Genomic DNA, 57,671 nt, shown 5'->3' on the forward strand with positions numbered 1-57,671 from the left:
TCTGGATAATTTCAGTTATTTACTACTTGCTTATCTCGGAAAGTGACAGAAGAGGAATATAGCCGTAGTCACATAGGTTAGGACAGTGTTGATTGCTCAAAGGCTTGAAACGACCGGGTTCTTACTCAGCACTCAGCACTCAGCACTCAGCACTTTGCTATAGCGCAGCGTCTATACAGTTCAGAATGAGCAACAAAACCCAGATGTAGAGACGCGCAGCATCGCGTCTTTTAAAACCAATTATCTACACCAATAACCTTTAACCCAAGCTTATATTTCCAAATGTTGAGCTTTATTTAGCCTTAGAGAAATTTTGGGCTGGCTGGGAATGCTAAAGAAAGCACTTGATTGTCCTTTTATTTGACAGTTGTGGATAACGTTCATTAGCATCATGCCCAGTTCATCGTACTACTTAGGCTTAGAAAAATGATACCTGTCCTTCCTGGTTACAACTTTATTGAAGCTCTGCATGAAGGTGTGAATACCGTTATTTATCGCGCTTCCAAGCAGTCAGATCAAAGCCTTGCGATCGTTAAAGCCCTGAAAGCCGAGTATCCCAGCCTCGAAGAACTAACCCGACTCAGACATGAATATAAAATATCAGAGACATTAGTAGATATAGAAGGAATTGTCAAGTCCCTAGCTTTAGAAAATCATCATAACGGTCTAGCCCTAATTTTGGGAGACTTTGGTGGAGAATCTCTGAAAAAGTATATTAGCGATCGCCAATTATCATTAACCGAATTTCTCACAATAGCCATTCAGCTAGCATCCACTCTCACTCAACTGCATCAAGCCAAGATTATTCATAAAGATATTAAACCTGACAATATCGTTATTAACGCAGAAACCGGACAAGTTAAAATTATCGACTTCAGTATTGCATCGCGTTTAGAAAAAGAAAATCAAAGCATCAGCAATCCCAATTTATTAGAAGGCACTCTCGCCTATATGTCACCGGAGCAAACCGGACGAATGAATCGGTCAATTGATTACCGTACCGACTTCTATTCTTTAGGCGTTACTTTTTATGAAATGCTGACAGGTGCGCTGCCATTTAATGCCGCTGACTCTCTGGAATTTGTTCATTGCCATATTGCCAAAACACCAATAGCGCCTCAAGAGTTCAATCCCCAAATTCCCTCGGCGGTTTCTGACATTGTAATGAAATTATTAGCTAAAACTGCTGAAGATAGATATCAAAGTTCTCTCGGACTAAAAGCCGATTTAGAAACCTGTCTGACTCAGTTACAGACGGATGGCGAGATTTCCCACTTTATTGTCGGTCAATTAGATTCATACAGCCAATTTTCCATCCCGCAAAAACTTTACGGACGGGAAATAGAAGTTGCTACTTTGTTAGAAGCATTCGATCGCGTCAGTTCTGGTACTACGGAAATGATGCTAGTTTCTGGTTACTCAGGCATCGGTAAATCGTGCTTAGTTTCCGAAGTTCACAAACCGATTGTGCGCCAGCGGGGTTATTTTATCTCTGGTAAATTTGACCAGTTCAAGCGGAATATTCCTTTTGCTTCTCTAATTCAAGCATTCCAAGATTTGATGCGGCAGTTGCTAACAGAAACCGATGAGCAAATAGCTGTTTGGAAATCAAAATTAATAAATGCCCTCGGCTCTAACGCTCAAGTGATTATAGACGTTATTCCCGAATTAGAACGGATTATTGGCCCGCAGCTACCAGTTCCTCAATTAGGAGCGTCAGAATCTCAAAACCGATTTAATCGGGTGTTTCAACAATTCATTCATGTATTTAGTCAACCCGAACACCCGCTAGTTTTATTTCTGGATGACTTACAGTGGGCAGATTCAGCTTCCCTCAAGCTTATCCAGTTAATTATGACCGACCCAGATAGCCAATATCTATTGCTAATTGGTGCATATCGAGATAACGAAGTAAGCGCCACTCATCCTTTGATTCAGACCTTGGAGGAGATTCAACAGACTGGTGCGATCGTAAATAACATTATCCTCCAGCTTTTGGATATCGCTCATGTCAATCAGTTAGTAGCTGATACTCTTCGTAGTGAACTTTTAAAGGTAAAGCCGCTAGCTGAGTTAGTTTTTACAAAAACCCAAGGCAACCCATTTTTCTTAACTCAGTTACTCAAATCTCTTTATCAGGATAACTTGTTATTCTTTGACTTTGAACGCGGTTTTTGGCAATGGAATATTGAGTTTATTCAGGGAATTAATATAACTGATAATGTCGTTGAATTGATGGTCAGTCAAATTCAAAAGCTATCTGAGAAAACACAGAATGTGTTAAAGTTTGCGGCCTGCATTGGAGACAAATTTACTTTAGATATATTGGCGATTATTAATAAAACATCTCAGTCAGAAACAGCAGCCGATTTGTGGGAGGCTCTGCAATCAGGTTTGGTTCTGCCCCTCAACAATTCCTACAAAACACCGCTTGTTTTCGACTCAGAACAAATAGAGACTGAGAACAGGCGATCGCACATTAACCAGCCCCCATCACCTATTACCTATAAGTTCTTACACGACCGGGTGCAACAAGCATCTTATTCTCTCATTCCAGATGACCAGAAAAAACAGACTCACCTAAAAATCGGTGAATTGCTACTAATACATACCTCGGAAACGGACATTGAAGAAAACATTTTTGAAATTGTCAACCAACTGAATGTTGGTGCTGAATTGATTACCCAACAATCTCAAAAAGATAGACTGGCTCAACTCAATCTTATAGCTGGACAGAAAGCAAAAGCAGCAACAGCGTATGAATCATCTGTTAAATATTTAAATGTAGGCTTGGAACTTCTTGCGGCAGATAGTTGGCAGTGTCAGTATGACATGACACTTAACCTCTATGTAGAAACAGCAGCAGTAGAATTCCTCAACACTAATTTCGAGCGAGCAGAAATGCTTTCTGATGTAGTTTTGGCACAGGCAAAAACCCTGCTCGATCGAGTCCAGGTGTATGAGACAAAAATGCAGTTTTATATTGCTAAAAACCAAATGCAAGCCGCATTAAATACCGGAATGCAAGTGCTAAAAATGCTAGGGTTGCCTTTATCAGAAAACCCCCCGACGAGATTGACTAGATTGAATTTAGGAGGAAAACGAATTGAGGATTTAACAGAATTGCCAGAAATGACTGATGTTTATAAATTAGCCGCACTGCGAGTATTAATCAATCTGATTCCTCCGGTTTATATTGCAGCTCCCGAACTTTATCCCCAGGTCGTTTTTAAAATGACCAATCTCTGTCTCAAATATGGGAACTCTCCTTTGTCAGCTTATACGTATGTACTTTATGGAATGTTGCTATGTGGCGCTTTTGAAGACATGGATTCTGGTTATCAATTTGGTCAGCTAGGCTTAAAGCTGTTAAATCAATTTAATGCTAAGGAAATGACGGCGAAAATCTATGAAACATTTAATTATTTTATCAGGCATTGGAAAGAACCAGCTATTAATACTATAGAACCCTTAATTGAAGGTGTTCAAAGAGGGCTGGAAACAGGAGATTTAGAATATGCTTCTTATTCAGCTTGTTTTTATTGTACGCACTTGTTTTTTATCGGTGAAAATCTAGAAGTTGCTCTTCAAAAACAAGCGCATTATATTGCTTTAATGCAAAGAACCAAACAAGAGTTTCAAATTATTTATGCTCAGATAGTCCGACAAAGTGGTTTGAATTTAATTAAAAAAACATCGGAACCCTATCGATTAATTGGCGAAAGTTTTGATGAAAATAAAATGTTGCCAATTCTGATAAATAGCAATAATTATATGGCTATTTATCCGATCTATGTTTCTAAACTGATTCTGGGTTATTTATTTAAAAATTACGATCGCGCTGCTGAGGATGCCTTGCTGGCAGAAAAATATGAACAAGGTGGACGAGGGTTGATGTATAGAGCCGAACATAAATTCTACTCCTCTCTTACTCTCCTAGCTTTGTATCCCAGTGCATCAAAAACCGATGCCTACGGCGGCAAGCTACGCCAACAATATTTTAGCCAAGTGGTAGCGCAGCAGAAAAAAATGAAGCAATGGGCATTGCATTCTCCTGCCAACTATCAGCATAAGTACGATTTAGTGGAAGCAGAAAAAGCACGAGTATTGCAACAAGATGCCAAAGCGATCGCATTTTACGATCGAGCCATAACTGGAGCCAGAGAACATGGATATATTCAGGAAGAAGCCCTAGCCTCGGAACTAGCAGCAGAGTTCTATTTTGCTTGTGGCAGAGAGAAAGTTGCTAATACCTATCTCAACGATGCCTACTATGGATATGGTTGCTGGGGAGCTAAGGCAAAAGTCAAAGACTTGGAAAAAAGATATCCTCAACTATTTCGGATATCCAAGCGAGAAACCGTTAGTACGAACGTAACCCGGATCATTAGCTCTACAAGTGAAAATGCTTCAGACTCGCTCGATTTAGCCACAGTTATGAAAGCATCTCAAGCTCTTTCTGGAGAAATAGTTTTGAGCAATTTGCTAACAAAATTAATGACAATTGTGCTAGAAAATGCTGGCGCTCAAACAGGCTACCTAATTTTAGAAAAATCAGGAGACTTGCTAATAGAAGCATCAGGAGCAGTAGACAAAACCGATGTAACTGTACTACAAGGAATTCCAGTATTAACCAGTCAGCAGTTACCAATTTCACTAATTAACTATGTAGCCCGAACTAAAGAAAATGTTGTCCTCAGCAATGCAGCTAGTGAAGGAACATTTAGCACAGATACATACATCGCCACCTATAAACCTAAATCGGTTTTATGTACACCGCTCATCCATCAAGGAAAACTTAGTGGCATTCTTTATTTAGAAAATAATCTCACTATTGGCGCATTTACATCAGATCGCTTAGAAGTATTACAACTGTTATCTTCTCAAGCGGCAATTTCCATTGAAAATGCTCGTCTTTATAAAGACTTAAAATTAGCCAACACTAACTTAGAAACCAAAGTACAAGAGCGAACTTTAGAGTTACAAGAAAAAAATGTGCATCTGCAAAAAGCAGAAGAAATCGCCCAATCAGCGAACCGCGCTAAAAGTGATTTTCTTGCCAACATGAGCCATGAACTGAGAACACCACTTAATGGCATTTTGGGTTATGCTCAAATCCTCAAGCGTGAAAAAAGTTTAACTAACTCACAAAAAGATGGTGTGAATATTATTCATCAGTGTGGCGACCACCTCTTGAACCTAATCAATGACATTTTAGACCTCTCTAAAATTGAAGCGAGAAAAATGGAACTCCACCTAACGGATTTTCATTTCCTAGATTTTCTCGAAGGCATTGCCGAAATCTGCCGTATCCGCGCCGAACAAAAAGGTATTTGCTTAATTTTTGAACAGATTACTCAACTTCCTATCGGTGTCAAGGCTGATGAAAAACGGTTGCGGCAAGCTTTGATTAACTTACTAGGTAATGCCGTTAAGTTTACTGAAACTGGAGGCGTGAATTTCAAAGTCGGCTATCAAGAAGGTAAAATTCGGTTTCAGGTAGAAGATACAGGAATTGGCATGGCACCAGAGCAATTAGAAGAGATATTTTTACCGTTCCAGCAGGTAGGAGATTGCAATCGCAAAGCAGAAGGAACGGGATTGGGACTGGCAATTACCCGCCAATTAGTTCAGATGATGGGTGGTGAAATCCAGGTGAAGAGTAACTTAGGTAAAGGGAGTGTTTTCTTCTTTGATTTAGATTTAACTGAAGTTTCTCAATACGCTGATGTTATCAAAAAAGAGCAACGAAATATTCAAGGTTTTAAAGGCAGTAAGCGGAAAGTTATTGTAGCAGATGATAGAGCAGAAAATCGTGCAATTTTGGTCAAGATGCTATCGCCTTTAGGATTTGAAATGATAGAAGCAGTAGATGGTCAAGATTGCCTCACTAAGGCATTTGAATTAAATCCAGATTGTATCCTAATGGACTTGATGATGCCTCAAATGAATGGCTTTGAAACTACACGTCGCATTAGGCGATCGCCTGAACTAAAGAATGCGATCGTGATTGGCACTTCTGCCAGCGTTTTTGATTTCGATCTCAACAAAAGTAAAGAGGTGGGTTGCAATGATTTTCTACCTAAGCCCATCCGGATAACAGAGCTTTTAGAAAAGTTACAGTATCACTTAAAACTGGAATGGATTTATGATGACGGGGAAACTCAAGTATCTAAAGGTAATCAAGCAGAAAATTCTCAACAATCATTGGTAACTCCCTCGGCAGAGGAAATAGCCACTCTATTAAATTTAGCAATGAAAGGCGATCTCAAAGGTATTGTAGAGCGAGTTAATCAATTGGAAGAAATGGATGTGAAATATGCACCTTTTTCTTTAGAGTTGCGTCAATTAGCTAAAGGTTTTCAAGTTAAAAAAATCCGTGAATTTTTAAAAAATATAGGAGTAAATTAATGAGTCTTTCCAACATTGAAAATGGCATTATCTTAATCGTTGATGACAACCCGACAAATTTAGGAGTTTTATTCGATTTCTTGGCTGATTCTGGCTTCCAAGTTTTAGTAGCACAGGATGGCGAGGATGCAATTGAACAAGTAGAATATGCTCTCCCCGATCTGATTTTGTTAGATGTACTCATGCCTGGTATGGATGGGTTTGAAACTTGCCAGCATTTGAAAGCTCAAGAATCAACTAAAGACATCCCCATAATTTTTATGACGGCGCTTTCTGAGACGGTGGATAAGGTTAGAGGGTTGAATCTTGGGGCGGTTGATTATATCACTAAGCCGCTTCAGCATGAAGAGGTTTTAGCCCGTGTCAAAATCCATTTAAGCATACGAAATTTGACTAAGAAATTGCAAGAACAAAATGTGCATCTAGAGCAGGAGATTCAAGAACGAACTAAGGCAGAGAACGCTCTCTTAAAACTGACATCTGAGTTAGAAGAACGGGTGGAAGAAAGGACATCTGCACTTGAGCAATCTAATCAGCTGCTGCAACAGGAAATCCAAGAGCGAATTTGTACAGAACAAGCATTGCAAGAATCAGAAGCACGCTATCGAGAACAAGCCAATCGGCTAGAACTTGCCTTTCGCCAACTTCAAGAAACTCAAAGCCAACTGGTTCATAGTGAAAAAATGTCCAGTCTGGGACAATTGGTGGCGGGTGTCGCCCATGAAATTAACAATCCTGTCAACTTTATCTATGGAAATCTGACTCACGCCTATGAATATACCGAAGGCTTGCTCGACCTCTTGAACCTATATGCTAAGTACACTCCCTCACCGCTACCTGAAATTCAACAACTGGCTGAAGCGATAGATTTAGAATTTCTGAGTGACGACCTACCCAAATTGCTGAGTTCAATGAAGGTTGGGGCTGACCGCATCCGCGAAATTATTCAGTCGTTACGGATTTTTTCCCGCGTCGATGAAGCGCAAATGAAGCCAGTAGATATTCATGCAGGGCTAGATAGCACGCTGCTGATTTTGCACAATCGCTTTAAAGCTGGCTCTAACCAACTAGGGATTCAACTCGTTAAAGAGTATGGCGACCTACCACTTGTGGAGTGTTATGCAGGACAACTCAACCAAGTGTTTATGAATCTACTGGCGAATGCAATTGATGCTTTGGAGGAGTATGATAAACAGCGATCGCCCCAGGAAATCTACTTTTGCCGCAGCACGATTCGGATTCGTACCGAAGTAACTGACAATGATTTTGTGACTATTAGGATTGGCGATACTGGGCCCGGTATGACAGAGGAAGTATGCGATCGCCTATTCGACCCCTTCTTTACGACAAAACCCGTAGGTAGAGGCACGGGTTTAGGCTTGTCGATTAGCCAGGAAATTATTGTCTCTAAGCATGGTGGTCAGATAACCTGTATTTCAGCACCCGGTCAGGGAACAGAGTTTATGATTAAAATTCCGATGCGATCGCACCCTTTAGAATTGACTTTGGCTGCACCTTCCTATTTTGGCTAGACTAAAAACTTTTGAAGACGCTTGTATGAACATTTTAATGCTATCTTCCACCTTTCCCTACCCAGCAACGCGCGGAGGAACCCAAGTTAGAACATTTAATTTACTCAAGTACTTGAGTCAACGCCATAATGTCACCCTCGCGACTCAACGCGAGAGCGATGTTACAAACGCAGAAGTAGCAGGATTACGTGATTGTGTAGATCATCTAGCTATTTTTGAACGCCCACCAGATTCTCGAAACACCGGAATATTGAAGAAAATAGAGCGATTTGGCAGATTTTTGCAGCAGGGAACACCGCCAAGTGTACTTAACCGCTACTCAGTTGAGATGCAAACATGGGTTGATAACTGGGTGGAAGCAGGAAAATGTGATGTAATTACTTGCGAACATAGCGTCAATGAAATTTACGTGCGATCGCATTTTCAGAAACAGCTAAAAACCATCGTTAATGTTCATAGTTCTGTTTATGCTAGCTGTCATAACCAATTAGCAACAGGCATTTCAGAAAATTCACTCAGAGACAAAATTAATCTGCCACTTTTGCGGCGTTATGAACAGAGCTACTGTGCTAAGTTTTCGGCAATTGTTGCGACAACAGAAGAGGATAAAATTCAACTACAAGAATTTAACCCCAATAGCGAAATTACAGTTATTCCCAATGGCGTAGATTTAGTTTCTTTCCCCAAGCGTACCACCGATCCAGGAGGACATCGCCTAATTTTTATTGGTGCAATGGATAATTTAGCAAATATTGATGCTGTCTGCTTTTTCAGCAATGAAGTTTTGCCAGAAATCCAAAAATTTTATCCCGATACAACTTTTGATATTGTCGGTTCTCACCCAGTGGCAGAAGTTTTAGCACTTGATAAAAAACCAGGAATTAATGTGCTGGGGCGTGTACCTTCGATGGCAGAATATTTACATCAAGCCACCATCTGCGTTGTACCGATGCGGACTGGGTTTGGTATTAAAAATAAAACTTTAGAAGCAATGGCAGCTGGTATACCTGTAGTAGCCAGCGATCGCGGCTTAGAGGGATTAGCTGTAGATGCTGCTAGTCATTCATTACGGGCATTACGAGCTAATAAACCAGCAGAGTACATCACCGCTATTAGTCAACTATTTGATCGTCCACATCTGCGTTCAGAATTGTCTCACAATGGCAGAGAACTGGTAGAAACAGAATTCACTTGGGATATTGCCGGTAAAAGCTATGAACAAGTTTGTCTTGCGAGAAGTAATACTAATTCGTAATTTGTTATGACGCTCCTACGTCACTTCGTCATGCCCCTATATCAGCTATCGCACTACAGTAACTGGTGTTCCCATATTAACCTGATAGAATAGTTCTCTAACATCGTTGTTGTACATCCGAATACAACCGTGTGAGGCAGCCTTACCTACTGAATCAGGATTAGGGGTACCGTGAAAGCCAACCCAATTTTTACCGTTTGTCCAAAATCCAATCCAGTATTTGCCAAGTGGGTTTTCAGGATCTCCTCCTGGGATAGCCTTACCTGTAAAAGGGTTTATCCAAGTAGGATTTTCTAACATTGTACGTACTCGGAAATTACCAATTGGGGTTTCCCAGTTTTGGCGACCTACTGCTATGGGATAACTTTTAATTCGGATTTTTCCTCGATAGAGGGTTACTCGACGGTTGCGAAGGCTGATCTCTAGATGAAGTGGTTGAATAGGTTGAATAATTAAATTATTAATATTAGCCGTTTGAGAGACTAAATTTTTGGTTGAAGTACGAGAAGGAACTCTTAGTTCAGAAGCTAAGGATATAGCTGGATTAAAATTTAATCCAGATGCACAAATAAAAATAACTAATTTATCTAATTGCTTGAACATTTTAAAGCTTTAAATTCTGTTTATCAATATTTTAGGTTCTTCATTACTTGTTATGCTAAAAACAACACTTGATTTTAAAGATAAATCCCTAATTTTAGTTTGAAGTTTAGCGTAACACCTACGGAAGAGCCATATTTGGCTACCAAATTAATTATCAATTGTTTAATTTTTGAGCTTATATCCTGTGTAATTATTTGAGTAATTATCCTGATGAACAGAATAGAAAAATTGTAGGTTGGGTGAAGCAAAGCGCAACCTAACAAAGCTATGAAAATGTTGAGTTACTCTGCGGGAAGCCCCTTCTCTACGAGATGCTCCGCGAACGGGTCTACGTTCTTCAAACCCACTTACTTCTTCCTTGGCGCTAGCCTTTCCCTTTGGGAGAAGGGGAGACACTACGGGAAGAAGTCGGGAAACCGCAAGGGCGCAGTAGCTCCCCAACCTACACAACTTAAACTTTTTGGCGCTAACCAAAGCGTATTGAAATAGAAATAGCCATTTCGTAAGCAAGGTAAAAGAAAATCGTCAAAAGTAGTTGCAGTAGAAATCGAATCAATTGACAGGGGATTTCATCTTTTCTACTGCATTTACTCTTAATAACAGTCATTATTTTAAATTCTCTAACTAGAGGCAACAAGCTTAACAAGTTCTCTAGTCTGGTATCGTATTTGGCTAAGAAATTACCATAGCGCTCTTACACCTCCACCAGTGTTTTGTCTCCCTGTAGTGTTGTTACCCCCTGTATTGTCCTGCGTTCCGGTAGTACCATTATTTGGATATTGCTGGGTTCCGGTAGTACCATTATTTGGATATTGCTGTGTTCCGGTAGTGCCATTATTTGGATATTGCTGTGTTCCGGTAGTGCCATTATTTGGATATTGCTGCGTTCCGGTAGTGCCATTATTTGGATATTGCTGCGTTCCGGTAGTACCATTATTTGGATATTGCTGTGTTCCGGTAGTACCATTATTTGGATATTGCTGTGTTCCGGTAGTACCATTATTTGGATATTGCTGGGTTCCGGTAGTGCCATTATTTCGATACTGCTGGGTTCCGGTAGTACCATTATTTGGATATTGCTGTGTTCCGGTAGTGCCATTATTTCGATACTGCTGCGTTCCGGTAGTGCCGTTATTTGGATATTGCTGGGTTCCACTAGTGCCGTTATTTGTTCCACTAGTACCATTATTTGGATACTGCTGCGTTCCGGTGGTAGAATCACCTCCTGTAGATTGTCCTGCTTGAGAGTACAATCTATCACCTATAGGGGCTTGACTAGGTTCCAAATTTCTAGAGATAGATTGGGGCAGAGCGTATACTGGAAAACTTATTAAAGCACCAGTACTAGCAACTCCCACGACGCTAGCAAGCATTTTGAGCAATTTTTTAGTGTGGTTTAAGTTCATTGGTATCTCCTGAGTCTGAGTTTGAAATTAAATGGTTCTTATGCTACTAAGCAATTTGCTGAAACATAGAAAAGTTTTTTCTATTTCTCAACTCTAAGTAAGGATCTAAATCAAAGTATTGAGCCGATAAGTTGTTATTTAACTAATAAATTTAGCTGAATTAATTTTGTTACCCTTCTGCCTAAAGTATGGTCTGGTGTTAATTTAATTTGTGATATTTTAGACAGTATTTGTTTAATTTATTTTTAATTAATTTACTTCTTTAGATATAGGTTTAATATATTTTTTTGTTTATCAGACAAATAATGTTTTAAATTTCATATAGCGCTTCCTAATCTAGCGAGGCTTGATTTTATTCGCGCCAGCGTTGCGTAGCAAAAAAATATTACTTATGTTCGCACTCATATTTACTTTTCTTGATTTTTCTCCTACACCCTGCCTAACGAGCTTTCAGCTTTTCTTAGTGCCAATACTGCTCGGTTAAGCATTTTTAACTCGGCATTAAGTTTGGGGAAAAGGTTAAAGGGTAAAGGTTTTTTCTTTCCCCTTTCCCCCGCCCCTTATCCCCAGAGGGGGCCCCACCTTCCCCTTTTCCCCAAAACCCGACAAGTATTGTTCTTAGTGCCATTCGTTTATAACCATTATCAAGTTTTACAGTTATCGAAAAAGGCAGGAGACAGAAGGAATACTGTGTTGTACCCTCTGCCTCCTGCCTTCTCCAATTAGATAACTTGAGAATCCTTTTTAGTTTTTATGAGTAAATAAAATTCGTTTGCCCTGCTACTAACTCTAAATAAATTCTTATTGTTCTTTATTGTTTTTTTGAGACAAATATATAGAGACGTTGCAATGCAACGTCTCTACTCGGTTGTGCAAATTATCTTATCTAAATCGTATTGGTTTTTAGTTAACTGGTGAATAAGCACGTCAATTATTGTCAAATCTAGTCGAACAACCTAACACAAGTAATTTCTTCTGCTTACGCTTATTCTTATTTTTGAGAGTAATTAAATAATTATCAACGTAGCGAAAAGCAGCTGCACCGTCGTAATCAGCAATGGCTATAGCTTGTAAGAAAACCTTTGAAGGAATTTCAAACCCTAAAAACTTGTCTGTCAAGATTAATAAATCTTCATCTGTAGCAGGAAAAGTAGTTTCTTCTGTATCTTCTGAATCAGAAAATATATCATCGATTAATGCTTTATACACTTTGTACCTCCCCAAAAGCATAAGATGCAAAGCCTGTAATGAAGTTTAGCTGCTGATCGCGAGTTTGTAAGTTCACAGGGAGTTCAGTACCAGGACATCCGATTTCCCGTAAAATTTCTAAACAATAAGCACCGAGTTGAGTGTATGGAGCTTGCTCCAATTCTTGAGCTACTTCTAGAGCCATCTCCAGATTGACTTGGATAACCGTCTTTACAGGGTTGGTCATAAATCCGCCCTAATAAACTGGATGCTCTAAGTTTTGATCACAAGCACAAATAGCGTAACGGTGTTTTTGCGGAATTTATGAAGAGGGGAAATTAAAGCATCAGCGCATTTGCGGTAATCTAACCAAAGTTATGCAAACTAGGGCCAAAGTAGGTAATTTCTATCTAAGTGCGATCGCCTGCTAAAATACGTATAAATATGTACAGATATTCCCATATTACTGCCAATATACCTACTTTTCGTGGGGTAAGCCGCAAAGCCCACCCCACAATATTGGATAATTTATTTGTTATAAATCCCTGATATTTAGTCTTGAACAGCAGTCAAAACACTGCCTTCTGCCTTCTTCACGCTTTAACCTTAGCTTTAGACCAAACACCATTTTCATCTTCATCATATTGCTGGTGAATAGTCTCCCAAGCAGCTTGTTCGGCTGTGAACTCGTCACTTCTTTCATTGAGTACAGCATTATAGCGCTCAATAAATACATTCTGAGCTTCATCAGAAAGATGAGCGCGAACTTCAGGCGACAAGTCTGCTGGACTGTTGCACTTTCCAGAACAAGAACGAGCCAGAGTTTTCTCCATCGTATTAATTTCTTCGGCACCAGCACTTTCGAGTAGCAATTGAAATTCGCCAGTGCGATCGCTCGGAACTTCTGCCATCACGAAAAATTCGCCAGCTTGTAAGCGAGTTTGGTAGATAGCCGCTTTATCTTCTGGCATTCCCAAAGTGGTTAGAACCGATACTAGACCGGCACCTGCACTACCTGCGATCGCTCCACTAGCAGCCCCCAACAACACTGCACTAATAGGCCCTGCTGACACAATTGAGCCGACAAAGGGAATAAACAATAGGCCTACACCCGTAAGCAAGCTGAGAAAGGAACCAAACAAAGAACCAAAAACTGCTCCTGTTCTCAAACCTCCCACAATCACATCTTTTTTACTAATAAAGCCAGTGATTTTAGTTTCTGACTGGAAGTTTCTGCCCATGACCGAAATATGATCTCTAGGCACGCCCCTATCTAATAAACGTCGAATCACATCATCAATTTGCTTCTGTTCTTTGAATACAGCAGAAATGGTGCGTTCTGCTTTATATACTTCTGCCACTTAAAAGTCCTTGTATTATGTTATTTTTGCAATTCAAGATGACCAATCAATTTTGGATTTTTAGATTGACTGCACCAATAAGGAGAACCACGCGCTGGACGGGTTCCCCAATATAAAGGAGCTAGCCGCATGGGCGCGTCTCCCCACTTGACGCCAGTCGCCTCAAGTGGGGAGACGCGCACGAACCAATTTTCAATTCCAAGATCGAAAATTGGCATCGTGAAGAGGTAGATGCAGGCAGATTAGGGACTTTAAGTTAAAAAAATATCCCGTCGTAGGGGCGCAAGGCCTTGCGCCTCTACAAATCTATAAATAATTTGGGATAACTTATTTTTTGTAAGTCCCTTAATCTTTCGCACCAGTTAAAAGCAAGGTTGATTCCTGCTTTTAACTGGTTTCACAGATAGTCATTCTCAACTCAAATGTTATCAGCTATACACCTACGGGAGTCTTAACCCCTTCTGCTGGCTGTTTCCCATCTGGGCCTAGTGCTTCCCCTTCAATAAATGAACGCAGCATCCAAGCCATTTCCTCATGCTCTTCCATAAGTCCAGTCAGAAAGTCAGCAGTTCCTTGATCGTGGAACTGATCGCCAGACTGATCTACATGATCTCTTAGGTTACGAATAACCTGCTCGTGATCGTCCACGAGATTAGCTACCATCCCCGTCGCTGTGGGTACATTACCAGCATGTTCCTTGAGGGTAGCAATCTTAAGAAACCCTTCCAATGTACCAACTGGATAACCACCCAAAGCACGAATCCGCTCTGCTAATGCATCAATATTTAGGGTCAGCTTTTCGTAGTGTTCTTCCCAAAGCTGATGCAAAGAGCGGAACTGAGGACCAACGACATCCCAGTGATACTTTTTGGTTTTCACCAACAGTAGATAGGCATCTGCCAAATCTTGATTCAACAGATTAATTACACCTTGACGCTGTTCTTCGGTCAAACCAATGTTTATCGAACGCATTGTTTTCCATCCCTAAGCAAACTTATCTATTAACTTCTCAAATTTCAGACAGATTCCACATCAACCAAAGGAAACATTATGAGCTTAAATTAATTAATGAATTTATAATTATGCCTATGCCTTAATAGGTAGTATTAAGCTAAGAATTTTGTAATTAGTGAACTTTATTGCCTTTTAAGCTAGAAACATAAAAATATTAAATATAATAGTTAATTGAAATTCTCTAAATACAGTTTCTCAGCAATTCTCAGGTGAACATATTTTTATACTTAATTAATTTAAGCTTCTGACTTAAGATTACAAATTAGTAATGGGTGATTGCTTTTACGCAATCACCCATTACTACCAAAAAACTATCAGAACTATTAATTTAGTTACTTACCTGTAACTTTCTCCAACACATTCTTTATATTTTCTTCCACAGTGGTTGCACCTTGTGAATTTTCAGGACGCTTCTGCTTGTCAATATCAGCAGCTCCTTGAACCTCATTAAGTCCTTCGTTAGTTTCCTTTTGAGTCTTTCTCAATCCTAATGGTGGTTCTTTAGCGGCTTCGTCAGTTTTGGCCTGAATGTCAAGCAGTTGTGTAGTAGCTTCGGTAGGGTCACTTTGGTAGCTATCGATCGCAAAAGCAGGAAAAGCGTTAGAGAACAATACTAGGGCACAAGTAAAACCCACAATTAGAAAACGTACCGGACGGAAAATAGATAAAACAGAAGCAATCATCTTCATTAGTAATCCTCAATAACAGCTTTAACAACGCAGAACTTTCACCAAAAGAGCCAAGCAGATACCTTATTTAGAAATTTGAACCATAATAAAAGTGGTAAGCTCCGCTTCTATCTAAAAAGTTCTTGGAAAACGAACCGGAGGAAGAAATTGTCTTTGTTCTTTGTATTTCTGCATAGAATTTAGTAAGGGATAATAAGCAAATACCACCTTAATTCTTTAGCAAAATCATTACATATTCAAATTTAAATTCTTCTTTTCAGGTTCCCTGTTTATACTTTTACTCTTAAAACGCTAACGTCTGCATCAATCTGTAGAATGAACTTTCCTCTATCTTTAGTTACAATAAAATCAGCCTCTAGGTATATCGACTTAATCTTGTTTTGGCAGATTAATAGCTCTACTATTTATGTTCAGTTAGCTCGACTTTATCCAATTCAAAGGATTTTAATGGCTATGCATTTTAGAGGCTATTTGTAAACTACCAAGTTATATAAATATCCTGATTACCTCTTTATTAAGGGTAAAAATAAATATTTTCTTTAAACTTGATAAGTCTGCTTTATTACCTCTTCTATTGAGCTTAGGTGATGGAACATTTGTATTAATTCATGGGATCTTGTTTTTCGCTTCGCCAGTAGCACTTTTAATGGTGTCAAATAATGAACATCGGGATCATCTCCCAAAGCAACTTCGGCTGCTTGCAAGACTTTTGTTGAATTCTGAAAAATATCTTCGTTTTCAAACGCTTCTTTTGCAGAAAGTTGGTGTAAAGCTGCATCAGGTATAGTTGCTCTACCTGGCAAGGTTTTATCTAATACCAAACCTTTCAATAATACCAGCAAAGCCGCATAGATTGAAAAATCATCACAACTATCACAAGCCTTAAATTCGATGCGTCCCACTTCCGCCGGAATGCGGGCGATTTTTGTTAAGGAAGGTATGCTATCAATTAGTTGTTCTGGTTTTTGAACAAAAACTAAGGCTGCTGGCCTTTTTCCGGTTCTGATAAAGGTTCGTACCGATAGCCCATCCCATAAACTTCCATTATAAAAAGGGGAACTATAACTAAAAGGGACAATATAGGGACTGTAATAAGTCAACTTTCTGCCAATATCAATCACACGTTCAGTAGACAAATTTGACACTGAAATATTTAAATCTGGTCCATAAGTCAGCATGGGAATATGGGCAGTTTGTTTTTCAGGGGAAGCTTGTCTTCGTCTTACTTCATAATCATTTAATGGAGGCTGAGGCTCAAAAACAGTTTTGTAAGGATTAAAACTAATTAAACTTGGTGAGAAACCAAAGGTAGCAGCCACCTTGCATAGTGAGCGAAAACTTTCTGATAATTCGTTAATAACAGCTTCAATATTAGAGTGTATGGTTGTTCTAATTTCGATGCCTTTAGGTAGACAGTCGATTGGCTTGTCAGAATCCACGAACCTTTCAAATCCCTCAATGTACCATCTCTTCTGTTTAATACCAGCGTCCCCAACCCGCAGTTGAGGATAGTCACTCTGGTATGTGGGTAGCTTTGCAATAATTTGATTGAAATCAGCAAATTTTGTGTGGGAAAAATCAGCAAACTTTCCTTCTTTGTTTAGAAAAGCGACTTCATGCTCAATGCCAAATAAAAACATTATGTATACCTTAATTTTTTAGAGCTAAATTAATTTCACTAATGCCAACCGATCGCAATCCCATAGAGAAGCAAGTAACATCAGTAAACGATTTATTTAGAGAAAAGCGTCGGCGATATTTAGCTGGCAGGTTCGCATACTTAAAAAACTCCATCACTCTGTAGCGCAAATTACAGTCTTGAACCTTATGAATATTTGAGACACTCCAATCAAATTCACTTTAAGTAGAAAATTTCTCAATAACGGTACAAATGGATTTTACCTTAAGACCGACTGTTGCGATTTAAAAACTTCTCTGATTTATTTTTCTGTGCTGCTTCCACTATCCTTATAGTCACTGGGTAGGCTAGCGTAGTAGTGACTGAGGAAAGCTTGAGACATGAGTTTATGATAAGTACCGTTCAATCCCCCTACAGCAACGAACAGATTGCCGCTTGGTTGCGTGGACTGCTTACTATTGCTTGGGCTGATGGTAATTTTGACGATCAAGAACAGGAATTAATTGCCAGCATCACTAAAAATGAATTAGCTCCTAAGATTAAATTCGACTCACTAGAGGTAATTACCGCAGAGGAATTAGCCGCAGCGTTGGGTAAAGGTACACCCGCCGCAGAAAATTTCTTAAGGACAGCGGTGATGGTAGCGATCGCAGATGGTACTTATTCTCCCAGCGAAGATGAGGTTCTGCAACATTTCTGTCAAGCCTTGGAACAGCCAGAGAATTTGCTGGAAGCCCTTCGCCACACTCTGGAACACCCACAGCAACTTACCCCCACTATTGCCAGCCCTGGGCTAACAAAGCGTCAAATTAATGCCCTACACCCCCTGCAAGACTGGCTCGATGGGCTAGATATCCAAGACCCAAGAGTAGCACGCTTTTTGTGTAAAATGATTCCCGCCCAGTGTCCCTTTGAACGAGATGTCATTCTATTTGGACGCAAGATTGTACATATCCCACCGATGTGTAAAATTAACCCGTTATATGAGCAACTGGTAGGTTTACGTTTCCGCGCCCTCTCCTATTTAGCAGATAAATGCGGTGAAGATGTTTCACCATATATTTGAGTAGGGAGCAGGGGAGCAGGGGAGCAGGGGAGCAGGGGAGCGCAGGAGCAGCACTTCTCTACAAGAGGCTGCGCCAACGGCTATGCTCAGTGACTGAGGATAAGTTGCAGTAAATTTTTCCCCCCTGCCCCTCTGCCCCCCTGCTCCTCTGCCTCTTCATCAATGCCCAATAAATAGTTCTGTAGTTGAGTGGAAAATCTGACTCTGCTTTTGGGAATACTTGATTTATTCACCTGACTAATCTAGAACTCAGGCATCATCAATATGAAAGGGATTAAACCATCTCTATATTTTGTACCCTTTTCCTTACCTTTGTATTTGCTTTCTGGTTTAACAGCACAGGTACAAGCTCAGTCGTACCATGCCAATAAAACTTGGCAAATTAGTCAAACATTTAAGCCACCACAGCGGGGAAAACCTCCCGCAAGCGCTGGTGGTTCTACCCGTGGTAGCTCTTGCCTAACAGGCAAAAAACTGATCGTTCCCTTAATACCCCCAGATAAATTAGGGCTGACATTTGCTCAACATCCAACATTTTTCTGGTATATACCTCCATCTCAACTCAAAACAGCCAAGTTTCTGCTCTTGACTGAAGACCAGAACGTATTTTATGAAACCTCTTTTACACTTCCAAATAAACCGGGAATTATTAGCTTTAAACTTCCTGACAGTGCCCCTGCACTCGCTGTAGGTAAAACTTATCATTGGTATTTAACAATTGTTTGTGATACTGAAGACTCTAGTCAAAATCCGACTATAGATGGTTGGGTGGAACGCACTCAACCTGGAGCAACCTTGTCGCAGGCATTAGCAAAGGCAAATTTGTACAAGTTGCCCACTATCTATGCAGAAGCTGGGATTTGGCATGAAGCGCTGACTAGTTTAGTGCAGCTACGCCAGACTGAGCCAAATAATTTCAAGGCAAGGCTGGATTGGAGACAATTTTTCAAGTCTGTAGGTTTGAATGCGATCGCTTCCGAACCATTGATCGATTGTTGCACATCTAGGAAAGAAGGGCACAAGGCATTGGACTGAGGGAGAATTCCCAACTCCCAACTCTTCTACAGACGCGATTAATCACGTCTCTACTCCTAACTCCTAACTCCTAACTCAGCACTCAGCACTCAGCACTCAGCACTAAATATTATGTGGGCAAAGCTGAAACCGCAAATCTGGCAATGGCGAGGTGTTTTACTTGCTGTTCCCAATATTACAGCCCTGGTGATTGCAATACGTTTGACCGGATTACTGCAATTGTTGGAATTGGCAGCACTAGATCAATTTTTTCTCCTCCGTCCAGGAGAGTTGGCTGATACCCGCATTGTCATAGTTGAGATTAATGAGGCAGATGTCCGCAAGCAGGGACAGTGGCCTATGCCTGATGGAAAACTTGCTAGTTTGTTAGAGAAAATCAAACAGCAAAAACCTAGAGCGATTGGTTTAGATATTTATCGTGATTTACCTGTAAATCCCGGTCATCAAGAATTACTTAAGGTTTTTAAGTCTACTCCTAATTTGATTGGAGTCCAAAAAGTCTCTGATACGATTGATAGTTCGGCGGTTGATTCATCTCCAGAACTAAAGAAACTTAATCAAATTGGGTCGAATGATTTACCCATAGATGGAGATGGCAAAATTCGGCGATCGTTATTGTACGTAAATTTGAATAATGACGAGATTCTGGAAAGTTTTGGGTTAAAACTGGCATTGTTGTACTTGAAACCTGAAGGTATTACTGCCAAACCATCAGAAACTAACTCTAATTATTTGCAGTTAAATCGGGGTGTTTTTCCGATTTTTGAAGCTAATGATGGAGGTTACGTCCGAGCCGATGCTGGGAGTTATCAAGTGCTGTTGAACTACCGAGGACGGATACAGCAGTTTACTAAAGTCTCTCTTACCGAAGTGCAAGAGAACCTCATCTCACGAAATTTAATGCGAGACAAGGTGGTATTAATTGGTGCTACCGCTGAGAGTTTGAAGGATCTATTCTATACGCCTTACAGCAGTAATGTATTGACTGACCCAGAACGAATGGCGGGTGTAACAATTCATGCTAATTTGGTTAGTCAAATTTTAAGTGCGGCAATAGAAGGTCGTCCGTTGATTAAGTGTTTACCTGAGCCGTTAGAATGGCTATCAATTTTGATTTGGTCAATTATTGGTGCTAGCTTATGTTGGCTGCAACGCCACAGTAGCAACCAGAAAAACCTCATGGCTGTTAGTGTTTTGTTGGTAGGTGGCGGTTTAATTGGTGGCAGCTTTTTGGCGTTTTTGGCTGGTTGGTGGATTCCCGTTATCCCTTCAATGCTGGCTTTTGTCGGTTCTGCGATCGCACTTACTCAGTATATTGCTCAAAGCGCTACCGAGATGCGAAAAACCCTCGGTCGCTATCTAACTGATGAAATCGTTGCCAATATCCTCGAAACTCCTTCTGGGTTAAAGCTAGGAGGAGAACGGAGAAAAGTTACGGTTCTTGTGTCTGATTTAAGAGGATTCTCGGCTATTTCGGAACAATTGCCCCCGGAAGAAGTAGTAAAGATTTTGAATCTTTATTTGGGAACAATGACAGATGTAATCAACCAGTATAAAGGCACGATTAATGAGTTTATGGGTGATGGTATTTTTGTGATTTTTGGTGCGCCAATCAGTCGCAAAGATGATTCTGAACGAGCGATCGCTTGTGCTATTGCCATGCAATTGGCAATGGAGCAAGTGAATGAAAAAAATCAGCAAATGAATTTCCCAACCCTGGAAATGGGAATTGGGATTAATACAGGCGAGGCTGTAGCGGGAAATGTTGGTTCTCAAAAACGCGCTCAATATACAGTTATTGGCAGTCATGTTAATTTGGCTGCTCGAATTGAATCTTATACAGTGGGAGGACAAATTTTAATTTCCGAAAATACTTGTAAGGATGCCAATATTGACCTACAAATTGCTGGGCAGTTAGAAATAGAACCCAAAGGTATAAAACACCCTGTGACAATTTGTGAAATTCGTGGCATTGGCGGTAAATATAATTTATTCTTGCCTAAATATGATGAAAAAACAATCGTTCTTACTCCAATAGTACCTGTAGAATACAGTATTTTGCAGGGAAAACATGCAGTGGGAACGGTCTTTCTGGGGGACTTTATTAGCCTCTCCGAAAAAGGAGCGCAGTTGCGATCGCCACATTCTTTAAAACTTTTGAGTAATCTCAAACTCAAGTTATTGATTGAATCAAAACTGGGTACAGAAGAAGAACATATCTATGCCAAGGTGATCCAACAGTCTCATGTTGACGAGCATCTTTTTCTGCTTCGGTTTACAGCAGTTCCCCCAAAAGCTGACGAAATTCTCAATGCACTGCGTCAGCTGGGGTGATATTAAGGTATCAATCTTGAAATGGTAACAAAGGGAGGTGTATGTAAATAGGGTAAATCAAAAAAGTAGGTAGTTTAGCTTCTTCTAAAACAGTAACAATTGTTGCTGATACAACCAGGCGATCGCGGTAAGATTTTGGACTTAAGCCCGATCTAACTCCAATAACTCATAATTTTCAACGAATAATTAATAATTCGTAATTTCTGCTATGAAGCAACTCACTTGAGTTCTGGAGTTAAAAATATGATTTCTTCTAAAACTGAGATTCAATTACATCCTAAGAACAAATGACAAACGGAAACAAATTTCAAAGATTAGTAGAACTTGCAAATGATTATGGAATTATTTGCGAACCAACACCAGAAGAATGTTTGATTGCATCCTTGCCTGGAGACGATGATTTCTTATTAGCTTTTACTTGGTCTGGTACAGTTGAGGGAGAGCCGCCAGAGCATGAATTAATCGCAATTAGTGTACAAGATATAGTTAAAGAAGTTACCGTTGCAGCTTGGCAAATTCCTTTTTATTTATTTGGAAACGTTTTAAGGCAAGCTCAAATGCTTGTCGCTGCTCACAAAGATTTTGTTAGCTAAGAAACAAGCCATAGCTAAAAACTGCTATCCCTGTCACTGCTGGCAGGGATTTTTATTTCAACTACTGCACCCAATCTAAAAGTTGCTAGCACGGATACCAGCTTTAAAAATTAAAAAATATTTCTTGTTAAAATAATAATAGACATAAGAGTGAAAATGACGTAATCACAATTCATGAATTGTGCCTATCAAAGATTTCGGGCAACGCATAACTAATTTCTGGAGATGTCTATTACAAACTGAGCATCATATATATAACTCGGCTCATCAGTTGTCACTATACTAAACGCTGTAAGTCAAAAAATTAAAGCTGTAGTAACTACAACTTATTCTGTATTAACTATAAAAAAAGCTGTAGTAACCAATACAGTTCGGTTAAAGGGTAAAGGGGAAAGGGGAAAGGTTTTGAATACATCCTTTCCCCTTTACCCGCAAACCCATTCCCCAGATCATAAGGAAAGTGAAAAATGCTTATCTGAACCGTATTGCTGTAGTAACTACAACTTGTTCTGTATTAACTATAAAAGAAGCTGTAGTAACTACAACTTGTTCTGTATTAACTATAGAAGAAGCTGTAGTTAGTAATGTTCCTAGTTCGATAAGCTATGCTTAAACTGTTGTGACAACAGCTTAAGCTATTCTTATATTTGCTCAAGCTGTAGTTACTAATGTTCCTAGTTTGATAAGTAACGCTTAAGCTGTTGTTGCTACGGATGAAGTTTTGCTTATAAAGATTCAAGTAGTCGTTAAGAGACAAGAAACTAATTTTCTCAGTCTTTATCTCTAGATTTTTAAGTGCCTGCTACTTAAATACTACTTAAAACGCTAGCCTTAAATAATCCAGCAACTCACACACTGCATCATGTTACCTAAACCCAAAAAACACTGGACACCCCTGCACTGGGCAAGTTGGAAACCCTTTGGCATCGGTGAACAGTACCCCAACAACTACTGGGAAGTATTTCGCGCAATTTGGTTATCTCGTAAGAAACTACCATACACGTGGAATATCCTAAATAAAGGTGTCTGCGATGGTTGCGCTCTCGGAACATCTGGGATGAAGGATTGGACATTAGATGGGATTCATCTCTGCAATGTTCGGTTGCGGTTGTTGCAGATGAATACGATGCCAGCTTTTGACCCTGTGCTACTTGCAGATGTCTCGCAGTTGCAAAAGCACAAAAGTGCCCAATTACGGGACTTGGGAAGACTTCCGTACCCGATGATTCGTCAACGAGGGGAAAAAGGTTTTCGCCGTGTGAGTTGGGATGAAGCTTTAGGCGTAATTAGCGATCGCATCCGTTCCACTACACCAGACCGCCTAAGTTTCTATGTTACCAGTCGCGGTACTGTCAACGAAACTTATTATACCACCCAAAAAGCTGTGCGGGCAATGGGAAGCAATAATATTGATAACGCTGCCCGCATTTGCCATTCTCCCAGTACAGCGGGACTGAAAGCTGCTATCGGTGCAGGGGCTACCACTTGTTCTTATAAAGACTGGATTGGAACTGATTTATTAGTCTTCATTGGCTCCAATGTTGCTAACAATCAGCCTGTTACCGTCAAATATCTCCATTACGCTAAAAAAGCTGGCACTAAAATTGTAGCCATTAACACTTACCGCGAACCAGGAATGGAGCGTTACTGGGTTCCCTCAATTGTAGAAAGTGCCGTTTTCGGTACAAAGTTTGCCGAAGACTTTTTCTTAATCAACATGGGCGGGGATATAGCATTTTTGAATGGCACTATTAAACATATAATTGCTAACAACTGGGTAGACCAGTCATTTATAAATTTATACACAGATGGCTTTGCTGAACTCAAAGCATCGTTAGAAAATCAATCTTGGGAAGAATTAGAGCGGCTTTCTGGAACATCCCGCGAGGAAATGTACGCCTTCGCCAAAATGGTCAAAGAAGCGAATAAAGCCGTATTTGTTTGGAGTATGGGCATTACCCAGCATGAATGCGGCGAAGATAATGTGCGAGGTATCATCAACTTAGCTCTTACCAAAGGTTTTGTCGGTCGGGAAGGCTGCGGTTTAATGCCAATTCGCGGTCACTCTGGGGTGCAGGGTGGTGCAGAGATGGGATGTTACGCGACAGTATTTCCTGGTGGTAAATCTATTACTCCCAAAAACGCTGCCGAATTGAGTCAACATTGGGGCTTTGATGTGCCAGCAAGTAAAGGTTTAATTGCTCCAGAAATGATTAACGCCGCACATCAGGGGGAAATAGAAGTGTTGGTTTCTGTGGGCGGTAATTTTTTAGAAGTACTGCCAGAACCAGATTATGTGGAAGCGGCGCTGAAGAAAATACCCCTGCGGGTACATATAGATATTGTTCTCTCCAGCCAGATGTTAGTGGAACCTGCTGATACTGTGGTGCTTTTACCTGCGACAACTCGCTATGAAATACCAGGGGGAGTCACAGAAACTAATACCGAACGCCGGGTAATTTTCAGTCCAGAAATTCCGGGGCCGCGCATTGGGGAAGCGCGTCCTGAGTGGGAAGTGTTTTTAGAATTGGCAAGGCGGGTAAAACCAGATTTGGCAGATAAGCTAGCTTTTGCTGACACAGCTGCTATCCGTCAAGAAATTGCTCAAGTCGTCCCCCAATATGCAGGTATTCAACACTTACAGCAAGCTGGCGACCAGTTTCAATATGGTGGCTCACATTTGTGCTTTGGTTGGAATTTCCCAACAGCCGATGGTAAGGCACACTTTGGCGTATTATTGCCACGACAAAGAGAATTACCAGAAGGCTATTTTTTATTAGCAACCCGCCGAGGCAAACAATTTAATAGTATGGTGCAAGAACGCAAGGATGCAATTACTGGGGCGATGCGCGAGGCGGTGCTAATGAATGCTGCTGATGCAACAAAGTTGGGTTTAAAAGATAGCGATCGCGTCATTCTTAAGAATGATTTAGGCGAGTTGTTATGTCAAGTCTATATTGCCCCAATTCAGTCAGGAAACTTGCAAGTACATTGGCCAGAAGGGAATGTGTTATTAGATAAAAGCAAGCGATCGCTCGAAGGTGTACCTGATTATAATGCGATCGTGCGGTTGGAAAAAATCTGAATCATAATCATCCCGCATAATTAGTTATGCTAACCACAGTCAATACACCCCACCCCCAGCCCCTCCCCGCAAGCGGGGAGGGGAGACAAAGCATAGCTTTGGCGGGGGTGGGGTTTTTCGGGTTTAATAAGTAGTCAAGCGGACTTGATATAATTTGCATCAAGACTACCGCAAAGATGAGTATCTCTGCGGTAGTTCTAAGTTAAAGACTATTCAAGTAGAGCAAAAGGAGCCAGGTCTAGCTTAATTTGCTAGTTTCAGTTATCCCCAATTTTAGAAAGCTCTTGAGAGTTCTTGGACTTACCTAACCGAATGTTTCCACTACACTCAACATGAAATTAATCCGTTGCTCAAACTCTAGTTTTTTGACCAATGCGACAAATTCATCCGTTTCACCAGGAAGTTGATAGTCCGAGGGCACTTGAATTATGGTTCCATCCTCCATCCCTTGCGCCAACAGAAACCAAACGTCTAATCTGGCATTGGGACTTAGACTATTATAGGTTTGGCTGATATCGTTAGCTGCACCATTAATAATGTCGCGTTGTGCTTGCAGTTGCTCTTCTTTAGACAAGTCCAGGAATTTGTCAAACACTGCTTTGGCAGGAGCTTCAACGCTTGGAGGAGGTGCTGGTTGTAGCTGCTCTTTAAGATCGATATAACCGAACCAAAGTAGGGCTAGCTGAGTATCTACATCAAAACGTTGAAAAGTTTCTAAAGCTGGTCTTGTTGCTTCATCAATTGTGTAAGTCATAAAAAACTCCAACTAAGTTAAAGGTATTGTGATTTCCTCAGTTACTTACTGAAGAAAATTTGCTTTCAGTACTTCATACAACTTAACGAACAAATGGATATGGATAACCCTACTTAGGGTAGGGATAGGATCACTACATAAGACAGATATAAATAACTTAAGTTGCTAGTTACAAAAATGCCTGTTTGGATGTATATGAAAGCTAAGTAACGTCCGTGACTCTAAGCGATCGCTTGAAGGGGTTCCTGATTATAATGCAATAATACCTGGGCCAGAAGGGTCAGCAATGATTATTATTTTGTGCGGTGGTGATAAAAGTACTCAGTAAAAATTTAAATTCACCAACTATCACAAATATGAGAATGCCAACTAAAAGTAAAACAAAAGCCACTGTTTGGGTAGTGGAAAAAGGTCAAGTACGGTCTCGTTTAGACCAACTCACCACCGAAGAACCTTTAGAAATTCGCCTTGTTCCTCTCCAGAAGACGGTAGCTGTAACAATGCGGACACCAGGAGCAGATTTTGAACTAGCTGCTGGTTTCCTCTACAGTGAAGGAGTCGTTAAGAGCAGAGAAGATATTCGACGTATCAGCTACTGCGTAGATGAATTGGTGGATGGTGAACAGCGCCATAATATCGTAAATGTGGAACTGCGGGATGGGTTGATTCCAAACTTACAGCCTTTGGAACGTCATTTCTACACAACTAGCGCCTGTGGGGTGTGTGGTAAAGCTAGCCTTGAGGCTTTGCGTCTGCGAGGATGTCCAGTGATTCCTTCTGGACCAACAGTAACACCTGAGATCATCTACAGCCTACCAGACAAACTCCGGGCTGCTCAAGGTATCTTCACTGCTACAGGGGGTTTACACGCTGCGGCTATCTTCGATACTCAAGGACAACTGTTAAATCTGTGGGAGGATGTTGGACGACACAATGCTTTGGATAAATTGATTGGTACAGCTTTGCTCAGTGACGAATTGCCTTTAAATAATTGTATTATTCTGGTGAGTGGACGCTCTAGTTTTGAGATTTTGCAAAAGTCTACAACTGCTGGAGTTCCTATTGTTTGTTCTGTTTCTGCTCCTAGTAGTTTAGCCGTGTCTGTCGCCAAGGAATTTGGGATTACCTTAATTGGATTCCTGCGCGGAGAACGGTTCAATATTTACACTGGTTTACAAAGAATAAATGCTGTTTAATAACACTTTTATTGTGGCATGGCGAGAACCAGAATTAAAGTCCTCCAATTTATCGGCGGATTTAGGGGGATCTAGAACGTTTTGCTCCCAACAAGAGGACTTTTCAAATATCCTCTAAGAGTGCAAAAATATATTTTTGCAAGAGACTCCATGAGCTGCGCTCACAAGGAACAATGAAAATAATCTGGGAATGATTTTGCGTTGTTTCAGCCTCTATTTTTAAGGCAGGTATAATAATCGCGATTTATTGCATCTTTAGCGATTTAGAATTTTCATCAAAAAACCTTAACCGAACCGTATTGGGTAATTCGGGTTTAATAAGCAATCAAAATGTCACAGCTTCTACACATAACCAAAGGTGGTTAATTCGTAGAAGCTGTAATTAAACTTGGCGTTTTTTGAAAGTGGAGATGAGATATTAGCTAATTTAGTCCATCAAATGCTGCTGTACTTTGGAAACTAGTTCATTTGTCCAGTAGTTGGTGAGTTCGGCATTGGCTGCTTCCACCATTACTCTAATGACTGGTTCTGTGCCAGAGGCGCGAACCAAAATTCTGCCGGAATCGCCCATTGCAGCTTCAGCAAGAGCGATCGCTTCTTGCACAGGTTGGCAATCTTGCCATCCCAAACGGCGATCGCGATCGACAACGCGCACGTTCCGCAACAATTGTGGATAGGTTTGGAAGCTTCGATCTACTAATTCGCTCAAGGGAACACCCGCCTCTCTCACCAAAGATGCTATGTGTAATGCGGTTAACAAGCCATCTCCAGTGACGGCATAGTGACGGCAAAGAATATGCCCTGATTGTTCGCCACCTAGCATTCCCCCAGTGCGCTGCATTTCGGCTTGCACGTATTGGTCGCCAACTGCGGTACGAATTAAGTTACCACCAATTTGCTGCCAAGCTTTCTCAAAGCCTAAGTTGGCCATGACTGTAGATACAATCAAGTTGTCTGGCAATTGTTGGTTTTGTTGTAAGTGTCGTCCCCACAGGTAGAGAATGTAATCACCGTTAACTTGCCTGCCTGTATTGTCTACTGCTAAGACGCGATCGGCATCGCCATCGAAGCCAAAGCCGATGTCGGCGTTGTGTTCTTGTACTGTTGCTGCAAGAATGTCTAGGTGCGTGGAACCGCAGTTAACATTAATGCGATCGCCATCTGCTTCGTTATGCAAGCAGATTACCTCCGCTCCCATTTGGGTAAATACTGATGGTGCTAACCCAACTGCGGCTCCCCACGCCAAGTCTAAAACAATCTTCATTCCCTGAAGATTTAGGGCACCATTCAAGGGTTTTTTCAACGCCGAGCTATAATCTTCCACTAACTCGAAACGTGAGTAATGCCGTCCGCAATTACTGACTCTAGCGATCGGTGATATCTTACCACGCAATCCCGCTTCAATTTCTGTCTGCAATATTTGCGGTAACTTCCCACCATTGGCACCAAAAACCTTAATCCCATTGTCTTCTGGAGGATTGTGGCTGGCAGAAATCATCACTCCGCCGATGGCATCACTGATACTGGTGAGATAGGCAACGCAAGGAGTGGGGCATAATCCCAAGTACCAAACCTCTAACCCCGCTGCTGTTAACCCTGCACTCAAAGCCATTGCTAACATATCGCTGGAGTTTCTAGAGTCCTGTCCGAGAATGACTGGCCCTACTTGATTAGCATGGTTACGTAAAACGATCCCCGTCCAAAAACCAACTTGCAATGCTAAAGGCGCATTCAGTAATTCTCCGACTCGTCCGCGAATCCCATCTGTGCCAAATAAGGGATTTGCTGGTAGTGGGATTAAATTCAGTCCAAAACTGCTCTCAATCCCTTTGCCCAATCCCTCTACTTCAGAAGTAGAACCCCCAGAAATGCCCGATGTCCGAGTTATAGATGAAACCATATTTTTAAACACTCCACACAATCACACTGAAAAATAAATAGCACTTAAGACTTTATTCAGCAATTTTGACATGCTTTTTCTCTTTAGAAATTCATTCTAGATCGAGCCATCTTTACGTAATAATACTGAATTTCTCTTTCTTAGATTGTAAATCTTTGATAAAGTCAGTATTGGTTTTTACGTTATTAGTAAAGTCTCCACATCTTAGCTAATTATTCCTTTTATGCCGACAACTTTCGTTTTGATTTTTATTGTTATTAGTTCACACTTTACAATGCTACAATCAAGTAACTATGTAACAAATATTACTTTCATTTTCAACAAGAAATTTTTCACCCAAGCTGAGAATGAAAGCAAGATTCAGCTAATAACAACAAAAAATCAAAATACTGAAATTTCAAATTCTGTTCTCTTAGCCTTGTTGCTGTGTAAAAAACGACAGAATCATTGCAGCTTAAAAAATTTTAATATAAATTCTCATCAAATAGTTTTAAGGTAACGTTTTAATGGCTTTATTTAGCCGTTAGTGAATCAAAACTCCGGCAGTTAACTTTTTAAAGTTGAGAAATTTAGCATGAGCAGCAATTTAGCAACCAAATTACGTGTAGGCACTAAGAAAGCCCACACAATGGCAGAAAATGTAGGTTTTGTCAAGTGCTTTTTAAAAGGAGTAGTGGAAAAGAACTCTTACCGGAAACTAGTTGCTAACTTCTACTTCGTCTACTCAGCGATGGAAGAGGAAATAGAAAAGCACCGCCAGCACCCAATAGTTTCTAAAATTAACTTTCCTCAGCTAAACCGCAAGCATAGCTTAGAGCAAGACCTGAGTTATTATTTTGGTGCAAACTGGAGAGAGCAAATCAAACTATCTCCCGCAGGTGAAGCTTATGTACAACGCATCCGAGAAATATCTGCTACAGAACCGGAATTGTTAATCGCCCATTCATACACTCGTTACATAGGTGACTTATCCGGGGGACAAATTCTCAAAAATATTGCTGTTACAGCGATGAATTTGTCTGATGGACAAGGAACAGCCTTTTATGAGTTTCCAGAAATTCCTGATGAGAAGGCATTCAAAACCAAATATCGGCAAACTTTGGATGAATTACCCCTTGACGAGGCGGCAACCGATCGCATCGTTGATGAAGCTAATGCCGCTTTTGGCACGAACATGAAGCTATTCCAGGAATTGGAAGGTAATTTGATCAAGTCGATCGGTGTGATGCTGTATAATAGTCTTACACGGCGTCGTACACGTGGTAGTACTGAACTCGTCACAGCTGAGTAATCGTGTTGAGATTGCGGAGTATGGTGTGCGGAGTCATAAATTCAGATAGCCTGACGAAGGATAATTCATAGGTGTTTCTGGCGAAAGAGCGATCGACGCTCAAAATATTTAGGGGCAATAGCCTTGTGACTGCTTTTGAGATGTGAAAGTAAGCATGGGGAGATTGCCCCTCAATTATGTTTAAGAAGCGATTAAGCTCTTGAGAGCCTCTTGAGCATCAGCGTTTTCTGGATCTATTTTTAATGCTTGCTGAAAAACTGCTGTGGCCTCTTGTTTTGAGCTATCACCTTCATCATAGGAAATCTCTCGGCCAAGTTTGATGTAAAGTTCAGCCATTTTGCGACGTGGAATCATATTTGCTAGCGGCTGATAAAAAGCCATGACAGCAGTAAAGCCTTTTTGCTTGTAAAGTGGCAAATTTATATTGGAGCAGGTGTCATAACTGCCTTCACCAGTTTTTACCACCTTTTGGCAAATTCCCAGAGCTTCATCTAGATTCTCCTGTTGAGCTAGTGCTTGACTCAAGTTACTGTAATAATAATCTGTAGGTTCTTTGGCAGCAGCTTGACGGTAAAGAGCGATCGCTTCTTCTGGTTTTTTTTGTTTCATCAAGATATCGGCCAGTTGTATATATGTTGAAGCTTCAGGTTTGATTTTAATTAGTTGGCGGTAAGCAGCGATCGCTTCATTGACGAAGCCACGCTCTAATGAAAGTGATGCCAAACGTTCATAATAGACTTCATTTGTAGAGTCATTTTTACTTGCTTGACGATAGATAGTAACGGCGTCTTTATATTCCAGTATTTCACCCAGATAGTAGTAAGCCAGATAACTCTTGGGATCAATTTTCAAGGCCTCACGGTGAGCAGCGATCGCCTCTTCTCGTTTGCCTAATTTACGCAAGATATCACCTAAATTATTGTAATTATCTGCATCCGGCTCAAGTTTAAGCGCTTGACGGTAAACTAAGAGTGCTTCCTGGGTGTTACCAATTTCCATCAGCTGTGAAGCTAAAATGTAGTAGTAATACTTGCTACTGTCAGCCTCAAGTTTGATAGCTTGACGAAAAGCGGCGATCGCTTCTGTGGTTCGTCCTTTTTTTGCGAGAAAATGACCTAAATTGACGTAAATATCGGCACTGGGATTTAATTGCAACGCTTGGCGATAAGCAGCGATTGTCTCTGCAATCTTGCCTTGGTTAGATAGGATATCTGCCAGCTTGGTGTAAGCGGAGCTATTTTTGGAATCGCGCTCAATCAAACTCCGCCAAATATTAGCGGCTTCTTCATAATTTTTCACTTCTTCGGCAGATGTTGCTTTTTGTTCCAACTCCTCTACCGTTTGTGCCACAGTGATTTGAGGAATTAAAGCCAAACCTAAACTCAACAATAACGGGAATATTTTCAGGTTTACCATAGACTTTCAGCTTAAAATAACTAAGTCAATCTTCAAACCAAGCTTAATCTCAGTATTTAAGTTTGTAACCCGTAAAACTTACCATACTGGGTAAATCAGGCAAAAATATGGCAACGAAAATTCCTGTCACAGTGATTACAGGCTTCTTAGGTAGTGGAAAAACCAGCCTAATTCGCCACCTGCTACAAAACAACCAAGGACGACGCATTGCCGTTTTAGTCAATGAATTTGGCGAACTCGGTATTGATGGTGAATTATTGGAATCTTGTCAAATTTGCCCCGAAGATGGTGAGGGTGACACTAATATCTTTGAATTAACCAACGGCTGCTTATGCTGCACCGTGCAGGAAGAGTTTTACCCGACGATGCAAGAGTTAATTAAGCGGCGAGATAGCATCGATTGCATTTTGATTGAAACCTCTGGTTTAGCTTTACCAAAACCACTGGTAAAGGCTTTTCGCTGGCAAGAAATTCGCAACGCCGCCACTGTGGATGCGGTGATTACCGTGGTAGATTGTGCGGCGGTTGCAGCCGGGACATTTGCTAGCGATCCAGATGCGATCGCAGCCCAGCGACAAGCAGATGATAATCTAGAACACGAAACACCTTTGCAAGAACTGTTTGAAGACCAACTTGCTTGTGCAGACTTGGTGGTGTTAAATAAAATTGACTTGGTAGATGCCGAGACAAAAGCCAGAGTTGAGGAATTAATTAAGCAAGAGTTGCCCAGAGTGGTGAAAATTGTCGAGAGCGATCGTTCTCAATTAGACGCATCTATATTACTAGGATTCCAAGCCGCAGTCGAAGACAATTTAGATTCTCGTCCTAGTCATCATGATACTGAAGAAGACCACAATCACGATGAAGAAATTACTTCAGCTAATTTAATTTTGGATCGTACCTTTGATCCAGAAAAATTACAACAGCAGTTGCAAACATTGGTACAACAACAAGAAATTTACCGGATTAAAGGCTTTGTCGCAGTGCCTAATAAATCCATGCGCTTAGTGATGCAAGGTGTGGGAACTCGATTTGATAAATTTTATGATCGCCCCTGGAAACCAGAAGAAACTAGGCAAACGCGGTTAGTTTTCATCGGGCGTGATTTGAATTCTTCAGAAATTGAATCACAGCTTGTAGCTTTATAAGTATACCCAGATCCCCTACTTATTTTAAAAGTCGGGGATATATCTGCTGAAGTCAATTCAAAACAAAAAACAATAATAACGACATTACAAATATATGACGATTTCTCAACTCTTTAACGTTGCCAATCTTTTCGTATTGCCATTTTGGACATTGATGATTTTATTGCCTAACTGGAAAGTTACACGGCAGATAATGTCATCATATTTACCCTTTGTGCTGTTAGCTGGGGCATATTTGTATTTGTTTATCAACAGCATTACGCCAGAAAATGCTCAAGCTTTATCGAATCCTCAATTAGCTGATATTGCACGATTTTTTGCAGATGAAACAGCTGCGGCAACAGGTTGGATTCATTTTTTAGTGATGGATTTATTTGTCGGTCGCTGGATTTATTGGGAAGGACAGAAAACAGGTGTTTGGACAATTCACTCTCTAGCTTTATCTTTGTTTGCTGGGCCTTTGGGGTTACTGTCTCACATCTTGACTGACTGGATTACTAAAACATTTTTCCCGAAGTTTCAGCAGAATGAAGGAGTGACGGCAGGAGAAAAAGCTGCGTCATAATCTTACACATAATAGGGTAGCACTGCAGTGCTACCCTATTATTTAGTAGTTACCTGATTTAAAAATCATTAACCGTTGTCGTGTCTATAGTCAGCATCTAACCAACAGCGTGGTAAAACTTCACCTGAAGGAAAAACGAGATTTTCTTTTTTAAAACTTTCAGGTTGCTGTTCTTCTTGACCTTCTTGGTCTTTTGCGTGAACAACATCATTATTCGGGTCAATTAATTCCTGAATTTCAACAATTTTCACCAATTCGCCACTATCTTTGACTTGTAAAAGCATAGAAATTGCCTCAATGAGTTTGCATGAAAGTTCAAAGCGAGTCTCAACATAAACTCGCTCAAATCTAAACTGATTTTGAACGCGGAGATTCCTTAATTGTTAAAGGAAATTTTTATCAGACCACACAGAAATTACACGAGATTCATCTATGTGTATCTGTAGAGTTAATATTTATAAAATTGATACTGCAAACATATTCCTCATTCACAAGAGAAACTCGAATCAGGAAATGCTGATTAACAAAATTGTCTAGCCAAGATAAGTTTGTTTTATCTATTAGAAATCGCGTTGATATTTTTCCAAAATATCAACTAATGTTACCTGGCATTGTAGGGGTAGTAAATCGATTAAAGGAACTTCACGTTTCCCGCCGCCAATTTTTACTGGAATCGCTCCCAATACTTGTAAAACTCGGTCTTCATTGACAGCGTTGGAAGTAATTAAGGGATACAGTTGCTCGGCAACAACTGTATGCAGTTTGGCATTAGATAAATAAAGATGCCATTTGGCAACATCTATGTAGACATTTTCGCCAATTTCAGCTGCTAGGGCTTCTAGTAGTTCTGTGGTGTTAGTCTTAGCCATAAAAATAACCCTACATTAAGAAAAAGTGCGAAATCTCAGGCTTTTTTATATTATGGCTCAATTAACAGGCTAATCCTACTACCAGAAGTTACAATCGCCCTAGCATGAGTAATCCATCTTCAGGTGGATTTTGGTGGAGTTTCGGTGTAGTTAGCGATCGCACTAATATAAATCAGATGTGCTAACACTATTCCCGTCCAACTTAACGTTACCAAAGGCAGCCACTCCCAAGTAGTGTCTTTCAAAATGTGGAAAAACCACAACCCGGAATTAATACAAGCAGCGATCGCCACATGGATAGCAAAATTCATCCGGTCATCGATCTTGCGGTAATCAGGGTCTTTGCGATCGGGTTTGCGAGGCCAACGAGGAGGCATAAATATTTGTTACAGATTTAAATACACCCTACTCATTCTAAGGTTTTTAGTGCAGTCGTTGCTATTAGACTTCTAGAAGCAGTCATAATTGAATTGGAAGTCAAGAGCCGCTGGGTTAAATCCGATGACAATCTTTGAGCAAATAGACCCCGATCTCCTCTATCCAGATAGCGACGGCAAACCAATGGCAGACAATACAGAGCAATATCGTTGGATTGTCCTGATTAAGGAGAATTTAGAGATTCTGTTTGCTAATAATGACAATGTTTTGATTGCAGGAGATTTGCTCTGGTATCCAGTCCGTTCTCGGCTGATTACACCGACTGCACCTGATGTGATGGTTGTCTTCGGTAGATCAAAGGGTAAACGTCGTTCCTATCGTCAGTGGCAAGAAGATAATATTCCACCACAAGTAGTCTTTGAGATTCTTTCTTATAGTAATGATACCAAGGAGATGGAGCGCAAGCTGGAATTTTACGATACTTATGGTGTTGAAGAATACTATTTATACGACCCTGAAAGTTTTCAACTAGATGGTTGGTTACGGCAAAACAACCATTTGAATAAGCTATGGCAAATGGATAGTTGGATCAGTCCCCGTTTGGGAATTAGATTTCAAACGGGGCTTGGAGAGTTAGTAATTTACCGTCCAGATGGACAGAGATTTTTGAATTCCCTGGAACTCAATCAACGGGCTGAACAGGCTGAGTTATTGGTAGAACAAGAACGCCAACGCGCTGAACAAGAACGTCAACGCGCTGAACAGTTAGCAGCATATTTGCGTAATCTCGGCATTGATCCTGACAATCTGCCGTGACTGGGGAGCAAAGGAGCAGAGGAGCAGAGGAGCAAAGGAGCAGAGGAGAAGTAGTAGTATAGATTTATTTCCTTGTGCCCAATGCCCAATGCCCAATAGCTAGCTTATTGCTCTACCGGTGAATAATCTCCTGATTTCCCGCCACTTTTACTTATTAAACGAATTGATTCAATTTGAATCGACTTTTCTAAAGCTTTTGCCATATCGTATAAAGTCAGCGCAGCGACAGAAACGGCAGTTAAGGCTTCCATCTCTACACCGGTTTCAGCTTTGGTTTTGACTGTGGCTTGAATTTGATAACCCGGTAGTTCCGGTTCGGGTATGATTTCGACTGCGATTTTTTGCAAAGGCAACGGATGACACAAAGGAATTAAACTGGCTGTTTGCTTGGCTGCCATAATTCCAGCCAATCTTGCAGTTGCCAACACATCCCCTTTTGGAACATTTCCGGCTTGAATGGCAGCGAAGGTGGCTGGCAGCATTCGTACCTTAGCAGCTGCTATTGCTTGGCGAATGGTAGGTGCTTTATCAGACACATCTACCATTTGTGCCTGTCCTTGGGGATCTAGATGAGTTAAGTTGGCAAAATTAGATAGAAAATTATCTTGCGCCATTTGGTTAGAACGTGTTAATATAGATTGTCGGTGAGGGCGTGTAGCTCAGTGGACTAGAGCACGTGGCTACGGACCACGGTGTCGGGGGTTCGAATCCCTCCTCGCCCGTTTTTAAGAAGTTAAGAGTTGAAAGTTAGGAGTGAGGAATTAAATTTCATCACTCCTAACTTTTAAGTTTTTCAAGGCGTAGGCATCTGGAGCTAGACCTAGTGCAAAGCGCAGTGAGTTGGATAGGTTTTTGCTTGAATGGGTGAGGAAGAGGATAAGTGCTAAAGAAGTAATTGCAGCACCGTAGCCAAACATATCGCGGTAGCCTACAAGTTCTGCGATAATGCCCAAAAGAGGAGCAGCGATCGCAACTCCCAAATCGAGTCCAGCTATGCAGATAGCAAAAATTTTCCCCCGTTCTTGCGGCAGGGAGCGATCTGCCATCATAGTAACCATCATCGAGAACAGTGTACCACCACCAGCACCTTCAGCGATCGCAGCCAGTAAGAAAACGATCGGGCTGTAAGCCTGCCACAGCAGTATTAACGCTAAAACGTAGCAGAAAATCCCAAAGGTAATAAACAAACCCCGCCCTAAGCGATCGCTTGCCTTACCAGCAAATATCCTGATACTAAAACTAGAAATTGCCGCAGCTGTAAAAAACAATCCGCCATTGAAGTCCACCTGAGTGGATTTGAGGAACAACGACACAAAGGTATGTACAGCACCAAGAGACAAACCAACTAGCAACATAACTATTGTTGGAACTCTCACCCGTGGACTGGCCAAAATTTGCCAAAAGTTGCGATCTTCTCCCTCTGTCTGCTCCTGCGTTTGCACTGGCGGATTCGTAACTTGTAAAATCCCTAAGAGGGCGACAAAACCCAATTCGGCGGATAACAAAAATAATATCCCGTAACCACTTGTAGCTTCTAAATACCCTCCCAAGGCAGGGCCAATTGCTAAACCAATGGGAGTTGCTAGGGTCATGTAACCAATGATTTCACCACGAGTTTGGGCGGGCGCTAAATCTGCGACTAAGGCACTGTAGCCAGTGGTAAAAGCAGCAATACTAATGCCATGAAAAATCCGCACCAAGATTAATAACCCAATAGATCGGGTTGCCAAGTAACCAAAGGGTGCGATCGCAGCTACGATCGTACCAATCACTAAGACAATTTTGCGATCGCGTTCATCGGCTAATCGTCCCAGCATTGGGCGAGATAGCAATAACCCAATGGCAAAACTGCCCATGACAAGGCCAATTTCTTGCTTGCTTGCGCCCACATCATCGATGTAAAGCGGTAGGGTTGGTAAAAGCGAAGACATACTCGACCAGAATAATAAACCTGCCGTAAATAAAATCAGCAGGTTACGCCGCAGTTCCGTATCAAAGGTATTAAATACTTTCAAGGTAGATGCAATTTAACTAGTTTTTTGTCCTTTGTCATTTGTCCTTTGTCATTTGTCTTTTGTCCTTGGTCTAGAGTCAACCAATATTTACTCTTAATTATTTGCTGATGACCAATAACTAATGACCAATAACTAATGACTAATGACTAATGACCAATGACTATTATTGTTACCTTACTTAACATTTTTTGCTACTACCTCTCGCACACGATAGATAGGTCGTCCTTGGGATTCATGGTATGTACGCATGAGCAATTCTGCCAAAAGACCGAAGCAAAACAACTGCACTCCAGTTAATAACAATAGAACTGCCAAAATCAGCAAAGGGCGGTTCCCAATCATCTGACCTAAAGCCAATTTGACGAAAGTCAAGTAAATCCCGATCGCAGTGCCCGAAAACATTGAAATCAAGCCCAATAGCCCAAAAACGTGCATCGGACGGGTGAGGAATTTTTTCATAAACAGAATGGTTAACAAATCCATCAATACCCGGAATGTCCGCCAAATTCCATATTTACTACGACCAAAGCGACGGGCATGATGACGTACAGGTATTTCAGTGATTCTAGCTCCTTCGATGTACGCCAAAGCAGGTAAAAATCGGTGTAATTCTCCGTAGAGGTTCATATCTGCCAAAAGTTCTGCACGATAGGCTTTCAGCGAACAACCATAGTCATGAATATTCACGCTAGTGGTGCGACGAATTAGCCAATTGGCAATTTTGGAAGGAAGTAATCGATTTACAGCCCCATCTTGGCGTTTTTGCCGCCAACCACTCACCAAATCGTAGCCTTCGTCCAGCTTTGCTAATAACATCGGGATATCAGCCGGATCGTTTTGGAGATCGGCATCTAAAGTAACGATCGCTTTACCGACTGCATAATAAAATCCAGCAGCCATCGCCGCAGTTTGTCCGTAGTTGCGACGCAAAATCACTGCTTTTAAATCAGTACGAACTTGCGCCTGTTCTTTGAGAAAATCCCCAGAACCATCTGTAGAACCATCATCCACACAAATGATTTCATAATTTACCTGACTAGAAGATAAAGTAGAGGCGATCGCTTCTAGTAAAAGTGGCAAACTCTCCACCTCGTCATGTATTGGTACTACCACCGAAACATCTGGGACAATTGCTGAAATCGCCCCATTTTCCCCCATTACCCCTTGATCGATCAACCCACTCCTCATAAGCCTCAGCATCCTCAGCGTCTCTGTGGTTCGTAACTCTTAAAAACTCTACCAGCACCTCGCAGCTGCTGATAGTACGACTGACTAACCGCATCTCCCTGTTCCGAGAGAATATCAATTCCGATCCCATTTCGTCCCTGTTCTTTTCCAGAACTATGGATATAATAACCATCCGCCAAATAAAGCCCGACATGGGTGGCTTTTTGCTTAGTTCCAAAAAATACGAGATCCCCGGCTGCTAATTCTGCAATCGTAATTGGTTGAGTGAATCCTTCTTGTTGATAGGCATCTCTAGGTAGCCAAATACCCACCGAACCAAAGGCCGCTTGCATCAACCCAGAACAGTCATAATTTGGCCCAACCGTACCACCCCAAAGGTAATAATTTGATTGTTGCATCGCTTTTTGGGTAAAGGCGATAATCTCTGCTAGGAGTTTTTTAATCTCCGATTCAGAAAATGTTGCAGCCTGATAAGGTACAGTAGCAGATTGTAATGAATCAAAATCTGAAAGAGATAGCCATCCTGGATAGTCATCTTCACATAAATACACCTCAACCGCCGAATTTTGATGATTTGATGTTACCCACAAATGTCTCCCAGATGCAGCTTGAGTTGCTAAACGCGTACATTCAGGAGAATCATATAAATTCAGGTCAGCTAAACACTGATACTCCCCTGATTTTGGATTTTGGACTTCGGCTTCGCTCAGTCGAACCATTTCGGATTTTAGATTAAAGGACATTATTAGAGAATGATTTTTTTTAATAAAGACGAACAACTCGAAAATCTTGGTAATGGCATTTTAGATGCAACTTGGGCAGCATTTCCGACCTTAGCACGTAACCAAATTGCCTTGACTTGGGTTGTTTACGATCCACCAGTGCGAGTAAATACTGGTGGGGCGCTGACTCCCAACGCTTTTTGGGATCACCCAGTTCGTGGCTTCACTTATCGCGGTGTTGAGCGGATTTATCCTGCTAGTATAGTCAAGCTATTTTACCTGGTGGCGGTAAACGAATGGCTAGAAAAAGGCATGAGTCAAACCTCCAAGGAGTTGGAGCGAGCTTTGCGGGATATGATTGTCGATTCTAGTAATGATGCTACCAGCTTGGTTGTGGATATTTTGAGTGGTACCACATCAGGGCCAGAATTACCAATTGGCCCCTTTGAAACCTGGAAATATCAGCGTAATATTGTTAACCGCTATTACCAATCTTTGGGTTGGGAAGAAATGGAGACAATCAACGTCTGTCAAAAAACTTGGGGTGATGGGCCTTATGGACGGGAGCGGGCGTTTGTGGGAGAGTTACTGGACAATCGCAATATGTTGACCACAAATGCGATCGCTAGGTTACTGCATAGTATTGTAGGTGGAGTGGCGGTTTCAAGTGTGCGATCGCAAGCCATGATGGCTTTACTCAAACGTCCACTCAAAGATTTGCCCACTGACACCGAGGAAAATCAAGTGACAGGTTTCTTAGGCGGTGGACTGCCTGAAAATGCTCAAATTTGGTCAAAGGCAGGTTGGACAAGTCAAGTTCGCCATGATGCTGCGTATATTGAGTTACCAGAACAGCGCCCTTATCTCTTAGTGGTATTTACTGAAGGCAAAGCCCAAGCTAAAAGTCGGGATATTTTGCCTTTTGTTTCTGGGCGAGTTGCCGAAGCGATCGCTAATCTATGATTTTCTCTACGACAAGCTACGCGTTGGTGTAGTGTATCGTTGCGTTAATAATACCTTCGCCAAAAAAAGAGTATTAAAAGATAGGGCTGATGTAGTAGAGTTATTGTCTCTTACAACGACAACTCAAAAGCTACTCTTCAGCCCATGTTCGACATCATATTACTGTTTCCTCTTTCCCAGTCAGAGTTTCGGACTGCATTCATTGAGCCAGAGACTCAATATCTGACTGGAGGCAGCAGACCGTAATAACCCGCATTTCTCACAAGCTTGAGGGCAGAGGGGAAAGAACTTGTAGAAGAACTTTCCTCTGCTCCCCTGCTCCCCTGCTCCTCTGCTCCTCTGCTCCCCTGCTCCCCTGCTCCCCTGCTCCTCTGCTCCCCTGCTCCCCTTGTCAAGACTAATTTAGAAACATTAGCTTAGACGTGTAATGGATTTAGTCTCCGCCAAATAGGTAATCTTAAGATTTTCTTTTGTTACTATTTGATCCCAAAGATCGCCCCAACCTTTTTCTAATGCGGTAACAACGGGTTGATTTACTATATCCAAATTATCGAGCAGAATCGTTTGGATAACGATAGGTGTGATCCAGATCAAGCCATAATAGGCGGGGATGTCTGTCATCACACCATATCCCTGTACAGAATAGATATACTCCATCATGCCCACAAGGGTAAGTAGTTGGTTGTCTTCCAAGAACTGATAAAAGGTTTTCTCCAGCAATGCCGTTGGTGGCTTCGGTGGCATCGGCTTTTGTGAACCCATGATCTTGTAATGAAGGATATTGTATCTAACGAGGTCAAAAGCAATTCTAATTTGTATCAACTTTGAATCATAATCTTGGGGATGACCTAATAAGGCTTTAGCCTTCAAAAGGATATATTCGGATTGTGTAACAATGGGAGCCACATCAAAAGAATCTGGAAATTCGCCTTTGGTGAGAATCCCTCTAAAATCCAGATCATTCTTAACGAAATCGATTTCTGAGTTGCCGACGAAAAATTCCTCCAGATCCTCAAGCATTTGATCGTAGGCAGGCGATAAATAACATGTGCCTAACTCACAGACTGTCTTCTCATTTGATCCGCTTGGATAAGGCCCGTCTTTAGTAATAGTATGGGTTTTTCCACAGTATCGGTCGGTTGATTCTAGAATTTCTATATTCGTGTATCCCAACCTCTTTAGCCTAACGGCAAACAACAGACCGCTAACACCAGCACCCAGAATTACAATAGGCGCGTCTAGATTAGTTGGCAAGGCTTTTTTTGCACTGTCCACAGAATTCAGCATCAATTCGGCGTAATCCCAGCAATGCAAGACCGATTCAAAACAAGTGAATCCATGCACATACAAGGTATTATTGTTTCCCTGCAAATTCAGAAGCTTCCAAGGCAAGCCCTCCTTTAAATCTTCATTAGAGAAGTGATCAAAGTAAGGTGTAGTGACGGTTTCCAGTATCTCATAGTTGGAAGAGAATGGCCACCAGTCGCTGTTCTGCAAGTCCTGTCTAAGTTTTATCTCAAACTCGCTGTTAGACCATGGGTTCTCCGTTTCGCCTATCAATTGATAAACAGTCACCAAGTTATGTGTCATTTCATTCGCACGCTCAGATCCAAATTGCTTGACTGATTCGTTACGATATGCATAGACAGTTCCGTTCATCTCCTGTAATAGTTTCGGGCCAAATATGACAGGATATGTTTTTGTCTGAGAAGGTGAATTATTGACCTCGACTTTGAGTAGCGATGTATGGAATGTGAAATTTTTCAACTTGTCAAAGATAGCGCGTTCTTCAGGCGTGTAATCACAAATTTCATACAAGTTCCTGGGTTCACAAGCTATGACAAGTAATTCACAGTTTTTTTGAATAATGGATTCGCTATTACCGTTGATTGTGTATTCGATGCGTATTGGGTTTAAAGGTGAGGACGAAGAAAGCGTTATATTGTTGCTGTTTGTTAACTGTACCATTGCTGTTTAAATGCTCTATATTAGCTGTGTGATTTAATGCCTGGTTTGAATATTACATGATCAAATCAAACTACACAAGCAAGCTAGGAATAAGAGAGCGGTTTTTTTCGGGGAAGATGGGGCAATACGGTTCGGATAAGTATTTTGAACTCATAATTCCCTTTGGGGAAAAGGTTAAGAAGAAGGGTGTGGGGTTGCAGGTTTGGGAAGACTGCATTGGTTGGGGTTCCAAACCCCAACCAATGCAATCGTCAAGAAAGTCAGGGCTAATTATTCCCTACACCCAACACCCCACACCCTATACCCCGCCCCAACGGGACTTAATTACTAGGTTTGGGTTAAAGGTTTTTTCTCCCCCTTTCCCTTTAACCTTTCCCCTTTAACCTCTGTGATAAAATAAACCCTCAAATGCCCGTTTTATCTACAGTTGATTGTCAAATATCAAATTTTGGCTGGCGAATGTGAGATTACCCTACTATTTCAATTTAAATTCATCAAACTTTAATACTTCCGAGTCAGGCTTGCGAGTATCAAAACGATAACTACTTATCGTACCTGTCTCCGTATCGAAGATACTGAAAACTGTAATATCATTACTCGCAATATAAGGCATCGGCTTTCCATCTTCACCCAGCAAGGGGGCGATTGTTGGCACTATCGGTTCTAATCCATTGGGATCGCCAAGCTTAACATAATCCTCTTGATATCCAATTGGTACTTCTCGCTTTCTATCACCCCAAGCAGCACCGTAACTATTACCCACATTAGATGTTTCTAGAAAGTGCATTCCACTGGAACTAACAAAGCGGTTCCACAAATGGGAATGCCCATAAAATACCAATTGCACATTAGCTGCTTCAAGTATTGGGACAACATCGCGGATAATATAATCTGCGTCTTTGGGATACTCGTAACGCACTGCTTTGATATTGTCGCCATCCCGTTCAATTATCTGTACTGGTTCTGTATAAGCAGGAACTATATTATCACCCAGAGTGTGGGGTGGATGATGAAACATTACAACTTTGTATTTTGCTTGTTGAAACTCAGGGCTGTTAAGTTCTGACTCTAGCCAATTATATTGCTTGCTGCCTTTAGCAATTGGCTGATAAATCACTTGTCCATAACCCCAATTTTCAGGATTATTTAAATCCTTTTCAGCTTCCTGATATCTACCTCTACGTTTTCTATCTAAGTTGGGAGTCCGCCACATATTTGTAGCGTACAGTACCACTAAACGCGTATCACCGAAACTGACTGCATAATACCTTTTTCCACCCTCTTTACTTTTTGGTAAAGAGAAAATCTCTTCATAGGTATTAGTATTAAAAGAATTATCGATTAAAGATTTATCTCGGTAGATTTTTTGAGCAACGGCACGGGGAATTGTATCATCAAATTCATCATTTAAACTTCCCGTTCTGGCAAAACGCCCCATCACCTCATGATTACCAATACAAGTAAACATGGGTGCGTGTTGAATTATTTGTCCACCAGTGTAGGTTGTCTTAACATCGTTGTGCGTCATTTCATATTTAGCACGACCTTGTAAACCGGGAAACAAGGCACCACCACCATTATCATCAAACCATTCTGAGGCGCGATCGCTAACATTGACCAAATCACCAGCAAACCACACGCCATCAACTCGTCCAACTGTTTCTACCACCTTTTGCAGATTTGCCGCTGTCATCGGCTTTAATTGATGATCTGAGGTAAGTAGAATTTTTAGTGGTGTATCTGATTTGGGAGTAGCTGTAAGGCTGAAAACATCACTGTCAACACTTTTGCCGTCTTCTTGCACACTCGTGACACGATAGTTAACCCGCACACCAGGAGTTAACCCAGTTACCTCAGCCTCATGTCGCCAAATGTCCCGCTGGACGGGTTTTTGATAAACTTGTCCGTCTTGGGTTTGGTTTGCAACTCTTGATTGTTGGTCTTCACGTGTGCGACTGAGTTTGGTAGTACTTGCCCTAGCAGTTTGTTGGAGATTTTCGCCGTAGGTTACTGTGTGATTAACACCAGCAAATTCAGTAAACCAAACTACTTGTACTGAAGTTGCAGTTGGCAATTGCAAAAATGGGTCGGTGAGTAGTTGGGGTGCTGATGTCATAATTGTTTGCCCAAATGAACGCACACTTATCAAAGTAAAGCATATAACAAGCACAAGCATAGCTACTGAGGAAATTTTTCGGCGGCTTTTGCGTCTGAGCATGAGTAACACACCAAATTTTAGGGTATTCACCGACTGAAGGCATTTTATTATAAGAAATGTGCCGAAAACCCTTGAGAAATAGCGACTTATACCAATTCAAAAAATGTTTATTTTTTGAATTGGTATAAGTTAACAAAAATTAGAATGCATAAATGCTCAAATTTGAAAAACTTTGCCAAAGTAGAAATAAGGGTTTTGACATTTACCTACGTGCAATTAAATGACTCAAATATTTGAAAGTGTGACGAAAACAGACAATTATATCCGTGTTGCTCAACTTGCAGAAGTTCAGGCAGCAGGCAGTTTGTTAGTCCACAAGGAAAAACATACGATTGCTTTGTTTTACTCAAATAATACAGTTTACGCAATTGATAACCGTTGTCCTCACATGGGCTTTCCCTTACAAGGAAGCACTTGCAAAGATGGTATTGTTACCTGTCCTTGGCATTATGCCCGCTTTGACCTTGCTAGTGGTGGAACCTTTGATTCGTGGGCAGATGATGTTCCTTGTTTCCCGGTAGAAATCCGTGATGGCGAAGTTTGGGTAAATTTAGCACCACCAGTTAACCCTCATGCTCACCACCGCCAACGTCTGCAAGACGGTTTAGAGCAGAATATTTCTTTAGTGATTGCAAAATCAACGCTTGCACTGTTAGATATGGGAGTGAACCCGACAGAACCATTTCTCATGGGGCTAGAATTTGGCACTCGTTATAACAAAGCGGGTTGGAGTACAGGTTTGACTATCCACACCTGTATGATGAATTTATTACCTTATCTTGATGTAGAAGACAAACCTCGTGCTTTATTCCACGGACTGTCGGCAGTAGCTAATGATAGCGCGGGTGCGCCACCAGAGTTTGTCGTTCACCCATTACCCAACTCGAAAGTAGATTTTGCGACTCTCAAAAGCTGGTTTCGCCAATTTATTCAGGTGCGGGATGCGGAAGCGGCACAAAGATGTTTAGTATCTGCTGTTCGTTCCGGAGCTAATTCAAAGCAAATAGCAGATATGCTGTTCTGTGCTGCTACTGATCGGCGCTATCTTGATATTGGGCATACACTTGATTTTATCAATAAAGCATTAGAAGCACTTGATACTATAGCTTGGCAAGCAGCAGAATCAATTCTGGCTAGCCTAGTTTCGGGTTTAGCCAATGCCTCTCGGATGGAAGAATCCAACTCTTGGCGCTACCCTGTAGATTTGGTGGCAATATTAGAGTCGGCTTTTGAGCAATTACCGACTGTATTAAGTGTGGGAAAATCTCGACAGGGAAGTTGGTCACAACCAGATGAACTAATACCAATTTTATTAGGTGAAGACCCACAAGCGATCGCAGACTCGCTATTGAATGCACTGAAAGCAGGTTGTACTGAAGAACAATTAGCTGGCGTAGTAACTTATACAGCAGCATTACGAGTAGCTCGTTTCCACACTAATAATGACTTTGGAGATTGGAATTCAGCCCACCATCCATTTACGTTTGCAAATGCCGTACATCAAGCTTTACGAAGAGTACCAACAGTCGAACTACTAAGAGGTGTGTTTGATGCGGCGATGAGTGTATATTTAAATCGTTTTTTAAATGTCCCACCAGCACGCCTGCCAGAACCCAAAGAAATCGGGGAAAATCCCGAACAATTACTCCAGCAGCTACCAGACTTATTAAACCGTCAGCAGCAAGTAAACCAGACAGGGCAATTAGTTGCTAATTATTTATACAGTGGTGGTAGTGCTGAAAGACTGATGGCAAAACTGGGGAAATTGATGCTGCGAGAAAACCGTGATTTTCATGTCATTCAAGAAATAGAAGCAGCTTTTCGTCAATATTCTTACCTCAGCCAAACTTCGGCTGGAATTCATATACTAGTGGCTGCATCTCGGTATTTAGCCGCTCATTCTCCGACAATGCGCTCTCAAGGACAAACTTATCAAATTGCGGAACGTTTACATCAAGGCGCTCGCTTATTTGAAGAATCGTGATTTCTTAGTAACAGATAACCAGGCTAGTATGCCGGCTCATTTAGAAGCACATTGGACAGCAGGTGGACATATTTGGGGCTTTTTGTCTCTAAAATCAATCATTCTGCTGTTGTTTAATTCTGTCATTCCTTCATAGTCTGCCTCAAGTGGTAGTTTAATGAATACTAATTAACCGGACTTGATATCATACCATTTACTGAGAATGATTGGAGTTGATAGGCATTTATTGCAAAAATAAAAGCACAACAATGTTGTGCTTTTGTAAATTATTTTTATTCAGTTCATTGTGACAACGAGAGAGTTTATTAATCAGTCCAGGTGAGTACTGTAGGCACTAAAACCGTAAGCCAAAGTTTCTTTTAAATTGTCTGATGGCTTGAGACTTTTGTTTATAGCATTAGCAAACGGCACGGGAATTCCTTTGATAGTTTCCGGCAAAATTGCATACTCTGCTGTTGGTTCGACAATGTATTCTGGACACTTCGCTTTCATCCCAGCAGTGGCTAGCATTTCTTCTATTTCAGCAGCTGAGTATTGCTTGAGATAAACTGGATTTCTCACAAATGGGTTCAGCCTTCTGATAAAATTATGGATAATATGAGAAGGACAAGACTTATTGTGAAAGGAATGATTAAAAACAAAAATTCCACCAGGTTTTAGCACACGAGAGATATCAGCCAATAAATTTCTTAATTGTGCATCTGGAATATGCATAAAAACGCAATTAGAAATTACCAAATCTATAGAATTATCTTCTAAAGGCAATGTTTCAGCAGAAGTGCAAATCAAGTTAAATTCAGCTTCTGGAAAAAAATTGTATTCTTGTTTAACTTTAATTAGCCGCCGCAATAAAGGTTCAGAAATATCAATGCCGTAATATTTCTCGCATTTCAGATTTTTCGCTTTCGAGAGATGTAAAGGTGCGCGACCATAACCAGAACCAATTTCTAGAATAGAACCGACAGATTTATTCAACGGAAATTTGTTCCAAGTACCTCCAGGCGTACCAGTTAGCAGAGTGTAATCTTGTTTAATGGGCGATGTCGCTGCAACTTTTTCAATTTTTTGGGAGCCATAATATGTTTTACCAATTGCATCCCATGTTTTTTTATGTTGAGTATTAGTTAATTGTTCATAGTCGCTAGGAAAATAAATTCCATCTCGTAATTCAAAGTCATTTAGACTGGATTTTACATTTGCTAATTGAGACATTATGATTATCCTCATCAATAGTGAATTCTGTTTTCTGTTATACTCTTAACTCAGCATTAACCGCAAGTGATTTTTACTGAACGGCTTTCCCTAAGCCTTTTTTAAAGTCTATAACTATTTTAAATTCGATGGAATGTGCTAGCAAAGAGCCTATTGCATCCAAGTGAAAACCGCTATAATGACAACCCTTGCTCGCTCAAAACACAAGTTCGTATACATTAGTTGATGGACTGCAACAATTGGAGGCTGCGATGGTAGGAGGGTTAAAACAAAAACGGGTGGTAGTTGTAGGTGCTGGTTGGGCTGGTTTAGGAGCAACCTACCATTTAGCAAAACAAGGTTATGATGTGACACTTCTCGAAGCAGGCCCCTATCCTGGTGGATTGGTGGCGGGTTGGCAAACAGCGGCTGGAAAATCTGTTGAAGCTGGCATTCATGGCTTCTGGTATCCTTACAGAAATATTTTTTCCCTAATCAATGAATTAGAAATTAATCCTTTTACTACTTGGACTCGTTCTTCGCAATATTCGCCAGCAGGTTTGGAAGTTGAATCACCAATTTTTCAAGATTTACCGCGACTCCCCTCGCCACTAGGAACTTTTCTCTACACTCAGTTTAAACGATTACCACTAATTGACCGTCTCAGCGCCCTGCCTTTACTTTATGCGGTTGTTGATTTTGACAATTCTGATGCAGCTTGGCGGCGCTATGACTTTGTAACTGCCCGTGAATTGTTCAAAGATTTTAACGTTTCTGCGCGACTTTACCGCGATGCTTTTGAACCAATGTTATTAGTGGGCTTATTTGCCCCTGGCGAACAATGTTCAGCCGCCGCAACTTTAGGGATGCTTTACTTTTTTATTCTGGCTCATCAACCCGATTTTGATGTGGTTTGGTGTCGGGGAACTGTCGGAGAAAAGATATTTCGTCCTTGGGTGGAACGTATTGAAAAAGCTGGTGCGCGAGTGTTGCCGAAGCGCCGGGTTACAGACTTAATTGTTGATAGTAATCAAGTCAAGGGTGTGGTTTGTGGTGATGAAGTAATTGAAGCAGATGCCGTAATTTTTGCGGTTGGAATCACGGGGATGAAGAAAATTGTTTCAACTAGCCCTAGTTTACAAAGCCGTGAAGAATTCCGTAATTTGAGCAATTTAGGAGCAATTGATGTTTTAGCCACGCGGCTATGGTTTGACCGTAAAATTGATATTCCTCGTCCTTCCAATGCTTGTTTTGGATTCGACACAAGTACAGGTTGGACGTTTTTTGATTTGAATGCTCTACATGATGAATATCGGGATGAGCCGGGAACAGTGATTGAAGCTGATTTTTATCACGCCAATCAGTTTCTGAATTTGAGCGATGAAGAGATTTTATCAATAGTTCAAGGTTATTTAGCAACTTGTATACCAGCGTTTCGGGAGGCAAAGATTATTGATAGCAGTGTAATTCGGCTACCTCAGGCGGTAACTCACTTTGCACCTGGTAGCTATCGTTATATGTTGCCCGCCAAGACAAGTTTTGAGAATGTATTTATGAGTGGGGATTGGATTGTGAACCGTCATGGTTCCTGGTCGCAGGAAAAGGCTTATGTTACTGGTTTAGAGGCGGCGAATTTGGTGGTGTCTTATTTGGGAGAAGGTCAGCCATCTGAGATTTTAGCTGTAGAAGAAGATGAAGTGCATATCCAAGTGGCGCGATCGCTCAACCAAACTTTGGGTAACTTGAGTAAATCTATCCTGCCTAACTTTTGGTTGCCGTAATCTATGGGGATGCACTGCTGTGCTACCCTACTGTATGTATATTTCTCGCAAATCTAGTTAATCATCAATTGTAATTTAAATTCGATAAGCTAAAGAAAGCGATCGCGATACCATCCTTATAATGTAAATCAAATCACATAAGCTTATGGAGCCAGACTCTTTACCAACTGAGGTGATTCTGACGCATCCGCGTGAGTCCCTCGGTAAAGTGCAACTTGATTGGACACCCCAACCCGGAAACTATCTCGATTTTGAAGGTAAAACCTACGCGGTTTTAGAACGCCGCCATCGATACCAACTTAAAGGTGGGCGCTACCGCTTGCATAATATTGCTATTTATGTACAGTCTGCTAAACGACCATCTGAGAAAAGTTTGGTAGCGGGACGTTGGGTAATCGGTGATGCCACCTGCTGCTACAATGCTCATTCAGAACTCATTCGCTGTGCAGTAAACCCAGATGGGCCTTGCGAATCTTGCCGCTTTTATGAGTGCTGAGTGCTGAGTGCTGAGTTAGGAGTTTGGAGTTAGGAGTTAAGAGTGAGGAGTTAAAAGTTATTTTCCCTCATCTCTTGCATCCCCGTCAGCTTCCGGCACCAAAAACTTCTCCTACAGTTATGCGGGTACCATTAACAAAATCCCATCCCGACTGGGGACGTTTACCAGCTAACTGAACTTCTCGCAACAGCAATAAACCTTCCCCAGTTTGGACGATCGCACCGATTCCTTTGGCAATGCTGACTACAACTCCTGGTTTATCTGATGTATTTGACAAATCAGGCAATTTATGTGCTAATTCTTGCAATTCTGGTGGGAGATCGCGTAGACGCAAAGCGGCTTGTCGCCAGACATCGCTTACAGAACCAAGGGGAGCAGAAGCGGTGATTTTCAACAGGTTGTCACGAAAGGTAGCCGTGCAGTTAGGGTAAAAGCCTCTGATTTGATTGTGTAATTGAATCGCACTTTTTGACCAATCCAAAGCATAATCTTGTTTTTGAATCAGAGAGGCGTAAGTAGCTGCTAAATTATCTTGGGGAATTGGTTGAATTTCTTTACGTTCCAACTTCAACAGAGTTTCTACCAACAAATCTCCACCGATCTCTGCTAGTCTATCGGCTAAATCTTGGGCATTATCCAGTAATCCAATCGGTGTAGTAGCTATTTGGAGCATTGGGCCGGTATCCATCCCTGCATCCATTAACATTGTCGTGATCCCCGTTTCCCTCTCACCGTTGTACAAGCACCACTGAATCGGCGCTGCACCCCGATATTTGGGTAAAATCGAGCCATGCACATTAATGCAGCCCAATTTTGGCATATTCAATATTTTTGACGATAATATCTGTCCATAAGCGACAACAACAAACACATCTACATCTGATTTTTTGAGTTGGGTTAAAGTTTCAGTGTCTTTTTTCACCCGTTCGGGTTGCCATACTGGTAAGTTGTGAGCAGTTGCGATCGCTTTGACAGGTGAAGGGGTCAGTTTATTTCCGCGTTCCCGGCGTTTGTCTGGTTGGGTGACAACCGCCAGCACCTCGAATTCTGAATGATTCAATAATTTTTCCAAGGTGGGTACAGCAAAATGAGGTGTACCAAAAAATACAATTTTCATTAATAATTAGTAGTTTTTAGTCGTGAGTCATTAATTAATCGTAAGTGCGCCCTTCATAACTGACAACATTTAAGTTGCATGTTGAAACAGAAGTCACTCAGCCATTATCAGCAGCCTCCTGAATTCCGAACAGCAGTTGCAAAATACAGTTGTTACCTGTAAATAATTTTGGCTGTTTGGTGGTAGAATATTTTCGTATTAATGAAACCAAAGGCTGCTTGATTAACTTAAATAGTTAAGTTGACAAGTGTAACAGCTAGTATTATGCGCATCTGCCTCTAGTGAACCTAATCACTTAGTGGTTTTTCGTTGCGATTCGCTAGAGCATCTACCGAGTGAATTTTCTTGTGTTCCCGCTCGTATTCCCGAAATTAGCTTTCAACGTAGTTAAATTTCCGAAAAACTATTGCGTCTTCTAGCTATTTTTGTAGTTTAGATAGCAATTTATAACTTTGGGTTGCTGATAGCAATATCTTCTGAGTATGATGTATTATGCGTCCGCTTTCCCAGGTTTTTAATTAACGCCTCACGTTTACCATCATGAGGGTTTGCGCTGTTATATTTAGTGTGTAACCTAGCCTATTTGCTGTGTACTAGCGATCGCTCGTACTATCCCCAGTAGCTAAGTTAGATTATCTCTTATTTGCCAGCATCATTCCTCAAACTATATCCTAAATATCCCTTAACCAAGACTTATTTTTGGTGTGTTTTTGTATAGGGTAGTTATAGATTGTGTAGTAATTACTGAGTTCTCAGCATATTTACTATACTCGCATATTTTTGCAAAAAAATATCCCGTACTTAAGTCAGAAAAAGTGTAGACGATGATACTTAATTTTTGTAAACCTCTGCAAACTTTGAAGATATTATTTCGTCATTACTTTTAGTTTCTTGTTATACATATAACTACCACCTGCCCATTGCTATTGATGTATTGCTTCTCACATAGCAATTGCCCCCTCTAGAGAGTCTACAAATGCTTAAACCCCTTTTGCTGTCAGGATGGTTCCGCACACAACCATTTCTCAATTACGTTGTCGTTGTGATACTTATTGCACCTTTATTAGGAGCATCGGCTCACACGATCCCAGTAAGATCCGAAGTACATAAACTAACTTCGATGGCTGGAGAATCTGACTCTGTATCAAAGGAAATAGCTGTAGTTGGGGAACCTGAGATAGCTGAAACATTAAAAACAGATCAAATCGAATCGATCACAGAAGAATTTGACTCTGTGCCAACACAAAGTATTGCTGTTCAGGAACCGCAAGTATTACCAGCGGATAAAATTGAGTCTTCAACTGAAGTAGATAATTATCTCTCAAGCAGCGATTTAGATTTAAGTGATGTAACTGTTCCCGATTCTTTGGCAGCAGTTGAACTCGCACCATCAACAGATGTTCCTGTTAGCCAACTTAATTTAATACGTAAACTTAAAGCTGCTAATGTTAAGTCTTTGAGAGGACAAGAAAATTATCTCTCTAGAAAAAAGTCTTTTACTGAATCATTGACAGCAACTCAAGTAGCACCAGCTATTAGAGAATCTCAATCAACCACAACGACGGAAATACCTGTTGTGGAAACAGCTAATGAGTCCCAAGCAGAACAAATAGATCCCATCGGCAGCCCTCATCCGATTCCTTGGAAATGGATTACAGCAACTCAAGAAGCTATTGCTGCTAATGGTGGTTCTGGAGTACGTCACTATCGCAGCGTACCCGTGATTTCTCCAGATGGTAAGTATGCTGTTTATAGTCGAGTACAACTGGAAGTAAAACCCCAAATGTACAACAGCCGTGTCACCAGCATGATGTTTGTCCAAGATATGCAGACTAAGAAATTGTGGGTGATGGCTTCAACGACTCCAGTTAGCGATCCTTTATTAAAAATAAAGGCTGTAAAAGGAGAATCGTCTGAAGAAAGTGATCCGAGTGGTAAGATTGGGGTATTAGTTCCAGTTAGTTGGTCAGAAAAAGGCGATCGCTTCTTAGCACGCAAGTTTGAAGGTATCTTTAACACAGGTGATTCTACAGATAGTGCAGTGATTTGGGATCGGCAAAAAAATCACGCTAACACAGTCACTCCTGTTAGTGAGGAAGAACATGAAAAAATTGCCGTATTGTTAGGTTGGAGTAAAAGCCAACCAGAACATGTGTTATTTCGTGCAGGGGAATTGGGCGAGGAAAACTGGCCATTAATGCAAGTTGCTAATGATGGCAAGACTATCACTACAACAGACAACGATCGGCCGATTACTTTTGGTAAAAAGGTGACAGAAATTTGGGCAGGCCCACAAGTTGCCTACCGATAGTTTATTGGCTAGTTACAAGCCTCATCCCCTCATGGATGGGGCAATTAACAGAAAAAATCTTGCAATCTGCCATTAATGGGCGAGTCCTATTTTTCGTCAGTAAGGGACAGTGAGAAACTAGATTACTCCTAAGTCTTTCCAAGCCGTTTTGCAATACTTTTCGGATAAATCCAACAATCTCTCTTTGGTCTGGGTAAAGGTTAAAGGGGAAGGGGTAAAGGTAAATATCAAACCCTTTCCCTTTCCCCTTTCCCCCTTAACCGAAAAGTATTGAGCCGCTTTGTAGCATCTAGCATCACTTTAGCAACCACAAGCAAAACTCCAATCGGTAGTACTAGAGAACCAAATATTTTAATCGCATCTCCCAAGCTAGATTGAGCAGGTGCAGTAGTTCCAATAAAAGTGTTTCGAGGGTTGGTGCGATCGTACCAAACCTTTACGATTTGCCCCCTTTCAAATTGAGCATCTCTGGGACACTTGTGACGCCTTGAATCTTGACAAGGACGGCGTTTTACAACGCAAGGCTCACTTTGTTCTTCATACTGCTGACCTTGAACTGTAAATCGAATTACTGGACAGCTCAGTTTTTTACCCTCTGGCTCAGACTCGCTAAAGGTGAAGGTTTCTCGACGAACTACAGTTGCGGAGGTAGCTTCCCATTGAATGCGTGGCTGGGTTAGAGTTGACCAGGTTGATAATCCAGTAATTGTAACAAGCATCACCCCAAAAAAAGCAGCCAGCCCAATAAAAATAGCAGCAGATACGAGGAGGGTGATACGAAAAAAGATTATTTGAAGCCGTGACATACAAGCCTAACATAGTCTCAATAGTACTTGTATGCAAGTATACCCAAATAAAAAATTGTGTTATTTCAACTCATCTGACGTAGAATCGTTTTTTTGTAAATATTCTTAATTAATTAACCAAAAAGTTGGTATGATTCGTCGCAATTGGCAATAATTTCACTACATCCTAATTAAGTTGGCACAATCAAATCAAACTATATGAAGAAAAATGAACTAAGCTAAAACCCTTATGTTTATTGCTTATTCCAACAACAATTATTTACGCCGACTTACTTAGTTATTAAAACTTAATCCTAAAACTATAAAGACTTATTTATCACCTCTTTCCCATTCAGGTATAGCACCCTTCACTCGGCGGATGGGCAAATTAGCAATCAAAGCTGTGGTTCGTTGGTTGCTTTCTAAGGAGAACTCCAAGCCCTCTGTCTCAATTTCGACATAGCGACAGACTACATCTAGGATTTCTTTCCGCATTTTTTCCAACGTTTGAGGATCTAAGTCAGCGCGATCGTGAGCAATCACCAATTGCAGGCGACGTTTAACTTGAGTTCGACTGCTATCAGGGCCGCGAAAAAAAAGTTTTTCTAGAAGTTCAATCATTACGAATAGGTCTGGCGCGGAGACTGGAAAAGTAAGTTAGACAATCTTTGTCCTGAACAACCTTCGTATCCGGGCGAAGATGCTGTCTTGGGACGAGTCGATCTCCAGAAATTCGACACTTTCCCCTTCTAATCTACGAGCAATGTTCTCAAAGGCTGTGGCAGCTAAAGATGGATTTTCCGCTAACACTAAGGGTTCGCCGCGATTGGTAGATACAATAACACGCTCGTCGTCAGGGATTACCCCGATCAAGGGAATGGCGAGAAGTTCCTGAACATCTTGCACTGACATCATATCATTTGCTTGCACCATTGAGGGTCTGATGCGGTTAATTATTAAATGAACACGCTTGATACCTTGTGCTTCTAGTAAGCCTACTACCCGATCGGCATCGCGAACTGAAGAAATTTCTGGTGTGCTGACAACTAACGCTTCTTTAGCCGGGCCGATCGCATTTTTAAACCCATTTTCAATACCGGCAGGGCTATCAATAATCACGTACTGATATTTTTGTGCTAGTGCATTCACCAATAACTTCATCTGTTCGGGTGTGACTGCATCTTTGGAACGATTTTGGGCTGCCGGCAAGAGTACGAGATTGGGTTGGCGCTTATCTTTTACCAAGGCTTGTTCTAATCGGCACTCTCTGGCTAAAACTTCTACCGCAGTATAAACGATGCGGTTTTCCAGCCCTAAGAGCAAATCCAAATTTCTCAGACCAAAATCCGCATCAACCAAAGCAACTTGACGCCCCATTTTGGCCAAAGCCATACCCAAATTTGCTGAAACTGTGGTTTTACCCACTCCTCCTTTACCGGAGGTAATCACAATAATGCGAGTCATGATAGAAATGCGGTCAATGAGGGTTCAGGAAATATAAAACAGTAAATTGCAGTATAAAGTATGAAGTATCGTATCAAGTATGAAGAAATATCTGTTCTCCCTGATGAGGGCGAGGCATGAATATTTGTCTTATTTCATCCTTACCTATATACTTCATTCTTTAAGTAAATATTTATGGCTCTTGATTGCTTTTGGTAAATTGATTTCTAGAAAAATCAGTAGCCCTAGCGATACGAATTCCTTGGGGCGTAATATGTGCCACCTCTGGAGAAAACTGGATTGGCGGTTTTTCTGGTGCTCTCGCTACAGCATCTGCGATCCGCAGTTGGGTTGGTTCCATTTGCAAGGCCATAATCAGACACTCACGATTGCCTCCAGCCCCAGCATGAGCAATTCCACGCAAACGACCCCAGATAATAATATCTCCATCTGCAATTACAATACCACCTGGATTTAAATCTCCCAAAAGAATTACTGTCCCAGGATGACGAATTTCTACTCCAGAGCGGACTGTCATTTCTAAATAGAGGGCATCTTCTTGGGGGATCGCTGTAGCGGTTGGCTCTGAACTCAGGGAAGTTGCGGGCTGTAATTGTTCTACTGAATACCCAGAAGTTACAGCAGCGATCGCAGTTTGCCGCCGACTCGTCGAGACAGATATCAGTCGCAGTTGGACTTCACTCAAAGCTTCGGCGAGTTCTTGGAGTTGTCTGGTATCCACTAAACGGTCTTGTGCCATTAAATGCACAGGTGTATTAGCTACCCGGAAGCGATCGCCTGCGCTCAGACGTTGCCTGATTTGTTGCCAAATATCAGACCAAGTGAGTTCTGAGGCAGATACTTGAGATTCTGAGGGCAAAATTAATAAAAGTCGTCCCTCCTTACTTTTTAACTGGACTTGACTATTGTCATTTACACGATGCCCTGGTAATGCTAACTCATCGGGATTTAAGTCAGTCAGGATAAAATCCGCTCCGGCATCAGTATTTGACTCTACATCTGGGTCAGCAGGATTTGACTTTACATCTCCAAGAACAGTATTTGATTTTAAATAAAGGAGGACAGATTTTAACTCAGCATCCGGGAGGATAGAATCTGACTCTACATCAGAAACAGTAGGATTTGCCTCTACCTCAGAAAGGATAGAGTTTGATTCTGCATTAGGAAGTGCAGAATTTGACTTTAGATTGGGAATCGCAGAATCAGAAGTCATGCAGTACTAGCCAAAAGACAACAGATTTTCAATTTTGGGTCGCACCTTTGGTGCGCTGACAGCGCAACTTGGATTTTGGATTTGTGTCACTCACATAACGACCGGCTCAGTGACCACAAGGGGTATTGGCGTAGTAGGATATTAGTCCGACATTAACCAAAAGACTCTTTAATCTCAAATCGTTCGACTGAGTGTAGCCGTACCCCGCAGGAGTTGCAAGCTACGCGTAGCGTTCCGCAGGAAAGTCTAAAATCTCAAATTGGCACGGTCAACCTCTGATAAACTGTCCCCAAGGCATCAGCATCGCCGACATTACCTGGAAACAGCACCACAGGCAAATCAGGAAACTGGGGATGATCGGATGACGTTAACACCATTGAACAACCAGCTAAAATTTGACCGAGTAAACGGGCTGAAGTTAAAGCTAGTCCAGTACTCAAGACATCGTTTGAAGTAATGCCACCCTTGCTGATTAAGAATCCTATATCAGATGGTAAACCGCGCACAATATCCATTAATAAACTTGAAACTTTTTCCCCAAACTCCAATCGTGTCTTGACATCTTGAAAATTTAGTTCCTGACGGCTAGTATAAACCACTGGTGTTTTGCCAGCTTCGTGTGCCGCCCGTGTACTTTCTTGGATTTCAGTTAGTAATGTCGCAGATTGATTTGCATCATCAAGTAATCGCCCCACATTCACTTCGATGCCC

Annotated in this window: 46 protein-coding genes and 1 tRNA gene (1 of these 47 running past the window's edge); 19 read left to right on the top strand and 28 right to left on the bottom strand. The window is 41.2% G+C overall.

Translation table 11 applies throughout. The features are described 5' to 3' along the window. Positions 1 to 426: 426 nt before the first annotated feature. The 3 genes from RMY27_RS22880 to RMY27_RS22890 are packed head-to-tail and all read left to right on the top strand — an operon-like array spanning position 427 to position 9,198. Positions 427 to 6,411, top strand: coding sequence for an AAA family ATPase (locus tag RMY27_RS22880; RefSeq protein ID WP_322667084.1), 5,985 nt, complete (start codon positions 427 to 429; stop codon positions 6,409 to 6,411). After that, on the top strand, positions 6,411 to 7,943 hold the full coding sequence (locus RMY27_RS22885) for a response regulator (protein ID WP_322667086.1): 1,533 nt from the start codon (positions 6,411 to 6,413) through the stop codon (positions 7,941 to 7,943). Before RMY27_RS22880 ends, RMY27_RS22885 begins: the two co-directional genes overlap by 1 nt. A 25-nt stretch (positions 7,944 to 7,968) precedes the next feature. Then, positions 7,969 to 9,198, top strand: coding sequence for a glycosyltransferase family 4 protein (locus tag RMY27_RS22890; RefSeq protein WP_322667088.1), 1,230 nt, complete (start codon positions 7,969 to 7,971; stop codon positions 9,196 to 9,198). A gap of 45 nt (positions 9,199 to 9,243) precedes the next feature. Here the strand turns inward: RMY27_RS22890 and RMY27_RS22895 are convergent, their stop codons facing one another. The 9 genes from RMY27_RS22895 to RMY27_RS22935 form a co-directional block, all read right to left on the bottom strand. Continuing rightward, on the bottom strand, positions 9,244 to 9,801 hold the full coding sequence (locus RMY27_RS22895; protein WP_322667090.1) for a L,D-transpeptidase: 558 nt from the start codon (positions 9,799 to 9,801) through the stop codon (positions 9,244 to 9,246). Positions 9,802 to 10,481: 680 nt separating this feature from the next. After that, the gene (locus RMY27_RS22900) at positions 10,482 to 11,207 is read right to left on the bottom strand and encodes a hypothetical protein (protein WP_322667092.1); all 726 of its coding nucleotides are present in this window, start codon (positions 11,205 to 11,207) and stop codon (positions 10,482 to 10,484) included. A gap of 927 nt (positions 11,208 to 12,134) precedes the next feature. After that, positions 12,135 to 12,416 (bottom strand): hypothetical protein, encoded by a 282-nt coding sequence (locus RMY27_RS22905; protein WP_322667093.1) that lies wholly within the window; start codon positions 12,414 to 12,416, stop codon positions 12,135 to 12,137. Next, positions 12,409 to 12,642, bottom strand: coding sequence for a hypothetical protein (locus tag RMY27_RS22910; RefSeq protein WP_292783841.1), 234 nt, complete (start codon positions 12,640 to 12,642; stop codon positions 12,409 to 12,411). Before RMY27_RS22910 ends, RMY27_RS22905 begins: the two co-directional genes overlap by 8 nt. A gap of 346 nt (positions 12,643 to 12,988) precedes the next feature. Then, the gene (locus RMY27_RS22915; RefSeq protein WP_322667096.1) at positions 12,989 to 13,756 is read right to left on the bottom strand and encodes a ChaB family protein; all 768 of its coding nucleotides are present in this window, start codon (positions 13,754 to 13,756) and stop codon (positions 12,989 to 12,991) included. Between the two features lie 20 nt (positions 13,757 to 13,776). After that, a complete protein-coding gene (locus RMY27_RS22920) occupies positions 13,777 to 13,974 on the bottom strand; it encodes a hypothetical protein (RefSeq protein ID WP_322667098.1) in 198 nt (65 codons plus the stop codon). A gap of 214 nt (positions 13,975 to 14,188) precedes the next feature. Further along, entirely contained in the window at positions 14,189 to 14,728 is a 540-nt protein-coding gene (locus RMY27_RS22925; protein ID WP_322667100.1) for a Dps family protein, read from the bottom strand. A gap of 374 nt (positions 14,729 to 15,102) precedes the next feature. Then, positions 15,103 to 15,459 carry a hypothetical protein gene (locus tag RMY27_RS22930; RefSeq protein ID WP_322667102.1) on the bottom strand — a complete coding sequence of 119 codons (357 nt, stop codon included), beginning with the start codon at positions 15,457 to 15,459 and terminating at the stop codon, positions 15,103 to 15,105. Positions 15,460 to 15,998: 539 nt separating this feature from the next. Further along, positions 15,999 to 17,099: a glutamate--cysteine ligase gene (locus RMY27_RS22935; protein WP_322667104.1), complete on the bottom strand. Its 1,101-nt coding sequence runs from the start codon at positions 17,097 to 17,099 to the stop codon at positions 15,999 to 16,001. A gap of 387 nt (positions 17,100 to 17,486) precedes the next feature. Here RMY27_RS22935 and RMY27_RS22940 point away from each other — a divergent pair, with 387 nt between their 5' ends. From RMY27_RS22940 to RMY27_RS22960, 5 genes are all read left to right on the top strand, one after another. Continuing rightward, positions 17,487 to 18,164, top strand: a complete 678-nt coding sequence (locus RMY27_RS22940) for a Mo-dependent nitrogenase C-terminal domain-containing protein (RefSeq protein ID WP_322667106.1) — start codon at positions 17,487 to 17,489, stop codon at positions 18,162 to 18,164. A gap of 264 nt (positions 18,165 to 18,428) precedes the next feature. Continuing rightward, complete coding sequence (locus tag RMY27_RS22945) at positions 18,429 to 19,199, top strand: DUF928 domain-containing protein (protein WP_322667107.1); 771 nt, start codon at positions 18,429 to 18,431, stop codon at positions 19,197 to 19,199. A 111-nt stretch (positions 19,200 to 19,310) separates the two neighbouring features. Next, positions 19,311 to 21,533 (top strand): adenylate/guanylate cyclase domain-containing protein, encoded by a 2,223-nt coding sequence (locus RMY27_RS22950; RefSeq protein ID WP_322667110.1) that lies wholly within the window; start codon positions 19,311 to 19,313, stop codon positions 21,531 to 21,533. Between the two features lie 287 nt (positions 21,534 to 21,820). Further along, complete coding sequence (locus RMY27_RS22955) at positions 21,821 to 22,126, top strand: hypothetical protein (protein ID WP_094352832.1); 306 nt, start codon at positions 21,821 to 21,823, stop codon at positions 22,124 to 22,126. A gap of 862 nt (positions 22,127 to 22,988) precedes the next feature. Then, entirely contained in the window at positions 22,989 to 25,211 is a 2,223-nt protein-coding gene (locus tag RMY27_RS22960) for an FdhF/YdeP family oxidoreductase (RefSeq protein WP_322667112.1), read from the top strand. 304 nt (positions 25,212 to 25,515) lie between these two features. On the opposite strand, the gene RMY27_RS22965 is transcribed toward RMY27_RS22960, so the two are convergent. Continuing rightward, positions 25,516 to 25,965 (bottom strand): orange carotenoid protein N-terminal domain-containing protein, encoded by a 450-nt coding sequence (locus tag RMY27_RS22965; RefSeq protein ID WP_322667114.1) that lies wholly within the window; start codon positions 25,963 to 25,965, stop codon positions 25,516 to 25,518. A gap of 356 nt (positions 25,966 to 26,321) precedes the next feature. Here RMY27_RS22965 and fdhD point away from each other — a divergent pair, with 356 nt between their 5' ends. Next, complete coding sequence (gene fdhD / locus RMY27_RS22970) at positions 26,322 to 27,161, top strand: formate dehydrogenase accessory sulfurtransferase FdhD (protein WP_322667116.1); 840 nt, start codon at positions 26,322 to 26,324, stop codon at positions 27,159 to 27,161. 427 nt (positions 27,162 to 27,588) lie between these two features. On the opposite strand, the gene glmM is transcribed toward fdhD, so the two are convergent. Next, positions 27,589 to 29,061 (bottom strand): phosphoglucosamine mutase, encoded by a 1,473-nt coding sequence (glmM, locus tag RMY27_RS22975; RefSeq protein WP_322667118.1) that lies wholly within the window; start codon positions 29,059 to 29,061, stop codon positions 27,589 to 27,591. A 574-nt stretch (positions 29,062 to 29,635) separates the two neighbouring features. Between glmM and RMY27_RS22980 the strand changes: the two genes are divergently transcribed. Further along, positions 29,636 to 30,352, top strand: coding sequence for a heme oxygenase (biliverdin-producing) (locus RMY27_RS22980; protein WP_322667120.1), 717 nt, complete (start codon positions 29,636 to 29,638; stop codon positions 30,350 to 30,352). A gap of 180 nt (positions 30,353 to 30,532) precedes the next feature. On the opposite strand, the gene RMY27_RS22985 is transcribed toward RMY27_RS22980, so the two are convergent. Then, positions 30,533 to 31,768 (bottom strand): tetratricopeptide repeat protein, encoded by a 1,236-nt coding sequence (locus RMY27_RS22985; protein WP_322667122.1) that lies wholly within the window; start codon positions 31,766 to 31,768, stop codon positions 30,533 to 30,535. A gap of 107 nt (positions 31,769 to 31,875) precedes the next feature. On the opposite strand from RMY27_RS22985, the gene cobW reads away from it, so the two are divergent. Both cobW and RMY27_RS22995 read left to right on the top strand, forming a co-directional pair. Beyond that, a complete protein-coding gene (gene cobW, locus RMY27_RS22990) occupies positions 31,876 to 32,916 on the top strand; it encodes a cobalamin biosynthesis protein CobW (protein WP_322667124.1) in 1,041 nt (346 codons plus the stop codon). 94 nt (positions 32,917 to 33,010) lie between these two features. After that, positions 33,011 to 33,481 carry an ABA4-like family protein gene (locus RMY27_RS22995; protein ID WP_322667126.1) on the top strand — a complete coding sequence of 157 codons (471 nt, stop codon included), beginning with the start codon at positions 33,011 to 33,013 and terminating at the stop codon, positions 33,479 to 33,481. Positions 33,482 to 33,549: 68 nt separating this feature from the next. Here RMY27_RS22995 and RMY27_RS23000 read toward each other — a convergent pair whose 3' ends face one another. From RMY27_RS23000 to RMY27_RS23010, 3 genes are all read right to left on the bottom strand, one after another. Then, entirely contained in the window at positions 33,550 to 33,765 is a 216-nt protein-coding gene (locus RMY27_RS23000; protein ID WP_109011492.1) for an acetyltransferase, read from the bottom strand. A gap of 276 nt (positions 33,766 to 34,041) precedes the next feature. Continuing rightward, positions 34,042 to 34,350, bottom strand: a complete 309-nt coding sequence (locus RMY27_RS23005) for a DUF3181 family protein (RefSeq protein ID WP_322667128.1) — start codon at positions 34,348 to 34,350, stop codon at positions 34,042 to 34,044. A gap of 119 nt (positions 34,351 to 34,469) precedes the next feature. After that, the gene (locus RMY27_RS23010) at positions 34,470 to 34,727 is read right to left on the bottom strand and encodes a hypothetical protein (RefSeq protein WP_322667130.1); all 258 of its coding nucleotides are present in this window, start codon (positions 34,725 to 34,727) and stop codon (positions 34,470 to 34,472) included. Between the two features lie 124 nt (positions 34,728 to 34,851). Between RMY27_RS23010 and RMY27_RS23015 the strand changes: the two genes are divergently transcribed. Next, on the top strand, positions 34,852 to 35,544 hold the full coding sequence (locus tag RMY27_RS23015; RefSeq protein ID WP_322667132.1) for a Uma2 family endonuclease: 693 nt from the start codon (positions 34,852 to 34,854) through the stop codon (positions 35,542 to 35,544). A gap of 104 nt (positions 35,545 to 35,648) precedes the next feature. On the opposite strand, the gene moaC is transcribed toward RMY27_RS23015, so the two are convergent. Beyond that, on the bottom strand, positions 35,649 to 36,158 hold the full coding sequence (gene moaC / locus RMY27_RS23020) for a cyclic pyranopterin monophosphate synthase MoaC (RefSeq protein ID WP_322667133.1): 510 nt from the start codon (positions 36,156 to 36,158) through the stop codon (positions 35,649 to 35,651). A gap of 34 nt (positions 36,159 to 36,192) precedes the next feature. On the opposite strand from moaC, the gene RMY27_RS23025 reads away from it, so the two are divergent. Continuing rightward, a tRNA-Arg gene (locus tag RMY27_RS23025) sits at positions 36,193 to 36,266 on the top strand. A 39-nt stretch (positions 36,267 to 36,305) separates the two neighbouring features. On the opposite strand, the gene RMY27_RS23030 is transcribed toward RMY27_RS23025, so the two are convergent. From RMY27_RS23030 to RMY27_RS23040, 3 genes are all read right to left on the bottom strand, one after another. After that, positions 36,306 to 37,559 carry an MFS transporter gene (locus RMY27_RS23030; protein WP_322667136.1) on the bottom strand — a complete coding sequence of 418 codons (1,254 nt, stop codon included), beginning with the start codon at positions 37,557 to 37,559 and terminating at the stop codon, positions 36,306 to 36,308. A 174-nt stretch (positions 37,560 to 37,733) separates the two neighbouring features. Beyond that, complete coding sequence (locus tag RMY27_RS23035; protein WP_322667138.1) at positions 37,734 to 38,747, bottom strand: glycosyltransferase family 2 protein; 1,014 nt, start codon at positions 38,745 to 38,747, stop codon at positions 37,734 to 37,736. Between the two features lie 14 nt (positions 38,748 to 38,761). After that, the gene (locus RMY27_RS23040; protein ID WP_322667140.1) at positions 38,762 to 39,490 is read right to left on the bottom strand and encodes a C40 family peptidase; all 729 of its coding nucleotides are present in this window, start codon (positions 39,488 to 39,490) and stop codon (positions 38,762 to 38,764) included. 9 nt (positions 39,491 to 39,499) lie between these two features. Between RMY27_RS23040 and RMY27_RS23045 the strand changes: the two genes are divergently transcribed. After that, a complete protein-coding gene (locus RMY27_RS23045; RefSeq protein WP_322667142.1) occupies positions 39,500 to 40,432 on the top strand; it encodes a serine hydrolase in 933 nt (310 codons plus the stop codon). Positions 40,433 to 40,843: 411 nt separating this feature from the next. On the opposite strand, the gene RMY27_RS23050 is transcribed toward RMY27_RS23045, so the two are convergent. Both RMY27_RS23050 and RMY27_RS23055 read right to left on the bottom strand, forming a co-directional pair. Continuing rightward, on the bottom strand, positions 40,844 to 42,400 hold the full coding sequence (locus tag RMY27_RS23050) for an FAD/NAD(P)-binding protein (protein WP_322667144.1): 1,557 nt from the start codon (positions 42,398 to 42,400) through the stop codon (positions 40,844 to 40,846). A gap of 475 nt (positions 42,401 to 42,875) precedes the next feature. Continuing rightward, entirely contained in the window at positions 42,876 to 44,516 is a 1,641-nt protein-coding gene (locus RMY27_RS23055; RefSeq protein ID WP_322667146.1) for a metallophosphoesterase family protein, read from the bottom strand. 322 nt (positions 44,517 to 44,838) lie between these two features. On the opposite strand from RMY27_RS23055, the gene RMY27_RS23060 reads away from it, so the two are divergent. Further along, positions 44,839 to 46,602 (top strand): Rieske (2Fe-2S) protein, encoded by a 1,764-nt coding sequence (locus RMY27_RS23060; RefSeq protein ID WP_322667148.1) that lies wholly within the window; start codon positions 44,839 to 44,841, stop codon positions 46,600 to 46,602. Positions 46,603 to 46,911: 309 nt separating this feature from the next. Here the strand turns inward: RMY27_RS23060 and RMY27_RS23065 are convergent, their stop codons facing one another. Next, the gene (locus RMY27_RS23065; RefSeq protein ID WP_322667150.1) at positions 46,912 to 47,814 is read right to left on the bottom strand and encodes a class I SAM-dependent methyltransferase; all 903 of its coding nucleotides are present in this window, start codon (positions 47,812 to 47,814) and stop codon (positions 46,912 to 46,914) included. Positions 47,815 to 48,065: 251 nt separating this feature from the next. Here RMY27_RS23065 and RMY27_RS23070 point away from each other — a divergent pair, with 251 nt between their 5' ends. After that, positions 48,066 to 49,574, top strand: coding sequence for a hydroxysqualene dehydroxylase (locus RMY27_RS23070; RefSeq protein ID WP_322667152.1), 1,509 nt, complete (start codon positions 48,066 to 48,068; stop codon positions 49,572 to 49,574). A 145-nt stretch (positions 49,575 to 49,719) separates the two neighbouring features. Next, on the top strand, positions 49,720 to 50,070 hold the full coding sequence (locus RMY27_RS23075; RefSeq protein ID WP_322667154.1) for a DUF6464 family protein: 351 nt from the start codon (positions 49,720 to 49,722) through the stop codon (positions 50,068 to 50,070). A gap of 85 nt (positions 50,071 to 50,155) precedes the next feature. Here the strand turns inward: RMY27_RS23075 and fmt are convergent, their stop codons facing one another. Next, a complete protein-coding gene (gene fmt, locus RMY27_RS23080) occupies positions 50,156 to 51,187 on the bottom strand; it encodes a methionyl-tRNA formyltransferase (protein WP_322667156.1) in 1,032 nt (343 codons plus the stop codon). A 976-nt stretch (positions 51,188 to 52,163) separates the two neighbouring features. Between fmt and RMY27_RS23085 the strand changes: the two genes are divergently transcribed. Next, on the top strand, positions 52,164 to 53,498 hold the full coding sequence (locus RMY27_RS23085; protein WP_322667158.1) for a hypothetical protein: 1,335 nt from the start codon (positions 52,164 to 52,166) through the stop codon (positions 53,496 to 53,498). 227 nt (positions 53,499 to 53,725) lie between these two features. Here RMY27_RS23085 and RMY27_RS23090 read toward each other — a convergent pair whose 3' ends face one another. From RMY27_RS23090 to RMY27_RS23110, 5 genes are all read right to left on the bottom strand, one after another. Then, positions 53,726 to 54,304 carry a DUF3592 domain-containing protein gene (locus tag RMY27_RS23090; RefSeq protein ID WP_322667160.1) on the bottom strand — a complete coding sequence of 193 codons (579 nt, stop codon included), beginning with the start codon at positions 54,302 to 54,304 and terminating at the stop codon, positions 53,726 to 53,728. Positions 54,305 to 54,613: 309 nt separating this feature from the next. Further along, on the bottom strand, positions 54,614 to 54,904 hold the full coding sequence (minE, locus tag RMY27_RS23095) for a cell division topological specificity factor MinE (RefSeq protein ID WP_194045484.1): 291 nt from the start codon (positions 54,902 to 54,904) through the stop codon (positions 54,614 to 54,616). A 36-nt stretch (positions 54,905 to 54,940) separates the two neighbouring features. Beyond that, the gene (minD, locus tag RMY27_RS23100) at positions 54,941 to 55,747 is read right to left on the bottom strand and encodes a septum site-determining protein MinD (RefSeq protein WP_104908781.1); all 807 of its coding nucleotides are present in this window, start codon (positions 55,745 to 55,747) and stop codon (positions 54,941 to 54,943) included. A 172-nt stretch (positions 55,748 to 55,919) separates the two neighbouring features. Further along, a complete protein-coding gene (gene minC, locus RMY27_RS23105; RefSeq protein ID WP_322667163.1) occupies positions 55,920 to 56,960 on the bottom strand; it encodes a septum site-determining protein MinC in 1,041 nt (346 codons plus the stop codon). Between the two features lie 254 nt (positions 56,961 to 57,214). Next, a protein-coding gene (locus tag RMY27_RS23110) for a four-carbon acid sugar kinase family protein (protein WP_322667165.1) crosses the window boundary here: on the bottom strand, positions 57,215 to 57,671 show its 3' portion. It continues 866 nt past the right edge of the window; the window shows 457 of its 1,323 coding nt (coding positions 867-1,323); the start codon falls outside the window, past its right edge; it ends in the stop codon at positions 57,215 to 57,217.

This window comes from Nostoc sp. DedQUE09, assembly GCF_034530915.1.
Taxonomy (GTDB): Bacteria; Cyanobacteriota; Cyanobacteriia; order Cyanobacteriales; family Nostocaceae; genus Nostoc.

Coding starts and splice junctions, on each gene's coding strand:
- RMY27_RS22890 (WP_322667088.1), top strand. CDS start 7,969: ATGAACATTTTAATGCTATCTTCCACCTTTCCCTACCCAGCAACGCGC.
- cobW (WP_322667124.1), top strand. CDS start 31,876: ATGGCAACGAAAATTCCTGTCACAGTGATTACAGGCTTCTTAGGTAGT.
- fmt (WP_322667156.1), bottom strand. CDS start 51,187: ATGAAAATTGTATTTTTTGGTACACCTCATTTTGCTGTACCCACCTTG.
- minD (WP_104908781.1), bottom strand. CDS start 55,747: ATGACTCGCATTATTGTGATTACCTCCGGTAAAGGAGGAGTGGGTAAA.
- RMY27_RS22980 (WP_322667120.1), top strand. CDS start 29,636: ATGAGCAGCAATTTAGCAACCAAATTACGTGTAGGCACTAAGAAAGCC.
- RMY27_RS23015 (WP_322667132.1), top strand. CDS start 34,852: ATGACAATCTTTGAGCAAATAGACCCCGATCTCCTCTATCCAGATAGC.
- RMY27_RS23040 (WP_322667140.1), bottom strand. CDS start 39,490: ATGTCCTTTAATCTAAAATCCGAAATGGTTCGACTGAGCGAAGCCGAA.
- RMY27_RS23090 (WP_322667160.1), bottom strand. CDS start 54,304: ATGTCACGGCTTCAAATAATCTTTTTTCGTATCACCCTCCTCGTATCT.
- RMY27_RS23065 (WP_322667150.1), bottom strand. CDS start 47,814: ATGTCTCAATTAGCAAATGTAAAATCCAGTCTAAATGACTTTGAATTA.
- RMY27_RS22900 (WP_322667092.1), bottom strand. CDS start 11,207: ATGAACTTAAACCACACTAAAAAATTGCTCAAAATGCTTGCTAGCGTC.
- RMY27_RS23070 (WP_322667152.1), top strand. CDS start 48,066: ATGGTAGGAGGGTTAAAACAAAAACGGGTGGTAGTTGTAGGTGCTGGT.
- RMY27_RS22955 (WP_094352832.1), top strand. CDS start 21,821: ATGACAAACGGAAACAAATTTCAAAGATTAGTAGAACTTGCAAATGAT.
- RMY27_RS22940 (WP_322667106.1), top strand. CDS start 17,487: ATGATAAGTACCGTTCAATCCCCCTACAGCAACGAACAGATTGCCGCT.
- RMY27_RS22925 (WP_322667100.1), bottom strand. CDS start 14,728: ATGCGTTCGATAAACATTGGTTTGACCGAAGAACAGCGTCAAGGTGTA.
- RMY27_RS23035 (WP_322667138.1), bottom strand. CDS start 38,747: ATGAGGAGTGGGTTGATCGATCAAGGGGTAATGGGGGAAAATGGGGCG.
- RMY27_RS23060 (WP_322667148.1), top strand. CDS start 44,839: ATGACTCAAATATTTGAAAGTGTGACGAAAACAGACAATTATATCCGT.
- RMY27_RS22880 (WP_322667084.1), top strand. CDS start 427: ATGATACCTGTCCTTCCTGGTTACAACTTTATTGAAGCTCTGCATGAA.
- RMY27_RS23000 (WP_109011492.1), bottom strand. CDS start 33,765: ATGCTTTTACAAGTCAAAGATAGTGGCGAATTGGTGAAAATTGTTGAA.
- RMY27_RS23075 (WP_322667154.1), top strand. CDS start 49,720: ATGGAGCCAGACTCTTTACCAACTGAGGTGATTCTGACGCATCCGCGT.
- fdhD (WP_322667116.1), top strand. CDS start 26,322: ATGAGAATGCCAACTAAAAGTAAAACAAAAGCCACTGTTTGGGTAGTG.
- RMY27_RS22895 (WP_322667090.1), bottom strand. CDS start 9,801: ATGTTCAAGCAATTAGATAAATTAGTTATTTTTATTTGTGCATCTGGA.
- RMY27_RS23045 (WP_322667142.1), top strand. CDS start 39,500: ATGATTTTTTTTAATAAAGACGAACAACTCGAAAATCTTGGTAATGGC.
- RMY27_RS22920 (WP_322667098.1), bottom strand. CDS start 13,974: ATGCCAATTTTCGATCTTGGAATTGAAAATTGGTTCGTGCGCGTCTCC.
- minE (WP_194045484.1), bottom strand. CDS start 54,904: ATGATTGAACTTCTAGAAAAACTTTTTTTTCGCGGCCCTGATAGCAGT.
- RMY27_RS23085 (WP_322667158.1), top strand. CDS start 52,164: ATGCTTAAACCCCTTTTGCTGTCAGGATGGTTCCGCACACAACCATTT.
- RMY27_RS23010 (WP_322667130.1), bottom strand. CDS start 34,727: ATGCCTCCTCGTTGGCCTCGCAAACCCGATCGCAAAGACCCTGATTAC.
- RMY27_RS22995 (WP_322667126.1), top strand. CDS start 33,011: ATGACGATTTCTCAACTCTTTAACGTTGCCAATCTTTTCGTATTGCCA.
- RMY27_RS22965 (WP_322667114.1), bottom strand. CDS start 25,965: ATGACTTACACAATTGATGAAGCAACAAGACCAGCTTTAGAAACTTTT.
- RMY27_RS22885 (WP_322667086.1), top strand. CDS start 6,411: ATGAGTCTTTCCAACATTGAAAATGGCATTATCTTAATCGTTGATGAC.
- RMY27_RS22930 (WP_322667102.1), bottom strand. CDS start 15,459: ATGAAGATGATTGCTTCTGTTTTATCTATTTTCCGTCCGGTACGTTTT.
- RMY27_RS23050 (WP_322667144.1), bottom strand. CDS start 42,400: ATGGTACAGTTAACAAACAGCAACAATATAACGCTTTCTTCGTCCTCA.
- RMY27_RS22910 (WP_292783841.1), bottom strand. CDS start 12,642: ATGACCAACCCTGTAAAGACGGTTATCCAAGTCAATCTGGAGATGGCT.
- moaC (WP_322667133.1), bottom strand. CDS start 36,158: ATGGCGCAAGATAATTTTCTATCTAATTTTGCCAACTTAACTCATCTA.
- RMY27_RS22935 (WP_322667104.1), bottom strand. CDS start 17,099: ATGTTTTTATTTGGCATTGAGCATGAAGTCGCTTTTCTAAACAAAGAA.
- RMY27_RS22950 (WP_322667110.1), top strand. CDS start 19,311: ATGTGGGCAAAGCTGAAACCGCAAATCTGGCAATGGCGAGGTGTTTTA.
- minC (WP_322667163.1), bottom strand. CDS start 56,960: ATGACTTCTGATTCTGCGATTCCCAATCTAAAGTCAAATTCTGCACTT.
- RMY27_RS22985 (WP_322667122.1), bottom strand. CDS start 31,768: ATGGTAAACCTGAAAATATTCCCGTTATTGTTGAGTTTAGGTTTGGCT.
- RMY27_RS22945 (WP_322667107.1), top strand. CDS start 18,429: ATGAAAGGGATTAAACCATCTCTATATTTTGTACCCTTTTCCTTACCT.
- RMY27_RS22960 (WP_322667112.1), top strand. CDS start 22,989: ATGTTACCTAAACCCAAAAAACACTGGACACCCCTGCACTGGGCAAGT.
- glmM (WP_322667118.1), bottom strand. CDS start 29,061: ATGGTTTCATCTATAACTCGGACATCGGGCATTTCTGGGGGTTCTACT.
- RMY27_RS23005 (WP_322667128.1), bottom strand. CDS start 34,350: ATGGCTAAGACTAACACCACAGAACTACTAGAAGCCCTAGCAGCTGAA.
- RMY27_RS23055 (WP_322667146.1), bottom strand. CDS start 44,516: ATGACATCAGCACCCCAACTACTCACCGACCCATTTTTGCAATTGCCA.